At 33.2% G+C, this 57671-nt stretch carries 57 protein-coding genes and 3 pseudogenes (1 of these 60 running past the window's edge); 6 read left to right on the plus strand and 54 right to left on the minus strand.

What is annotated here, in order from left to right; translation table 11 throughout:
* The 12 genes and pseudogenes from ACFVRR_RS21305 to bioW all read right to left on the minus strand — a co-directional run.
* The coding region (locus ACFVRR_RS21305; protein ID WP_387332447.1) for an HTH domain-containing protein at window positions 1–203 on the minus strand (203 nt) is incomplete at its 3' end.
* A 421-nt stretch (window positions 204–624) separates the two neighbouring features.
* Complete coding sequence (locus ACFVRR_RS21310; RefSeq protein WP_387332449.1) at window positions 625–828, minus strand: hypothetical protein; 204 nt, start codon at window positions 826–828, stop codon at window positions 625–627.
* 1530 nt (window positions 829–2358) lie between these two features.
* Window positions 2359–2556 (minus strand): hypothetical protein, encoded by a 198-nt coding sequence (locus ACFVRR_RS21315; protein ID WP_387332451.1) that lies wholly within the window; start codon window positions 2554–2556, stop codon window positions 2359–2361.
* 149 nt (window positions 2557–2705) lie between these two features.
* Window positions 2706–2948, minus strand: coding sequence for a hypothetical protein (locus ACFVRR_RS21320; RefSeq protein WP_387332453.1), 243 nt, complete (start codon window positions 2946–2948; stop codon window positions 2706–2708).
* A 205-nt stretch (window positions 2949–3153) separates the two neighbouring features.
* Window positions 3154–3399 (minus strand): hypothetical protein, encoded by a 246-nt coding sequence (locus ACFVRR_RS21325; protein WP_387332455.1) that lies wholly within the window; start codon window positions 3397–3399, stop codon window positions 3154–3156.
* A gap of 27 nt (window positions 3400–3426) precedes the next feature.
* Window positions 3427–3717: a DUF3841 domain-containing protein gene (locus tag ACFVRR_RS21330; RefSeq protein WP_387332457.1), complete on the minus strand. Its 291-nt coding sequence runs from the start codon at window positions 3715–3717 to the stop codon at window positions 3427–3429.
* Window positions 3718–4184: 467 nt separating this feature from the next.
* Complete coding sequence (locus ACFVRR_RS21335; RefSeq protein ID WP_387332459.1) at window positions 4185–4319, minus strand: hypothetical protein; 135 nt, start codon at window positions 4317–4319, stop codon at window positions 4185–4187.
* A 151-nt stretch (window positions 4320–4470) separates the two neighbouring features.
* Window positions 4471–5670, minus strand: a complete 1200-nt coding sequence (locus ACFVRR_RS21340; RefSeq protein WP_387332461.1) for a cytochrome P450 — start codon at window positions 5668–5670, stop codon at window positions 4471–4473.
* Window positions 5671–5740: 70 nt separating this feature from the next.
* Window positions 5741–5855: pseudogene (locus tag ACFVRR_RS21345) on the minus strand (biotin synthase BioB); the annotation flags it as partial.
* 144 nt (window positions 5856–5999) lie between these two features.
* Window positions 6000–6229 (minus strand): annotated as a pseudogene (locus ACFVRR_RS21350) (AAA family ATPase); the annotation flags it as partial.
* Window positions 6230–6257: 28 nt separating this feature from the next.
* Window positions 6258–7430, minus strand: a complete 1173-nt coding sequence (bioF, locus tag ACFVRR_RS21355; RefSeq protein WP_387332553.1) for an 8-amino-7-oxononanoate synthase — start codon at window positions 7428–7430, stop codon at window positions 6258–6260.
* Window positions 7431–7606: 176 nt separating this feature from the next.
* Window positions 7607–8392 (minus strand): 6-carboxyhexanoate--CoA ligase, encoded by a 786-nt coding sequence (gene bioW, locus ACFVRR_RS21360; protein WP_387332463.1) that lies wholly within the window; start codon window positions 8390–8392, stop codon window positions 7607–7609.
* A 708-nt stretch (window positions 8393–9100) separates the two neighbouring features.
* Between bioW and ACFVRR_RS21365 the strand changes: the two are divergent.
* Window positions 9101–9859: pseudogene (locus ACFVRR_RS21365) on the plus strand (IS110 family RNA-guided transposase); the annotation flags it as partial.
* An 807-nt stretch (window positions 9860–10666) separates the two neighbouring features.
* Here the strand turns inward: ACFVRR_RS21365 and ACFVRR_RS21370 are convergent.
* The 11 genes from ACFVRR_RS21370 to rsgA form a co-directional block, all read right to left on the minus strand.
* Window positions 10667–11500 (minus strand): carbonic anhydrase, encoded by an 834-nt coding sequence (locus ACFVRR_RS21370; RefSeq protein ID WP_387332465.1) that lies wholly within the window; start codon window positions 11498–11500, stop codon window positions 10667–10669.
* A 432-nt stretch (window positions 11501–11932) separates the two neighbouring features.
* Window positions 11933–12172 (minus strand): phosphatase, encoded by a 240-nt coding sequence (locus ACFVRR_RS21375; protein ID WP_387332467.1) that lies wholly within the window; start codon window positions 12170–12172, stop codon window positions 11933–11935.
* Window positions 12173–12222: 50 nt separating this feature from the next.
* The gene (locus tag ACFVRR_RS21380; protein WP_387332469.1) at window positions 12223–12453 is read right to left on the minus strand and encodes a hypothetical protein; all 231 of its coding nucleotides are present in this window, start codon (window positions 12451–12453) and stop codon (window positions 12223–12225) included.
* Between the two features lie 261 nt (window positions 12454–12714).
* A complete protein-coding gene (locus ACFVRR_RS21385; protein WP_387332471.1) occupies window positions 12715–13218 on the minus strand; it encodes a GNAT family N-acetyltransferase in 504 nt (167 codons plus the stop codon).
* A 192-nt stretch (window positions 13219–13410) separates the two neighbouring features.
* On the minus strand, window positions 13411–14844 hold the full coding sequence (locus ACFVRR_RS21390) for an aldehyde dehydrogenase family protein (protein WP_387332473.1): 1434 nt from the start codon (window positions 14842–14844) through the stop codon (window positions 13411–13413).
* A gap of 1 nt (window position 14845) precedes the next feature.
* On the minus strand, window positions 14846–16210 hold the full coding sequence (gabT, locus tag ACFVRR_RS21395) for a 4-aminobutyrate--2-oxoglutarate transaminase (protein ID WP_387332475.1): 1365 nt from the start codon (window positions 16208–16210) through the stop codon (window positions 14846–14848).
* 168 nt (window positions 16211–16378) lie between these two features.
* The gene (locus ACFVRR_RS21400) at window positions 16379–19567 is read right to left on the minus strand and encodes a DEAD/DEAH box helicase (RefSeq protein ID WP_387332477.1); all 3189 of its coding nucleotides are present in this window, start codon (window positions 19565–19567) and stop codon (window positions 16379–16381) included.
* A gap of 139 nt (window positions 19568–19706) precedes the next feature.
* Window positions 19707–20345 (minus strand): response regulator transcription factor, encoded by a 639-nt coding sequence (locus tag ACFVRR_RS21405; RefSeq protein WP_056476946.1) that lies wholly within the window; start codon window positions 20343–20345, stop codon window positions 19707–19709.
* An 11-nt stretch (window positions 20346–20356) separates the two neighbouring features.
* A complete protein-coding gene (locus ACFVRR_RS21410; protein ID WP_387332479.1) occupies window positions 20357–21373 on the minus strand; it encodes a sensor histidine kinase in 1017 nt (338 codons plus the stop codon).
* Window positions 21370–22107, minus strand: coding sequence for a cell wall-active antibiotics response protein LiaF (liaF, locus tag ACFVRR_RS21415; RefSeq protein ID WP_387332481.1), 738 nt, complete (start codon window positions 22105–22107; stop codon window positions 21370–21372). The genes ACFVRR_RS21410 and liaF overlap by 4 nt, the downstream gene beginning before the upstream one ends.
* Before the next feature lie 598 nt (window positions 22108–22705).
* Window positions 22706–23752 carry a ribosome small subunit-dependent GTPase A gene (gene rsgA, locus ACFVRR_RS21420; protein WP_387332483.1) on the minus strand — a complete coding sequence of 349 codons (1047 nt, stop codon included), beginning with the start codon at window positions 23750–23752 and terminating at the stop codon, window positions 22706–22708.
* Window positions 23753–24438: 686 nt separating this feature from the next.
* On the opposite strand from rsgA, the gene ACFVRR_RS21425 reads away from it, so the two are divergent.
* On the plus strand, window positions 24439–25833 hold the full coding sequence (locus ACFVRR_RS21425) for a peptide MFS transporter (protein ID WP_387332485.1): 1395 nt from the start codon (window positions 24439–24441) through the stop codon (window positions 25831–25833).
* Between the two features lie 49 nt (window positions 25834–25882).
* On the opposite strand, the gene ACFVRR_RS21430 is transcribed toward ACFVRR_RS21425, so the two are convergent.
* From ACFVRR_RS21430 to ACFVRR_RS21530, 21 genes are all read right to left on the minus strand, one after another.
* Window positions 25883–26332, minus strand: a complete 450-nt coding sequence (locus ACFVRR_RS21430) for a dCTP deaminase domain-containing protein (protein WP_387332487.1) — start codon at window positions 26330–26332, stop codon at window positions 25883–25885.
* Window positions 26333–26450: 118 nt separating this feature from the next.
* On the minus strand, window positions 26451–27275 hold the full coding sequence (locus ACFVRR_RS21435) for a GNAT family N-acetyltransferase (protein ID WP_387332489.1): 825 nt from the start codon (window positions 27273–27275) through the stop codon (window positions 26451–26453).
* 98 nt (window positions 27276–27373) lie between these two features.
* Window positions 27374–28438, minus strand: a complete 1065-nt coding sequence (locus ACFVRR_RS21440) for an undecaprenyldiphospho-muramoylpentapeptide beta-N-acetylglucosaminyltransferase (RefSeq protein ID WP_387332491.1) — start codon at window positions 28436–28438, stop codon at window positions 27374–27376.
* Window positions 28439–28816: 378 nt separating this feature from the next.
* Complete coding sequence (locus ACFVRR_RS21445) at window positions 28817–29668, minus strand: hypothetical protein (RefSeq protein ID WP_387332492.1); 852 nt, start codon at window positions 29666–29668, stop codon at window positions 28817–28819.
* Between the two features lie 142 nt (window positions 29669–29810).
* Entirely contained in the window at window positions 29811–30215 is a 405-nt protein-coding gene (locus ACFVRR_RS21450) for a MaoC/PaaZ C-terminal domain-containing protein (RefSeq protein ID WP_387332494.1), read from the minus strand.
* The gene (locus tag ACFVRR_RS21455) at window positions 30212–30661 is read right to left on the minus strand and encodes a MaoC family dehydratase N-terminal domain-containing protein (protein ID WP_387332496.1); all 450 of its coding nucleotides are present in this window, start codon (window positions 30659–30661) and stop codon (window positions 30212–30214) included. Before ACFVRR_RS21455 ends, ACFVRR_RS21450 begins: the two co-directional genes overlap by 4 nt.
* An 18-nt stretch (window positions 30662–30679) precedes the next feature.
* Complete coding sequence (gene fabG / locus ACFVRR_RS21460) at window positions 30680–31438, minus strand: 3-oxoacyl-ACP reductase FabG (RefSeq protein WP_387332498.1); 759 nt, start codon at window positions 31436–31438, stop codon at window positions 30680–30682.
* 18 nt (window positions 31439–31456) lie between these two features.
* Complete coding sequence (locus ACFVRR_RS21465; RefSeq protein WP_387332500.1) at window positions 31457–32635, minus strand: acyl-CoA dehydrogenase family protein; 1179 nt, start codon at window positions 32633–32635, stop codon at window positions 31457–31459.
* 50 nt (window positions 32636–32685) lie between these two features.
* Complete coding sequence (locus ACFVRR_RS21470; RefSeq protein WP_098565696.1) at window positions 32686–33666, minus strand: quinone oxidoreductase family protein; 981 nt, start codon at window positions 33664–33666, stop codon at window positions 32686–32688.
* Window positions 33667–33687: 21 nt separating this feature from the next.
* Window positions 33688–34467, minus strand: a complete 780-nt coding sequence (locus ACFVRR_RS21475; protein ID WP_387332502.1) for an enoyl-CoA hydratase/isomerase family protein — start codon at window positions 34465–34467, stop codon at window positions 33688–33690.
* A gap of 24 nt (window positions 34468–34491) precedes the next feature.
* Complete coding sequence (locus ACFVRR_RS21480; protein ID WP_387332504.1) at window positions 34492–35559, minus strand: phosphotransferase family protein; 1068 nt, start codon at window positions 35557–35559, stop codon at window positions 34492–34494.
* A 32-nt stretch (window positions 35560–35591) separates the two neighbouring features.
* Window positions 35592–35993, minus strand: coding sequence for an acyl-CoA thioesterase (locus ACFVRR_RS21485; RefSeq protein ID WP_387332506.1), 402 nt, complete (start codon window positions 35991–35993; stop codon window positions 35592–35594).
* Window positions 35994–36072: 79 nt separating this feature from the next.
* On the minus strand, window positions 36073–36642 hold the full coding sequence (locus tag ACFVRR_RS21490; RefSeq protein WP_098863098.1) for a TetR/AcrR family transcriptional regulator: 570 nt from the start codon (window positions 36640–36642) through the stop codon (window positions 36073–36075).
* A 178-nt stretch (window positions 36643–36820) separates the two neighbouring features.
* Window positions 36821–38443, minus strand: a complete 1623-nt coding sequence (locus ACFVRR_RS21495; RefSeq protein WP_387332509.1) for a long-chain-fatty-acid--CoA ligase — start codon at window positions 38441–38443, stop codon at window positions 36821–36823.
* A 60-nt stretch (window positions 38444–38503) separates the two neighbouring features.
* On the minus strand, window positions 38504–39256 hold the full coding sequence (locus tag ACFVRR_RS21500; protein WP_387332511.1) for an SDR family NAD(P)-dependent oxidoreductase: 753 nt from the start codon (window positions 39254–39256) through the stop codon (window positions 38504–38506).
* Between the two features lie 35 nt (window positions 39257–39291).
* On the minus strand, window positions 39292–40530 hold the full coding sequence (locus tag ACFVRR_RS21505) for an acyl-CoA dehydrogenase family protein (RefSeq protein ID WP_387332513.1): 1239 nt from the start codon (window positions 40528–40530) through the stop codon (window positions 39292–39294).
* 62 nt (window positions 40531–40592) lie between these two features.
* Window positions 40593–41342, minus strand: a complete 750-nt coding sequence (locus ACFVRR_RS21510) for a 2-phosphosulfolactate phosphatase (protein WP_387332515.1) — start codon at window positions 41340–41342, stop codon at window positions 40593–40595.
* A gap of 36 nt (window positions 41343–41378) precedes the next feature.
* Window positions 41379–42152 carry an SDR family oxidoreductase gene (locus ACFVRR_RS21515; RefSeq protein WP_387332517.1) on the minus strand — a complete coding sequence of 258 codons (774 nt, stop codon included), beginning with the start codon at window positions 42150–42152 and terminating at the stop codon, window positions 41379–41381.
* A gap of 514 nt (window positions 42153–42666) precedes the next feature.
* The gene (locus tag ACFVRR_RS21520) at window positions 42667–43968 is read right to left on the minus strand and encodes a S1C family serine protease (RefSeq protein ID WP_387332519.1); all 1302 of its coding nucleotides are present in this window, start codon (window positions 43966–43968) and stop codon (window positions 42667–42669) included.
* A gap of 473 nt (window positions 43969–44441) precedes the next feature.
* Window positions 44442–44759 (minus strand): helix-turn-helix domain-containing protein, encoded by a 318-nt coding sequence (locus ACFVRR_RS21525; protein WP_387332521.1) that lies wholly within the window; start codon window positions 44757–44759, stop codon window positions 44442–44444.
* 80 nt (window positions 44760–44839) lie between these two features.
* On the minus strand, window positions 44840–45325 hold the full coding sequence (locus ACFVRR_RS21530; RefSeq protein ID WP_097977775.1) for an Lrp/AsnC family transcriptional regulator: 486 nt from the start codon (window positions 45323–45325) through the stop codon (window positions 44840–44842).
* A 230-nt stretch (window positions 45326–45555) separates the two neighbouring features.
* Between ACFVRR_RS21530 and ACFVRR_RS21535 the strand changes: the two genes are divergently transcribed.
* The gene (locus tag ACFVRR_RS21535; RefSeq protein WP_387332523.1) at window positions 45556–46479 is read left to right on the plus strand and encodes a DMT family transporter; all 924 of its coding nucleotides are present in this window, start codon (window positions 45556–45558) and stop codon (window positions 46477–46479) included.
* A gap of 187 nt (window positions 46480–46666) precedes the next feature.
* Here ACFVRR_RS21535 and ACFVRR_RS21540 read toward each other — a convergent pair whose 3' ends face one another.
* The 4 genes from ACFVRR_RS21540 to ACFVRR_RS21555 form a co-directional block, all read right to left on the minus strand.
* Window positions 46667–47443, minus strand: coding sequence for a helix-turn-helix domain-containing protein (locus ACFVRR_RS21540; RefSeq protein ID WP_387332555.1), 777 nt, complete (start codon window positions 47441–47443; stop codon window positions 46667–46669).
* Window positions 47444–47468: 25 nt separating this feature from the next.
* On the minus strand, window positions 47469–48044 hold the full coding sequence (locus ACFVRR_RS21545; RefSeq protein WP_387332525.1) for a LysE family translocator: 576 nt from the start codon (window positions 48042–48044) through the stop codon (window positions 47469–47471).
* 352 nt (window positions 48045–48396) lie between these two features.
* Entirely contained in the window at window positions 48397–48753 is a 357-nt protein-coding gene (locus tag ACFVRR_RS21550) for a DUF2500 domain-containing protein (RefSeq protein WP_387332527.1), read from the minus strand.
* A 109-nt stretch (window positions 48754–48862) separates the two neighbouring features.
* Window positions 48863–49147 carry a hypothetical protein gene (locus tag ACFVRR_RS21555; RefSeq protein WP_387332529.1) on the minus strand — a complete coding sequence of 95 codons (285 nt, stop codon included), beginning with the start codon at window positions 49145–49147 and terminating at the stop codon, window positions 48863–48865.
* A 676-nt stretch (window positions 49148–49823) separates the two neighbouring features.
* Here ACFVRR_RS21555 and ACFVRR_RS21560 point away from each other — a divergent pair.
* A complete protein-coding gene (locus ACFVRR_RS21560) occupies window positions 49824–49991 on the plus strand; it encodes a DUF3934 domain-containing protein (RefSeq protein ID WP_387332531.1) in 168 nt (55 codons plus the stop codon).
* A gap of 167 nt (window positions 49992–50158) precedes the next feature.
* Here ACFVRR_RS21560 and ACFVRR_RS21565 read toward each other — a convergent pair whose 3' ends face one another.
* The 3 genes from ACFVRR_RS21565 to ACFVRR_RS21575 form a co-directional block, all read right to left on the minus strand.
* The gene (locus ACFVRR_RS21565) at window positions 50159–50359 is read right to left on the minus strand and encodes a cold-shock protein (RefSeq protein WP_069032402.1); all 201 of its coding nucleotides are present in this window, start codon (window positions 50357–50359) and stop codon (window positions 50159–50161) included.
* A 170-nt stretch (window positions 50360–50529) separates the two neighbouring features.
* Window positions 50530–50706 (minus strand): hypothetical protein, encoded by a 177-nt coding sequence (locus ACFVRR_RS21570; RefSeq protein WP_387332534.1) that lies wholly within the window; start codon window positions 50704–50706, stop codon window positions 50530–50532.
* 294 nt (window positions 50707–51000) lie between these two features.
* Window positions 51001–51555, minus strand: a complete 555-nt coding sequence (locus ACFVRR_RS21575; RefSeq protein WP_387332536.1) for a hypothetical protein — start codon at window positions 51553–51555, stop codon at window positions 51001–51003.
* A 423-nt stretch (window positions 51556–51978) separates the two neighbouring features.
* Between ACFVRR_RS21575 and ACFVRR_RS21580 the strand changes: the two genes are divergently transcribed.
* The gene (locus tag ACFVRR_RS21580) at window positions 51979–53493 is read left to right on the plus strand and encodes an MDR family MFS transporter (RefSeq protein WP_387332538.1); all 1515 of its coding nucleotides are present in this window, start codon (window positions 51979–51981) and stop codon (window positions 53491–53493) included.
* Between the two features lie 43 nt (window positions 53494–53536).
* Here the strand turns inward: ACFVRR_RS21580 and ACFVRR_RS21585 are convergent, their stop codons facing one another.
* Both ACFVRR_RS21585 and ACFVRR_RS21590 read right to left on the minus strand, forming a co-directional pair.
* Window positions 53537–54193 (minus strand): HAD family hydrolase, encoded by a 657-nt coding sequence (locus tag ACFVRR_RS21585; protein ID WP_387332540.1) that lies wholly within the window; start codon window positions 54191–54193, stop codon window positions 53537–53539.
* A gap of 69 nt (window positions 54194–54262) precedes the next feature.
* Window positions 54263–54805, minus strand: a complete 543-nt coding sequence (locus ACFVRR_RS21590) for a GNAT family N-acetyltransferase (RefSeq protein WP_387332542.1) — start codon at window positions 54803–54805, stop codon at window positions 54263–54265.
* Between the two features lie 260 nt (window positions 54806–55065).
* On the opposite strand from ACFVRR_RS21590, the gene ACFVRR_RS21595 reads away from it, so the two are divergent.
* Window positions 55066–56271, plus strand: a complete 1206-nt coding sequence (locus ACFVRR_RS21595) for a cytochrome P450 (protein WP_387332544.1) — start codon at window positions 55066–55068, stop codon at window positions 56269–56271.
* 158 nt (window positions 56272–56429) lie between these two features.
* Here the strand turns inward: ACFVRR_RS21595 and ACFVRR_RS21600 are convergent, their stop codons facing one another.
* Window positions 56430–57671 carry the 3' portion of an aminotransferase-like domain-containing protein gene (locus tag ACFVRR_RS21600; protein ID WP_387332546.1) on the minus strand. Its footprint extends 180 nt past the window's final position, so 1242 of the gene's 1422 nt are visible here — the last part of the coding sequence; its start codon lies beyond the right edge, outside the window — the gene reads right to left on this strand; it ends in the stop codon at window positions 56430–56432.

The following is a 57671-nucleotide window of genomic DNA, read 5'->3' on the forward strand; positions in this document are numbered from 1 at the left end:
TTAACTCGGTTCATTCCAATCACTTCAATATCAAATCCACACTCTTCAAATATTTGTCTCGGTAATTTTCCTTTCTTATTTTCCGAAATAAAAATCCGCTTGAACTCATCTGTGTAAGTGATTCCTTTCGTACTAACTGACTTTACGTATTGGTTTTTGGAAAGTAGATTAATTTCTTTATCTGTAAATATTTTATCGCTCATCTAATATTTCCCCGATCCCGTTTTTTCTAATTATAAACAAAAGTACCCTATAGAGTAGACTTTTTTTAAGTGTCTATTGTATAGGGTACATTTTACTTTGTTGTAGACCTTCTTTTTTGTTCAATGTTCTGCCATAGAATACCTACTGATCTTTCGACATTCCTGTAAATACACAGTTTCTTTTGTCACATCACCTCACTACTATTATTCCCTGATTATAAGTAAAAAAAGCCGCAATTGCGACTCGTGATCTTGTTCAACTAAAGCATGCGTTAGTTGCATAAGGTTAGTTCTGTCTTTTTAAAATAATTGTTTCTTTTTTATCTTTCCACTGTATCTGCAATGTAGCTTTTTTAGGTAACCCTTTTTCAATTAATTCTGCATTCAATCCATGTTAGGTTAATCTCATATTTCCTTCTTTTTATAAAAGCCTTCTAAATTTTAAGACCTTAATCTCATTTATTGGTTTGTTAATTTCAATTGACAACTCAGATTTAATAAGTTTATCCAATTCAGCTTCATTTTCTGTATGAGCAACTTCTATTATAGAGCTTCTATTAAAGTTTTCTGCTATGTAATTACGACCGTTCCAATTAAACAACCTATATTTGACTTCTATTTTCATTTCATCACCTCTCTAATCATTTCGACAAAGAGAAATTTTAATCCTTTTATTCAAGAACCACAACTAGTCGAGTAGAAAGGAGTCTTTTTACCTTACGGTAAATCGAACTCCACCCCCTCCCAGAACCGTGCTTGCGCTATTAACGCACACTGCTCCTCCAACTTATCATTCACAGAACCCAGCTAATTTTTATCAGACTTTATTCTGCTATCCTTAGTAGTTTTGTTTCCATTTATTCTACCTATGTGTGTAGTAAATGTGTCCCTATTAAGAGTGATACTTTGGTAACAGCCTTTCCTCCATCGGCATTACCCAACTTCATAGGTACTACGCTGCTATCCGACTCCCTACATCGGCATTTGGTTACCTTACTTGTTATCACTTGTACACCATACTCTTCTATTAAATGAAAAGACCGGTAGGGTCTCCCGAGTTGCTGTATCATATCAATGTGTTACGTGCCAAGGACTCTGACTCCGGAGAGGCTTTACCCTTCTTGGCTTAACGAAAGGTAAAATGTTGCTTTCTGCTATGCGTAAGGCATCAGCCCTCTCGTTTTACTAACATTTCGAAGCTCAATCCCTTCAACCATCTGGCTTTCGGCCCGCAGTCGGGTAGAAAACAAGCGCGCGCAATCAATGATTATTGATTCACGTTTCTTGTAGCCCCCCTACGATCCCGGACGGTCGGATTTCCCGAGTCCGGTTCTGACCTTGGTTATTATCCATACTCGCCTTCCCTAATAACCGCAGGATTAAATGTTGGTACACATATTCCCCCATCAATTATTGGTTTACTTGTATGCTAGTCAATGAACAAATAATAAGCTCTGTGTCTTTGTATGTTCTGACTACCCAAGTGCCCAGAGGTCCTTCGCTACTACGACCTCATGCGCCAGTCCTAAATCATCCTACCATTTTCTTTTAGCCTCTTATATGATAGGTCTCTATTGGTTAGTACCTTTCCAATTTGAAGTAGGACCTTCCCGTCGTTATCTCTGAGAATCTTTCCCTAGATGCTAGAACCCTTGCCCCGGCTGCCCTTACGGTGCTTTTGGCCGTTTCTTCCCGTAAGGCATCGGTCTTCCCCCGTTAGATAAAGGTCGACGCTAAGCAAATCATCCCTCAAAACAGTTTCATAGAGGGGCGTAGATTTCGGGACTGCAGTATTCGTTAATTCCTTCTGGCCTCTAGGTTTGCTCGCCACACAGACTGTTCCGACCTTATTCTCTCTGTGTAGAATAGGCCGCCGAGACTTTTACTTCCAAGCAGAACGTAGTTCGTTACCTCCCTACGCATTGGATATGCTAGTCATCCGAATCGGTCAATTGATGACAGGAGACTTTCACTCCATAAGATTCTCAGCCTTGACGGCTGCTCCACCTAACTGTCTACGCTTAAAGATTAAAGTTACCTTTAATCCTCCAAGACTCGCTACGAGTGAATGGCTAGTTCTTTCTCGACGGGAATCCCACCCGCTATATGATACGACCTAGGCTCGGCCGCACACGCATCAGTTAGTTGTATAAAATTATTTATCTCTGTACTTTTCTAATTCTTCTTCTATATTTTTATCATTAAAATTAGTGTCTTTTTGTTTTAATTGAATTTTAATTATGAGTCTAAGTTTGTTATTGATACTTAATATCGCCCAAGTAAAAAAAACAACAGCACATAACATAATAAACGATATTAAAACAAACCCATCTCCCAATGACCCATCTTCCATAAACTTCCCCCCTATAAATAGATGGAATGATTCACATTATCAATACTATAATCTTATTCAACTATGTTACCATTTACTTCAAAAAAATAAGTTGCCGAAGCAACTCTATCTGTCCAACTAAAGCATTAGTTGGTTAATTCAATTATATTTTAATTAGCTTTAGCAAAACGATTTTGTATAACAAATGCGATAATAACTGATAACATTGTAATAATGAATGGAGATACAGAAGAACTTTCCACAAAAACAACCTCATTTGGCAATTTTGAAATATTACTCCATTGATTAGCTATATCAGGCTGATAAAATACCGTTAAAAGCATACCTGAGAATACATTTAAAGCAACAAATAATAGGATAAAACTTACTGAAAACACAAGAATTTTTTTCATTTTTATTCTCCTTTAGTTACTCAATTTATTATATTCACTAAGAAGATTTTCCTAAGATGATACTACTAACATTAACATATTTTTCCATTTTTAACTATAAATTTGCAAATTCTTTATTGAACTAATCTGCCATTTTGTTGAATAAGAGAAAGCGATCTTCTATTGAAGAATCGCACTGCGTTAGTTGTATTGGGTTCTTAACCTGTTAAGCCCAATTAAGTTTCACGGCTTTGCCATGAAGTAGCTCCCAGGAATGTGATGTATCATTATAGCGATAAACCGCAAGAAGTTCATCTTCAGTAAAGCTGTCAATAACCCCTTGCTTCGTTGCCCCATCACTATACTCATGTTTAATTAGCCAATCAAAATCGAATACTTTTTCCCACCCATATCTTTCAGGGAGAAATTCTTCATTTGGTTCTTCTTCTTCAGTTGTTATTTTGGCATCCATCAGTGGTATATACCAAGCAAAACAACTCTACAACACGTCCTTATCGCTATGCTCGAAGACAAATAAATAATTTTCTTTATAACCTTCTTCAATGTCCCAGTCCAATGAACCATCACGACAAACTTCAGGAATTTCTTCCCAAACCCATATCAGTGCTGATGCACTCGTTTCACGGATGCGTTTCTTGTACTGTTCTAGCATCCAAATGTACGGCGTTCTCATCAACTCATCGAATATGAATGAAGAATCGGCTATATAATTGCCACGTTGACGACAGCCTTTCCACCAAGCTGGTTTTTGAAAAGTGTACAGTTTCACTTAAGCTCTCCTCGTTCTCAATCTCTTCTTTTAGTATATATGAAAAAGCTAATTAGAGATTCTAATTAGCTTTTAAATGCTATAACTTTATGTAACTATCGCATGCGTTAGTTCTACAAGAAATAGATAGTTATTTAAAGTATGTTTATCTTCAAAATTTAATAAAGATGGCTCATTTAGCTCTAAGTTCTATTTTTATTTCTTTTAAATCTCCAACTAATTTCAGTGCTATTCCATATGAAAAATCCTCTACTAAATATAAGGTAGATTCTTTGATCCCTTTAGTAATTCACTTGCTGTAATATTCAGTCCTGAAACATCTTTAATTTTAAATAAATCCTTTAATCCACCAACTGGAGTGTTAATTAATACTATTTTGCATCTATCCGCCCAACTGCGTTCTTCTTGTGTTTCATCTGTTTAAAATTATGAAACCGTTTTTAACCTCAGAGTTAAATTTGAAGTTACTAAAGTAGAATTGCAGGAGTCATATCTTCAGCATATACTACTAAAAACTCTTTTTCATTGTCTCCTTGATGCATAAGAAAAACTTGTCCGTCACCATTATCACCAATAGCTATATTCCTTCCTTTGTTTCCCATCTTTCATTTCTCTCGATAATATCTTTGGTTCCATAAATTAGTACCCCTTCTTCAGAAGACAGACTATATTTTACAATTTATTAATATAGATCATTGCTTGTTTGTTTAAAATACCTTTTGAGGTCACTAAACCAATTATATAAGTTTTTGCTCAGTCAAATATTATTCGGAGTTCTTTTAAGGACCTAAACCCAATAAGTCTTCGCCACGTCAACTCAGTAGAAGCTAACAGATGAACTTCTTTCCAATTAAGGAGTGTTTTAATCGCAATTTGTGCTTCTAAACGTGCCAGGGAGGAACCTAAACAAAAATGAATACCATATCCAAATGCTAGATGTTGATTAGAACTCCTGGCAATGTCGAATAGATAAGGATCATGAAATTTATGCGGATCTCGATTGGCCGCTCCTATTAGGACATAAATCTGATCACCTTTTTTTATAGATGCATTATTAATTTCAATATCTTCAGTAGCTACCCGAGCGATCATCTGTGTTGGACTCTCATAACGCAAACACTCTTCAACAGCTTGCTCAATTAAAAATGGGTTTTCCTTGAGCTCTATCATTTGATTCGGATGTTTTAATAAAGTTAAAACCGAATTACTTATAAGATTAACTGTTGTCTCGTGGCCGGCAATAACAAGTAAAATGCAGGTTGCTAATAATTCCTCTTCTGATAAACTGTCCCCTTGCTGCTCTTCCATTATTAACCTGCTGATAAGATCATCTTCAGGGCTATGTTTTCGTTTTTTAATCAATTCCTTAAAATAATCTCTTAAGTCTATTGTAATAGCATTCCCGCTTTCTAGAGTCTTTCCTGAACGGGTAAAATCAATACTTTGAATTAAGCCTGCCGCCCACTTTTTAAATTGATATATATCCTGTTGAGGTATCCCTATTATTCTCGCAATAATGAGACTTGCTAAAGGAAATGCTAAATCGGAAACTATATCCAATGTTTTCTGATTTTGAAACTGTTGCAATAAATCGTATACCGTATCTTCAATATAAGGACGAAGATGTTCCACCATCCTAGGTGTAAATACGTTACTAACTAGGAAACGCAGCCGCTTATGGTCTGATTGATTCTTAAAAAGCATCATGTCATTTTGAATGTTTTTTAACAGCTCATATTTTTTTGAGGTCTCTGGCAACGGGATGCGATTTTTAAATCGAGAATCTTTGAGAATGGTTATTGCTTCTTCATATCCAGTCACATACCAGCCAGGATACTTTAAAAGATTTCCCTGATAGATGGAATTCATGGATCGAAGATTCTCATAAAATGGATAAGGGTTTTGAAAAAACTCATTAGTAATAAAAGAAAATGCCTGATATTCCGTTTTCATTGTTAGCCTCCCTAAAAAGAATTATTATCAATTTTGAATGCTGCATATTTGGGTAATCTATGAAACTTTTTTAATTTTCTAAGGCTAAAATGGCTTTCATTTCTTCTACTTTATTCCACTATAAATCCTAAGTCATGTAACATTTTGTTATCCTCATTTTCTTCTTGCCCAGCAGTTGTTAAATAACTAAAAAGTAATGTTAGGTCTATATGTTCTTTTACTACTTTATTATGTGTTTCTTTTTGATTTCTTTTAGTTTTGGGGATATACCTAATCGGTACACAACATAACTCTTCATTTATTCTGGGTTTGTTTTTTCAGCAAGATCATATGAAACCTTCAACAAGAGTGACTGAAATTCCGCCAGCCCCTTCAATGATGAAAAAATCGTGTTTTTTTCTAATCTTTTCCCAGTTGCCTAGTACACCTTATTCATCCTTATGATTCTTCCTTCCAGCTTCCCTGCTTCATACGGAGCATGAGGCTCTTTATATTCGAAGGGAGTAATCTCTTCATAAGATAAGGAAGTTTGTGATAATTGTTTTAGAAAGCTTGTATCACATCAGTTCCTGTTACAAATAAACCGTTCATTTTATCATCTTTACCTCTTTTCCTATTCTGTAGAAACAATCCAACAGATAATTTATTTCTTCCGTGGAATGTTCGGAGGTGACAGTTAGCCTGATACGGCTTTCCCCAATTGGTACAGTTGGCGGACGAATCGCAGGAGCGAAAATTCCATTTTCCAGTAGCTTTTCCGCAAAAAATAGCGCCTCTTTGGCATCACCTATAATTACTGGAATAATCGGAGTCAAATCTCCCTTCACGATATATCCCATTTCTATTAATCTAGCTTTTATTTTTTTCACATTGGAAAATAACTTCTGGCGTCTTGAGTAACTTTCCTCAATTATTTCCAATGCGGCATAAGAAGCTGCACAGACTGCCGGCGGTAAAGCGGTTTGAAAAATAAAGGTTCTTGCATGGTTTATGAGAAAATCAATTAAAACGGGTGAACCAGCTACGAATCCGCCTTCGGTCCCAATAGCTTTACTTAAAGTTCCGATGACCACATCTGGGTGGATTCCGAAATATTCACTCGTTCCTCTACCATTCTCCCCTAAAACACCAGTTGCGTGCGCATCATCAACAATGACGTAGGCATGATATTTTTTTGCAAGTGGAATGATCTGATCAAGAGGGGCAATTGTTCCATCCATACTAAAAACACCATCTGTTATGATAAAACGTCGCTGACAGGAAGAAATTCCTTTCAATTTTTCCTCAAGATCACTCATATCGATATGGTTATAAACAATAGTAGTTGCATTTGAAAGACGGCATCCATCAATAATACTTGCATGGTTTAATTGATCACTTAAAATAATATCCCCTTTTACTGGTATAGATGATAACACACCAACGTTCGCCAAATACCCACTTGAAAAAAGGAGAGCCTTTTCCGTTTGCTTAAAAGAGGCAAGTTTTTCCTCAAGCCTTTGATGCCAATCAGTATTGCCTGTCGTTAATCTTGATCCACTACTCCCTACTCCAAAATCATGAAGGGTCGTTTCTAGGGCATTAACTAAGCGGGGATTATTCGACAGGCCTAAATAGTTATTAGATGAAAATACAATTTGCCTTTGACCATCAATCAACATATTAGAAAGTGGAGCCGAATTCATAGTTCGTAATTTCCGATATAAACCAGACTCTTTTGTCTTACGTATTCGTTGGTTTAGCCATTCATCAAGCTCCAACATTTGTCACCTCATTTGTGACCTCAATAATTGCTTTTTTCATAATTGTAACCATTTCTTTTAATTTTTCCTTTCTACAATGTGTGGAGGCATAAAGACAATGACATCAATCTGAAAGGATTTTCGTCATAATCTTTCATTTGTGTGAACGGTAACCAAGTATGCTTTTTATTTTTTTAATAAACTCGTGTTGCATTTTCTCCTTCCCATTGAACGATGATTGGCTTTTTTTCTAAGTAGTCTATGTAAGATTGTAGTTGGCTTGAACCATCCACAAAGAAGATTCGGCATCCGCGTTCATCACCATATTTTTTTAACTTCGTAATTCTCTGATAGCCCAGCTTTTTACTTGCAACATAACCTGTTATGTATTCAGGATCATCTGACCAGCATAATTCTGCGATAGTTGAGTGATGCCTATTCACCTTTGTTGCAAGAACTAGCGCCTCTTTCACTCTTTGACTTCGAGGTATTGTGTAGAAGTCAGCCCACTTTTCAAAATCCATGGTTACCCAGTCCATTCTTGAAACCCGAACACCTTTTTCGTTCAAATCATCAATTCGTTTTCCAGTTCGGATATCAAACAAGATTGCCCCTCTAAGATTCATATATTCAGATATTTGTTGGTATGCTTTTTTAATGATCTCTTTTGGAACCCCTGCTTGTTCTAAAAGACTCTGAGCGATTATTTGACCTTCTTCTACGGAGCCCACTTCATTTGTCTTAACATGTAATGGTCTCAACTTTGTGATAGGTTCATCAATTAATTCAAACTGAATCTGAAAAAAGTCCGGGTTGCCTCTTGAATGTGTTAAAGCTTTCTCTAATAGGACAGTTACTGCATTTTTTAAATTGTCGTAAGTTGAAATTAGTTCGCCGCCAGATATATGTTTGCCACCATTTTCATGTGCCCCATTCTTGGAAGCTCTCATTCTAACACTAAATAAGTTTTCATCAATCATACACGTTACTCTCCAAACCTTGGTATTCGTTTAATAATCTTATAAAATTTAATGCGGGGTTCTTTTTTATAAATTTTTTTTTGTTATTTGCATCATGAGCAAACTTTAGAACAATTTCTAAAAGAGCTTTCGTAAAGCATAAAGAATCAATTTTTGATTTTTATTTTTATTGTTAACCAATTATCTAAAAATGGTTAACAATAAAAATGATAAAATTACACACATAGTTTGTCAATAATATTATTTCAATCCGTTTTGAAAAATCATATTTCCTTTGATTACTTAAACAGCTATACGATTTCAAAGCCGCCGTAAAGTTGATGGATTAACAATGCATTCCTAGAGTTTATGAAAAAGGAACGTATTTCTTAATTCGAAATACGTTCCTTTTTTTATATTTCCATATTTATAAGGTTTTTCATATTTTACTTGATCAAGTATCTAGCACAGGTCAATATGCTGTATCCCCGGATCAATAGAATCAAGTTGATTTGCCCATTTAACGATATTTGCTGCAGGATTGTTTCCGTCGATTTGAATGGATTAGATGTAACTTTAACTGAGTTAGTAATTCGTGGTAGTTTAATAAAATTGATGGATTGGATAAAATCACATGGGTGTACCCATGTCGCAATGGAAAGTACAGGTGTGTATTGGAAACCCATTGTTAATTTAATTGAAGCTGAAGATTTATAGGTTTTTGTCGTCAACGCACAACATATGAAAGCAGTTCCTGGACGAAAAACTGACGTAAAAGATGCAGAATGGATCGCCCAACTTCTCCGTCATGGGTTACTAACCGCCAGCTTCATTCCCAATCGACAACAACGCGAATTAAGAGAACTAGTTCGATATCGTAGAAGTATAATTGAAGAACAATCTCGACATCTTAATAGAATTCAAAAAGTACTGGAAGGTGCGAATATTAAACTGGGCTCTGTTGTTTCAGATATTATGGGTGTTTCATCTAAAGAAATGCTTTACGCTATTGCAGATGGAGAAGAAGATCCTACGAAACTAGCAAGTATGGCTCGTCGCTCATTAAAACGCAAAAAGGATGAACTTGAGCTCGCTCTACGAGGTTATGTTAATCCTCATCAACGTATGATGCTGAAAACAATATTAACTCACATTGATTTTCTAACTGAACAAATTGAAAAACTCGATTTAGAAGTAACCCAAAGAGTAAGCTCTTATCAAGAAGACATAGAACGACTGGACTCAATTCCAGGTATCGCTACACGTATGGCTGAACAGATACTAGCCGAAATTGGAACAGATATAGAGAACCAATTTGGGAGTGCACCCCGATTATGTTCCTGGGCAGCATTAGTTCCTGGACATAATGAAAGCGCTGGTAAAAGGAAATCAACTAAATCAAAAAAAGGCAACAAGTATTTAAAAGCAGCCTTAACTGAAGCCGCACATTCTGTGGGTGCATCCAAAAACTACCTTGGAGCAATGTAACGAAGCACAGCAGCACGAAAAGGTAGGAAAAGAGCAGGAATAGTAGTTGCACATGCCATGTTAAGAATCGCCTATTATCTTCTGACTAGGAAAGAAATGTACAGAGACTTAGGAGAAGATTATTATGACAAACAAAAAGAAGTATCAATGGTGCGTTATTCAGTTCGAAGACTTGAAAAATTAGGGTATTCTGTATCGATCGAAGAAGTCTCTTAATCCATCAATCACTAATATATTTTTTTACTGTTGGACGCTTTTTAAAAATAAAATAAAGACGTCTTCTTTAGTTATGCACTTTTTTACCTGTTACCGTAAGGTTTTTTCATGGTAGTTGAAGAAGAAAAAGCTAAATAAGTGAGTATTCGAGAGATAATCGTATCTAACTGAGGGAGCTTAATTAGAAAAAGCTGCCAAAGGGTGGCAGCCAGATTTAAATATCAAGATCAGTTTAGTGTAATAAATTTAAAATTATCATTAACAAGATGGATATTGATAAGAAGCTAGCCATAAAATACCCAAACTATTTTAATGATTTAGGCAACTTTTTTACAACATCCTTGCTAACAACATTTGAAGCATTTCCTTCTATCTTGTTAAAGTGGTCTATTACATTATTAAATGGTTTGTTTTCTTCCTTCATAAAACAACCCCCTTTACCACATTTTAACATATGTACTATTGTATAAATGCAATTATTTCTTGAACTAAACTGCACGTTTGTTCAATAAGTAAGTTCAACAAATAGAGTGTTAATCTCTCTTTGATCAACGCTCCCGTTGGATATAACAATCTATTAACGTGGATATTTTAGCTTTTTATGACTTTACGATTATTTAGAGATTGAACTGGACGATGATCATCGGGGAAAATCTTTCGAAATGCTTCAATTTGTTCTTTTGACATTTCAATCGGCATTTCAAAAATGGTCCATTTTACCTCTTCTGTACAAGGAGGGGTCGTTAATGAACCCTCATAATGAAATGCAGTTTGATCTTCAGGAAGCAAAGCCTTTAAATCAACTGACTCATTCAAGGGAATATCTTTATCTGTTTCTTCTTTCGGTAGAATATCCCAGACCGCTGCCAGATTTTTATTTTCTTCACCTTCCTGAATCATCACTCCAAGGACAGCAATCTTTCCATTTGAATCTTTATGTACAAGGTGAAGCTCCATTACATAGTTTTTGCCGTTGAATTGATGCTCACTTGGGGTATGGAAATGAAATTGTGCAAGCTTGTACTCCTTCCCCTCAATGAGTATGCTGTTACTACCTCCCGCAGCATTTGCCTGTACAGTATGACCATTGTTCATGAGTGAATATAACGTCGGTTCATAATTAATTTGAAGGTCTTCTGCAGCTTGTTCATTCTCAACTTGCGAAAATTCAATGTTAATTGGCGATTGTTCACTACCATTTACACAGGCTGAGTTAGCAGGATCTAATTCCCCCCAGTGCTCGGGGCTTGTTTCTCCTTCATAGGACCAATGGGAAGTATTTATTTTAGTTACTTCTGTTCCTGCATTCTTTTCAGTTGCCTGTTCTTCTTTTAGTTTGGGAGTTTGTGCATTTTGTGATGTACAAGCTCCTAATACAGAACTTAACATCACAGCTAAAATTGGATAAACGAGTATCTTCTTCATGTCAGTGTCTTTCCCCATTTCCTGTTTTTATAAAACCTATATTAATTAAGATACTAAATATCCAATAAAATACATATACCTAACCTTTAAGTATAACGCTTACATTTGAATTTTGGGTGTATTTTACTATCTCAAATTTTTTGTGTTGATTTTTGAATTTCTTTTCATATCTCCTTATTAAGCTAACCTGCCAATTAGTTGCATAAAGATTAACCCGTCATTCTTTCACACAAAAAAAGACCACATTAATTGTGATCTGTATAAGAAGTCCTCCATCTTTTTTGTGATCTTTACTCCCTAATTATCTTTTTTTCTTAATATTTTTTTTGCAAAAATGATAATTCCAAAGGCTATAGCAGCAAAGATTAGAAGCCATACAATAATTGGGGTAAATAACATTAAGTTTTCCAAATGAGTCCTCCCTTTAATAGGTTACTCCTTGATTCCCTTATATACATAACGAGCACCAATGATAAAGAATACTAAACTTAATAACAATGGAATTGTTCCAATATTAAACAACGCTGTTCCGAAAACTCCTAAATTTGAGTCCCATCCACCTCCAGCTGGTTGAGATAGGTACAAAGAATAGATTGATGCCGAAATAAGTGTTACTCCAAATAATAAAATACTTGCTAAAACTCCAATTCCTCCAACGATTAGATTCTTCATATTTTTTCTCCCTGGTTTGTTTTATCGTTCTTTCCAAATTAAATATTCTATTAGTCTAAGAAGCTTGCAACTAATCCAAATAACATGGTTAAAACGATAAATGTAATAAAGAAATATCCTAAATATCTTATTAGCTTTGGCTTTTTCCCTAATTCGAAGCTTTTTCTTTTTAAAGGAATAACACCTTCCATTTTTTGTAGATCCTCTATTGGTGAAAATATTTTCTGATCATCCACGTAAACTTTGCTTTCAGTCGTTTCTGATTGGTGCGTTCTTTCCATAGATTCCACCTACCTTTTTAGTTAGTATGTAATTTAAATGCCTTTTGCTATTTACTATATTTTACCATTTTTTATTAAAATTTGATTAGATATTTTTCGCCTTTTAATGCATTTCTTCATTAAACACAACCGAAATTGTAAAATTATTCCTTCTTTATCTAACTAGCATTCAGTTAAAATAAGAAATCAACAATCTACTATAAAAAAGCTTTAAAAATAAAAAAAGACGATCAAAGCATTCATTTGATCATCTCTTTCTTCTTATTTAATAATCTTAACCATATGCTCTTCATCGTAAAATTCACCGTTAACAAATAATGCTCTTTTTTCTGTTCCAAAGCTTTCAAAGCCTACAGATTCATAAAGTCTTTTTGCAGATTGATTTGATGAAATGACTGCCAATTCAATTTGTAAAATTTCTTCAATTTCTATAGCATCTTGGATTGCTTGACTTAAAACTTTTTTCCCGACACCTTTACCACGGTAATCTGGTGTAACATACATTCCCCAAATCGTTCCTTTATGTTTCATTTTTTCAGATCTTTTTTGGTAGAAGCCAGCAACACCAACAAGTACGCCTTTGTCGAAAGCACCAATAATAAAATTATCGAAAGTCTTAGGGAAATTATTTGTGTGCTGTTCGATTGATTTTCTCTCATACTCAGTTAAACTTTCCCCGAATGCTTCTGGTGATAATGTTAATCCTTCACTTCTTAATCCAATAAACTCAGGTAAATCTTCAATTGTTAATTTTCGAATTTCCATACTTAATCCCCCTTCGAAGCTTTTACAATTCACTTAAATCATTATCAATTCACTTCGTATCATTCCAAATATAACATATAATTCTGAAGTTTTAGAATAAAAAAAGGACTGATCAAATTAATACATGATCAGTCCTTGCATTGTAAGGCAAATTTCAATACCAATGATTATCAGACTGATTGCAAGTGCTTGTCAACAGTCTGAAAGTTTAATAGAGACTAGTTTCAATTCAGTCATCTCTTGTATTGCATATTTTATGCCTTCTCTTCCATAACCACTTTCTTTTACGCCACCATAAGGCATTAAATCAACTCTAAATGTAGGAACATCGTTTACTAGCACGCCACCTACATGTAATTTTTTAGTAGCATATAATGCTCTTTGTAAGTTGTTTGTATAAACACCAGCTTGTAATCCAAATCGACTATTGTTTACTTCATTTATTGCTTCATCAAACTGTTCATATGAATTGATCACTACTACTGGACCAAAAATTTCCTTACAGGATACATCACTACTGTTCTTTACATTTGTTAAAATAGTTGGTTTATAAAGTCGTTCATCTATTATGTCCCCACCAGTTACTAGATCAGCTCCATCTTTAATAGATTGTTTTACCCATTCATCTATTCTAGCAACATCTTTTTTAGAAATTAATGCACTAATATCTGTTTGAAGGTCTAATGGCGAACCTATATTTAACATTTTAGTAGCATTTTTCATCTTCAATAGGAATTCATTATAAAGTGTATGATGTACAAAAATTCTTTGTAAAGAAATACAAACTTGGCCGTTATAAATAAAGGCTCCCCATACACAGCGATTGATTAATTCATCAGTTAACTGGACATCTTCATCGATGATCAATGCTGAGTTTGCCCCTAGTTCTAACGTTACTTTTTTTAATCCTGCTTTGTTTTTTAATGAGATGCCGACTTCAGGACTGCCGGTAAATGTAATTGCGTTCACGTCAGGATGTTTTACTAAAGCATCACCGATTTCCGAGCCCTTTCCGGTAATCAGGTTAAACGCACCCTTAGGTAAATCCGTTTTATCAATCATTTCAGCTAATGCAATGGCAGAAAGTGGAGTCTGACTAGCTGGTTTTAAAACAATTGTATTTCCTGCAGCAATTGCTGGACCAACTTTATGTGCGACTAAATTAAACGGGAAATTAAACGGTGTAATCGCACCAATTACACCAACTGGCTCTCTGACTGTATAAGTGACTCGACCTTCACCACCTGCTACTGCATCAAGAGGGATTGTTTCTCCATATATTCTTTTTGCTTCTTCAGCGGCTATTTTATAAGTTGCAATCGTTCGATCAATTTCACCTAAAGCAGCCTTTAGAGGTTTGGATGCCTCTAATGCTAAAATTTCAGCAAGTTTTGAACGATTTTCTTTAAATTGTTCAACTAATTGCTCTAAAATGACACTTCTTTCATACGAGCTGAGTTTTTCTATTTGAGTTTTCGCGTTATTAGCCGCTCTGATCGCTTCTTCTAAATTCTCGATCGTTGCGATTGGAATTTCGGCTAACACCTCACCAGAATGAGGGGCAACAAGATTTTCATGTTTAACCCCTTCAACCCAACTTCCATCTATATAAAATTGCTTTTTCATTCTATTTCACCTCAGTTACAAGCTGACTAGCAACTTGATATATTGATTGTTTGATAATATCCAGTCCTTCATCTAATTCCTCGTCAGAAATAATTAAAGGCGTTAAGAAACGTAGTATATTACTATGAACACCTGCGCTAAGAATAATGACTCCATTTTCACAACATTTTTTTGTTAACGCTGCTACAAACTCTTTTGCTGGTTGACCAGAAGTAGGATCTATAAATTCGATACCTACCATTGCTCCTAGTCCCCTAATATCATAAATTATTGGAAAATCATTTTTCAATTGCCCAAAAAATGATTTGATTTTTTCCCCAATCGATCTAGCTCGAATCCATAATTTTTCACTTTCAATTTTTTCAATCACTTCGAGCGCTGCTACACAACCTAATGGACTTCCGCCATAAGTTCCACCTAATTCACCGGGTGATGCCGCATCCATTATTTCAGTACGCCCTGTCACCGCACTAATTGGTACACCAGCTGCGATTGATTTTGACATTGTGATTAAATCAGGTTCAATTTCAAAAATGGTTGATGCAAATAATTCACCTGTTCGCCCAAATCCTGTTTGAATTTCATCCGCTATGAACAAAATTCCATGTGACTTACAAATAGAATATACTTCCTTTACAAATTTCTTTGGAGGAACAATAAATCCTCCTTCACCTTGGACGGGCTCCATAATAACCGCAGCCACTTCTTCCGGTGATACATCTGTTAAAAGAAAATCCTTAAATTGAGAGATACAAAAATTAATATATTCTTCTTCAGATAACTCTTTTGGTCTATTTGATAAATAAGGGAATTTAGCTTTATATGTAGCTGGAGCAAATGGTCCCATTTTATATTTATATGGTTTTACTTTACTTGTTAAAGACATTCCTAATAAAGTCCGCCCATGAAATCCTCGTGTAAACGAAATAATGCCTGAACGACCAGTGTACTTCCTTGCAATTTTAACAGCATTTTCAACTGCTTCAGCACCGCTATTTAATAGAATTGTTTTTTTAGAAAAATCCCCAGGCGTTATTTCAGTTAATTTTTTAGCTAAATCAATATAAGACTTATACATTCCTACATGAAAGCAAGAGTGAATTAATCGCTCTGATTGATTTTTAATCGCTTGTACAACATTCTTTGGAGTATGTCCTACATTTAACGTACCAATCGCTCCAGCAAAATCTAAAAATTTATTTCCATCAACATCCTCAACGAGTGTACCGTTTGCTTTTTCTACAAAAACAGGTGTATTATTTCCAACTCCATTTGGAACAAACTCATTACGTATTTCAATGAACTCTTTTCCCTTGGGCCCTGGAACTCCTGCTGAGACATTAACAAATTTTCGATTATTGCTCATGCTAACTCTCCCTCTCATAAAATTAATTTCATTTCAATCTATAAAATTATTAAATTATTAGCTTCATTATTAATATACTCGCTTACAAACATTTAAGAATGAAATAAAACTAAGCCAAGGGCTTTTTTGAGGGAAAGGGAAAAGCCACTCAGGTGAGCGGCAAATATTTTAGAACATTAATAATTCGCGAATGTCTTCTTCTGTTAAATTAAATGAAGGTTTTCCATTCGTTTCAATAATTTCTCCTATTAATTGTTTTTTCTTCTCTTGTAGTTCATTCATTTTATCTTCAATCGTACCTTTAGCGACTAGCTTGATCACTTGAACATCATTTATTTGACCAAAACGATACGCTCGATCTGTTGCCTGGTTTTCAACCGCAGGATTCCACCAATTATCATAAAGAATAACTGTATCAGCTCCAGTTAAATTGAGCCCCACTCCTCCTGCCTTTAATGAAATTAGAAAGAAGTTATGTTCACCAGCGTTAAATCGATTGCATATCGATAGACGTTCTTCTGAAGGAGTTTGTCCATCTAGATAAAAAAATTGTTCTCCCATGACTGATAGTTCTCTACCGATTAAATCTAACATTTTCGTAAATTGAGAGAATATCAAAACTCTTCTACCGGCAATTTTTGATGCCTCAATTAGTTGAAATAGCTGTTCAAACTTAGCTGAACTACCTTCATAACCATCTATAAACAAAGCTGGATGGCAACAAATTTGTCTTAAACGGGTTAAACCAGCTAAAATTTTGAGATGATTTTTGCCTAATGTAAATTTATCCACTGCTAAGTGCTTTAGTGTGTCGTGTCGTAATTTTGCTAAATATGCTGCATATAATTTTTTTTGCTCTGGTAACAATTCGACGGATTCCTTCGATTCGATTTTCTCTGGAAGCTCCTTAAGTACATCCTCTTTTAATCTTCTTAATAAGAAAGGACGAACTCTTTTAGAGATTGTTTTTTTAGTCAAATTGCTAAATTCCTTTAACCCTCCAAATAATTCAGGAAAAACTACATGATAAATTGCCCAAAGTTCTTCAAGTGAATTTTCAATTGGCGTACCTGTTAAGGCAATCCGTTGATCAGCATTTAGCTTTTTTACGACTTTAGCTGTTTGAGTAAAAGGATTCTTAAAATTTTGTGCCTCATCAAAAAATACTGTATGAAACTTTTGCTTTTCGTACCACTTTATATCGTTTCTTAACATCGAATAAGAGGTAATTAATACGTCGATATTGACTAGTTCCTTTTGTATTTTCAATCTCTCATTTTTATTTCCATCAATGACAAGCGCTTGAATTTCAGGTGTAAATTTGAATACTTCGCTTAACCAGTTATACGTTAATGCAGTAGGACAAACAATTAGAATTGGTGCATTAAATGAACGGATTTCGTTTAAAACGGATTGTATATAAGCAAGGCTTTGAATTGTTTTACCTAATCCCATATCATCCGCTAAAATTCCTCCAAATCCGAACTTTGCTAAGTTCTTCATCCACTTGTATCCAAAAATTTGATAATCTCTTAACAGATTTTTCATTGTTATAGGTACTTCTTCTACTATTTCATTTGGATTTATTAAACTCTCATAAAACTGATTCAATCGATCTTCAATTTTAAACAAACTAGTTTCTTCTGCAGAATCTAATAAATATAGACCATTTTTTATCGGTATGTTTAAAACACTTTCATAATCAAACTCTTGCTCAGGTACTGCATTTAAAAATCGCCTTATCTCTTGTAATTCTCTCGTTTCAAGCGAATACAAAGTTCCATCATGTAACCGATAATATTTCCGTTTCTCTTTTAGTGCTAATAAAACTTCTTTGATTTGTTTCTCAGGAATGTCTAATTCAAATTTAAATTCCAACCAATTCGTTCGTTCTCTTTTTAAATTGACTCGTATTTGAGGTTTCTTATTTTCTTTAAAAATTCGATTCCGAACAGCGGTCGTTGCATAAATTTCAGTTAGTTTTTCTAGTTTAGGTACTATATTTCTTAAAAAATCGTATTCAAGTTCTTCATTTTGTAAGAAATAGCCACCTTCAGTTTTTGAAAATGAACTATCTTCCATTAATTGTAATATTTCTAATTCTTTTTCTTCATCTCTAATTAACGTTTTACTCAGTTGAATTTCTCTTTTATCTAGAGGATTTATCACGATGCGATCATAATGAAATTCAAGCCCTGCAAGTAATTTATTTTTAATACGATCTAAATATAGCTTTGCTCTTAACGGGGTTTCTGAATATTGGTTTAATGCAACAGGAATTTGTACTTTACCAAGCTTTATAAGACCTGGAATGACTTTCTCAACATAAAGATGGATTTGGTCTGTTGGAATATTTATTTTTTCATGTGCTGTATTTTTAAATATTTGTTTTAACTCAACAAGTCGATTAAATTCCTCAACTTTAAGATTATATATTCTTCCACGATATAAGACTGTTGAATAAGCTTCCATTATTGTTAATTGCTCAATTCCATTTGCAGTTAAAAAGTATTGATTACTTAAATACTCAATTTCAAATTCCAAAGGTAATTTATCTTCGGTAAATGAAATTCCATAAAATGGTATTCCATTTTCAATTATTTTTACGTTTTCTGTAACAGTTAATAAATTAATGAATTGGCTCCAAATTGTCGGAGAAATGAACATGTATTCATTTTTCTTAGTCAAATGATCATTAAACATTTTTTCATCATCTAACAGCTTTATTAAAAGTTCCCAAATTCGATTAACTTCATTTTGTACACAATGTAAATTAGGGTCAAAAATAATATCATCCGAAATTTTACTTGGTTTCCCTTCTTTAATATCCTTTAAAAAATTTCGTAGGTTTTCTACTTTCTTTTTTCTAAATGTCATAGCAATTCCAAGGATTTTATAGCCTTCACTCATTTCAACGACTTCGCAAATAAACTCAAAATCAATTATTTGCCGATCGTCAAAATGATTTAATTGTCCGCTTTTACGAAACGTTTTATCATGAAAAAGTTCTAAAATACCATTCGATCTATCGGAGTTTTCCATAAAAACATCAATTTCTAAAGGATTTCCCTCATTTTTCTGACGTTCAAAAATCGAAATTAAAACTGCAGCTATATGTTGACATTCTGTTTTAATTGAAGCTAGTTTAGGACATGTGCACTTACTATAAAAATCACCATTTTCTTCTTTTATAACATGAACGGTAAAATCTTCATTTCCTATAACTGTTGCTGTACAAGTATCTTCATTAACTTTTTCGATTTGTACTTTATTTGCGCGATAAAAAGAGTCTCCCCTTTTGAAGGAGACTGTACCGCAGCGTTCTTTTATGATTTTATGATTCAATTTTATTTTCAATTAACTGCTCCTTCCAAAATAAATAAAACGAATATTACTATCTTACCATTAATTATTTATTTATCTAAAATATTGCATCAAATCTTCTTTTAAAAATAGAAAAAAAAGAAGCCATTTTTGACTTCTTATTTAAAAAAATCTATTTTTGTTCAACAATTCCATGTCTAAAAGCATAAATTACGGCCTGAGTTCGATCGACCACTTCTAATTTCGTTAAAATATTACTTACATGCGTTTTTACCGTTTTTAATGAAACAAACAAAGTATCGGCGATTTCTTGATTTGACTTACCTTCAGTCATTAAATGAAGTACTTCTTGTTCTCTAGCCGTTAAATCATCATGTAATTCCCGTTGGGTAGATTTTCTCATTCTATTCATCATTTTCCCAGTAACAACTGGTTCTAAAACTGAGCCACCTTTATGTGTCGTTCGTATTGCATTTGCGATATCACTAGCTCTAGATGTTTTTAACATATAACTAATTGCACCAGCATCAATGGCAGGATAAACATTTTCATCATCAATAAAACTTGTAACAATGATGATTTTTGCTTCTGGCCATTTTGAAATTATTTGTTTCGTCGCTTCAATTCCATCCATAACTTCCATAATTAAGTCCATTAATACAATATCAGGACGTTTTTCTAATACAAGTTCTACGCCTTCTTTTCCATTACTTGCTTGACCAACCACTTCAATATCAGATTGAGTACTTAAATATGTAGAAACACCCATTCTTACCATCTCATGATCATCAACTAACACGACTTTGATCAAATTTCCCACCTCTATTCAATTACTGGAACTTTTACTTCAATCTGGGTCCCTCTTTTTGGTATACTTACTATTTTTGCCGTTCCACCAATTTCAGAAGAACGTTCACTAATTGATTGCAATCCATACGAACCAGTTTTTCGGTTCTCGGTATCAAACCCAATTCCATCATCAATCATTCGAACTAATACAAAATCTTCAATTTTTCTAATTCGTATTTCAAAAGTTTTTGCATTTGCATGCCTTAAAGTATTCGATAATGCTTCTTGAATAATCCTAAATAAATGATCCTCTACACCTTTTGAGAGTGAAATATCATCGATTTTCCATTTTAATTGAATAGCTTGACGATTTGTTAATTCAGTTAGAAGCTTTTCTACGCCTTCTTTTAAGCTTTTACCTTCTAACTGAACTGGTCTTAAATGTAATAAAAGTGCACGCATTTCTGATTGAGCATTAATGGCCATTTTTTCAATATATTGTAATTGTTCTTTAAATGTAGTTTCACCCAGTTCATTGATCGCAGAAATCATCATCGAAATCGCAAATAATTGTTGGCTAACTGAGTCATGTAATTCCCTCGCTAGTCTATGTCGCTCTTTTGTTACGACATCTTCAATTGTCTGAGATTCAATTAATTTCTTTTCATCTACTAATTTTTGAACAGTCTTCCTTGAATCTTCAATTTGTTTAGATATTTTTTGAAGTTTTAATTCGATTTCGTTATCAATTGACCGAATTGAATGCTCCGATTCTTTATGATAAATTCCATTTTCTGCCTTTTCTATACCTTCTAATAATGCTTTTTCATTATGACGAATCGTGCTCAAAACAGCTGTACTATAAACAATTGATATGATTATGATTGCTACAAATAATATTAATAATAAAGAAAAATTTCCAATTTTATACAAAAGCAATTTATCAAGAAAAGTATGATCAATGAAATAATAAACAACGCCACAGATTAAAATACTTGATGTAAATGCAGCAAGACAGATTGATAAAAAGATACCTTTGTCAATTTTCATTTATTTGTCACCTCAATATTTCCGATCGCTAAAGAAGTGACAATTTTCAACTTTCTTGAAGCTTCTTTATAATCATTAGAAGTGAACTTACAATTCTTGTTAAATCCGTTCAATTTATTTTTAAGGATATTAATTTTCCCAAATAAAGTAGAATGCTGGATCGAGACTTCTAAATCATACGGCACATACAATGTAATATTACCGATGATTCCATTTAATACCAGCACTGTCTCTCCTTCAGGAATAAATGACTCTGAAAGATCGATTATGACATCACCAATTCCAAAATAATAATCAACATCATCTAATTCAAATGAATCATTTTTTAGATGGATATTTGTGAAAAAACGATTTGAAATGAGAGAGTTTGTTTCAAAGACTCCTGTATTCGTTGTTTCAACTATGTTTGGAACAATGACCTTTGCGTTAAATTTAGAATTAACGAATATTAAATATCCAACATAAATCACAATAAAGGATAATACCCCTAAGATTGATTTCAATTGAAATACATTACTGATAAATAAAATGATTCCTCCGAAAAACGCGATATTCGCAGATGTAGAAGGGTAAACTTTACGTTTTTTTGCCCCATACTGTAATAAATAAATACCTACCCCAGCTGCGATTATTGCAAAAGGATTTAAAAATAGATCAAATAATAATCCTATGCCTGCAATTATGAATAATAATCCAGTTAATTCATTGCTAGACAATCGTCTAAATCGCTTCATATAGCTCTCCTCTATTCACTAAACTAGCTTGTTAATAGCAATCGAAAGCTTTTGTTATTAACTATTCTACTATGTAGTTTATCTATTTTTTGCTCGTTTTGATACAAACTTAAGTATTGTCTTATCTCGGTCTTAAGACTGAGATTTTTTTGAGGAATTATGTAAGTACCCTTGGACTCATTATGAGTAAGGTAAACACGGATTTTTGCCTTTGTACTTCCTCATGAACCTTTTATGAGGCACTAAATCGTGGATTTTTGCCTTTGTACTTCCTCATGAACATTTTATGAGGCACTAAATCCCGGTTTTTTGCCTTTGTACTTCCTCATGAACACCTTATGAGGCACTAAATCCCGGTTTCTTGCCTTTGTACATCCTCATGAACCCCTTATGAGGCACTAAATCCCGGTTTCTTGCCTTTGTACTTCCTCATGAACCCCTTATGAGGCACTAAATCCCGGTTTCTTGCCTTTGTACTTCCTCATGAAACTCTTATGAGGCACTAAATCCCGGTTTCTTGCCTTTGTACTTCCTCATGAACCCCTTATGAGGCACTAAAATCTCAAAAGAAAAAGAAGAGTATAAATACTCTTCTCCCTTACTTATAAGACTTAGTATTCATCATTTTACTAATTTTTTTCCACTTATCTCTTTCTTGTCTAGCTAGTGATGCGTCTTGTTTACGTTCTGCATACGCTAGTTCTCTCATTAATTTACGATAGCTTGTGAGTCTTTGTTGATCTAGTTCGCCGTTTTCGATTGCCCGATTGACTGCACATCCTGGTTCGTTTGCATGTGTACAGTCAGAGAATTTACATGATTTAGCTATTTCTTCGACATCTGAAAATGTCGAGCTTATATGTTCTTCTCCACCCCAAAGCTGTAATTCTCTCATACCTGGTGTATCGATGACCATTCCACCAGATGGTAGGAAAAATAATTCGCGGTGTGTAGTTGTATGTTTTCCGCGATCGTCACCTTCACGTACGTCCTGTGTTATTTGAATTACTTCACCGATTAACGCGTTTAATAATGTAGATTTACCGACACCTGAAGAACCTAGTAAGGAAACAGTCTTCCCGGATGAAATGAGCTGTTTCAGTTCTTCAATACCTTCTCCATTTGTACTATTTACAGAATAAATCGGTACACCAAATGCAATCTCTTCAACTGCTGCAATTTTGGTTGGTAGGTCAGTGCATAAATCCTTTTTTGTTAAAACAATAATTGGATTTGCTCCACTATCATAGGCAACAAGTAAATAACGTTCTAATCGTCTTATATTAAAATCATTATTTAATGCCATTACTAAAAATACGTAATCTATATTAGCAGCTACTATTTGTTCTTCAGTTTTTTCTCCTGCAGATTGTCTTGAGAATTGACTTATTCTCGGCAATACCTTTTGAATAATTGCTTTGTTTTCACCCTTTAACGGTTCAATTACAACCCAATCTCCAACGGATGGATAATCACTTTTTACTTTTGCTTGGAATTGAAATTTCCCAGAAACTTCACCAGTTAGTTCATTTTCTCCATCATGCAATTTATAAATTTGTCTTTGTTCAGATATAACTCTTGCAACTACAGTATTTTGATCCTTTTCTCCGAACGCTTCGTTCCAACCTAATTGTTTTAAATTCATTTTGTCCTCCAATTATATAAGGACAAGAATGAAGATTTACTCCATTTTTTGTCCTCTACTATTTACCTTCTTCTGAACTAATTTAATTAACTTTCCCATATTCATCACTCCGTTTCATATATAGTACTTTTAGTATATCCAAATTTTAGAAAATCGTCCATATGAATTAATTGAATATTAAAAAAGGACAAAACTTTCTTTTTCTTTTCGACATATTTTGACAATTCTCATTCTTTTGTTTAATTAAACTTTTATAATATTAAAGTAAAAAATAATAAAAACCCTTGAAATATTTCAAAAACTTATTATTATTTAGATATAGGTCTTTTTGATTAGACTGTACTAATACAGGTCAATCGACAAAGTCTAAAAATACTAGTTTAGTGGGAAAAATCAGTATTGCTAGATTTGTCTGACAATATAAAAAACTTTACAGAAATAAGCTATTGTGTGTTATACTAAAATAGCAAATTGGTCCCAAGTTATTTTTTGCGGATCTAGATAAAAATTTAGTAGCATTGTTCTGATGAAAATAGTTAGAAATTTTTTTTAACTTAAATTGTCGAAATTTGTTGAATTCGGAAATTATTTTTTACAATAAATTGACAGAATAGTACATGAATTGACGACAATAAATATTCATACAGAAAAATACACAGAATAGCACTTATGAGGGAGGAATTTGAATGAGCGTAGCAGCAAAACAAAACGTTTCATCAAACGAGCAAAATCAAAAAACGAAACACCCACCTGGCCTTTACTTACTTTTTGCAACTGAGGCTTGGGAGCGCTTTAGTTATTATGGAATGCGTGCACTTTTAGTTCTTTATTTAACAACTTCAGTAGTTCAAGGTGGACTTGGATTTAAAGATGCTTGGGCACTACAACTTTATGGATTATTTACTGGACTTGTATATTTCACTCCAATCATTGGTGGTTGGATTACAGATAATTTCCTTGCAAAACGTTCTGCTATAACAATTGGTGGTATTATTATGGCGGCTGGTAATATCGCATTATTCGGTATTCATTCTTCAACTGGTTTATATCTTGGTTTAATTTTAATGATTATCGGTAATGGTTTCTTCAAGCCAAACATTTCAACTATTGTTGGTGAACTTTATGAAGGAGATGACCCACGTCGTGATGGTGCATTCACAATCTTCTACATGGGTATCAACTTAGGTGCATTCTTTGCTCCACTTGTTACTGGTTATTTAGCACAAACTTTATTTATGTCTAAAAATGCTGCTGGCGATGATTTATTTGGTTACCGTTATGGTTTCTTAGCATCTGCAATCGGTATGATTATTGGTCAAATTATTTTCAACGTATTAGCTCAAAAATATTTAGGTGATTTAGGTACTAAACCTAATGCAAAAGTTGTCAAAGAGGGTAACAGTGCTTCAGTAAAGGATATTCCTCTTACTAAAAAAGAAAAACAACGTACTACAGTTATCTTTATCTTAGCTGCATTCGTAGTATTTTTCTGGGCTGGATTTGAACAAGCTGGTTCATCATTAACACTTTATACTGAGCGTTTCTTAGATCTTAAAGTTGGAAGCTTCAATGTACCATCTGCATGGTTCCAATCTGTTAACCCATTATTCATTATGCTTTTCGCTCCAGTTCTTTCTATGATCTGGATTAAAATGGCGAAAAATGGTAAAAACATTAGCGTTCCTGCGAAAATGGCAATGGGTCTTATCCTATTAGGTGTTGGTTTCGCATTCACAATTATGGCAGTTATGAAAACAGGTTCTGATCCAAATCATATTACTGTAAAAGCAAACATGATATTCATGGTTATGACATATTTCTTCCATACAATTGCTGAATTAGTCCTTTCACCAGTTGGATTATCAGCAGTATCTCGTTATGCACCTGCTAAACTTGCTTCATTATTAATGGGTGTATGGTTATCATCAAGTTTCATTGCAAACTTAGTTGGTGGTCAATTAGCTGCATTTACAACAACTCTTGGTATGTTACAGGTATTCTTAGTAGTAGGTGGAGCAGCAATCGTTGCTGGTTTAATCTTACTTGCTTTATCACCAAAACTTGCAAAAATGTTAGACTAATTACAAAAAAAAGAACTCGATCTGCTCGAGTTCTTTTTTTTCTGCATTTTTATTTGCCAGTACTTCCAAAGCCACTTACTCGTTCTTCCCCTGCGAAATCATCATCAGCTAATAAGAACTTTTGGAAAACAGCTTGTCCTATTCTCTCACCTTTTTGAATGATAACAGGCTCCTTTGATACATTTATTAATTGCATCATGATATGGCCATCGTTTGAAGGATTGCTGTAGTAGTCTGAGTCAATAACCCCTACCCCATTTCCTTTCATTAAACCTTTCTTTAACGGTGTAGACGAGCGTACAAATAATGCTAAAAATTCGTCTTTTTGCATATACGCTTTTAATCCTGTACCAACAAGTTTGATCTCGTTTGGATTTATAATTGTTTCTTCAATACATTCGATATCATACCCAGCTGCATGAGTTGTTGCTCTTTTTGGTAGATTCACTCCCCAATTTTCGAATCCTTTTGCTACTTCAAATCCTCTTATTTTTTCCAAAACTTTCACCCTTTACCATTTAATCCATTTCTAGTGTAACATAGATATTTTCATAATGATAAAATTATTAAGTCCATAAAAAAAGAGACTATCTTAAAAAAAGACAGACTCTTACTAATTATTGACTAATTCTATAATAATCTTGAGTGTTATATTGTCTAAATCCACAATCGATATATAATTTCTTCGCGTTACTATTTTCTAGAGCAACTTCTAAATGAATTTCGTTTCCAATTTCGCTTTCTATTTGAATGGTTTGGAGTAATGCATTTTTTCCATATCCCCTACCTTGGTAGTCTGGAAGTATTGCAAAACCATAAATCCAACTCTCATTTTTTTCTCGAAGCAAGCTCATTTTACCAATTTTTTCATCATTTACTTCTATTATAAATAAATCACGATCTGGTTCATTTAAAATGCGTTGGTTGTACTTCTCTGCATCACTATTTTCAAATCCAAAACATACAACATCTAAATTTGAAATAAATGCGAAATCTACTTGCTCTGCTTTCGTGAATTTAACGATTGGTGTAAATTCTTTTACCTCTTGGTTTTTCCAAGCCATTTGATATTCAGAAAAAGAATAGGTACAATTTTTTTGATTTCGAATAAATTCTTTCGCTGGTGCTGAAGCTTCAGGAGCATTTAATAAAATGGTAGTGGCTGGAGCAATTGAATTCAGTGCTTCATTTAACAAACTAGAAAAAATTCCTTTTCGACGAAATTCAGGATGAACCATACCGCAGATTTCAACTTTTTCTCCAAAATAATAAGTCGCTAAAAATCCAACTAATTGATTTTCTTCATAGTGAAAGAAATCTTCTTTTACATCTTTTCTTCGATTTCTTAACATTTCCCAGTTTAACTTTAACGTTATTTCATCAAATTTTTCGCATGTATCTTGTAAAATGCTAATTTCGTTTAATTGTTTTTCTGTAATCAAATTTTCCACCTTCTTCTTACAATAATTCTCTTAGTCCCATTAGAGTTATTCAACAAAAAAGCATTTCTTCCTTTATGTAGAAGAATGCTTTAATCGAATTAATTACTATTTATTTCCTCAAGTAGTAGATCAAGTGCTTCACTTTGATTCGATGAATTCATATTGGTAATGAAAAAGTCCTTTTTAGTTTGAAGTTCTTCAATCGATTCTTGGAGTGATTTAGTCGTTAAATCCTCTTCTTCCATCATTAATGCAAAGCCTTTATCTTTAAAAGAATTTGCATTTAAGATTTGGTCTCCCCTACTTTGATTTTTCGTAAGTGGGATGATTAACATCGGTTTATGTAATGCTAAAAATTCAAATATTGCATTTGAGCCACCTCTAGTGATAATCATTTGAGATGCGGCCAGTACATCTGCTAGTTCGTCATGAATATATTCAAATTGCTTATATCCTTGAATATTTTTTAAATTTTCATCAACATTTCCTTTACCACATAGATGGACAATCTGATACTTTTTCGTTAGATCCTGTAATGATTCTCTAACAGTTTCATTGATTTTCTTTGCACCTAAACTTCCACCCATAATTGTTAATATTGGTATATAACTTTTAAAATTAAGGAATTCTATGCCCTTTTGTCTTGAGCCATTTAATAATTCTTTTCTTATAGGTGAACCAATTACCGTTGTTTTATTTTTTGGAAAATAATTTTTTGCTTCTTCAAAAGAAGTGAAAATTTTTGTAGCAAATCGCTGGGAAATTTTATTTGCAAGTCCTGGTGTCATATCACTTTCATGTATAAAAATTGGAATTTTCAATGTGCTAGCGGCAATGATTACTGGTACAGAAACAAAGCCACCCTTTGAAAAAACTAAACTCGGCTTAATTTTTTTTAATGCTCTTCTTGCGTCAAGACAGCCTTTTATTACTCGAAACATATCAATAATATTTTCAAAATCTATATATCGTCTTAATTTTCCGCTTGAAATCCCGTAATAAGGTAATTCAATTTTATTTATTAGTTCCTTTTCAATTCCTTTTTTAGATCCAATATAATGGATATCCCAATCATTTTTATTTAACTCATTAATAATGGCGATATTTGGTGTTACATGCCCCGCAGAGCCACCACCTGTAAATACTATTGTTTTCTTAGACATATTAACTCCTATCTATTTTCTTATTCAAATCACAAATTTTCACAAAGCCTATACTGGGACCAAAATAGCCTACTAGAATAACTTTATCGCCCCCACTATATTAACTCTCTATATATTCTCAATTTTATATCTTTATGTACCATCATAGCGCAAAAATACATAATTAGTTGCATTTTCTTGATAAATTCACCAAATCAGAGTGTATTTCCTCTAAAAAGCAAAAATGCATTACTTCACTTTTTAGAAGTAATGCATTTGCCCAGTTGCAAATAAATTTTTCAAATAACGCCATTTTGTTGAATATCACTACTGATTTTGCTAAATGTATCGAATGGATAGCGACTTGGCTCCACAATCAATTAAATTGATCAAATGATCCTATCTTTTATCATTAGGATCAACTTCAAACCATTCTGACATCGATAAGTTGGTAGTAGAGTCCTCCCAATCATCAATTGATAAATCAGAAAAATCCGTTTCTAATAATTGTTCAGATGTCTTCTTTTCATTAGAGACGTTACCATGGTTGTTATGTTGGTGTTGTTCTTCATTATGATTTGTGAAATCAGATGATAATTCCGAATAATTTTTTTGATTAATACTCGTTATTCCAGTTATACCGCTCGTTTGACTTTCGTCCATTGTACTTACAGAATACTGGTTTATATCTTCTATATTTTGATTATTATACTTTTTCCTATTAGCTACTCTTGAGTTATGTTGCTTTTCCTCAAACTGTTCATATCCTGAATGCTCTTGTTGCTGTTGTTGAGGATGTTCATGATGATTTTGATGATCTTGATGTCCCTGATGCTCTTTATGACCTTCATGCTTTGGTTCAAATATACTTGCTGAAAATTCCTCCACATTATGTATTAAATTTTCAGCCCAATTAGGATGATCAGGATGGAGTTCATGACCTTTGTGATGCTTTTGATGTCTGTTTTGCTCATGATGTTCATGATGCTCGTTTTGCTCGTCATGTCCTTTATTATGATCTATATTGTGATGTGTGCTTGATTCAGTTTCACTGCTAATCATTGATAGTGTAGTTTTTAAATCTTTTTCTATATTAACAATTTGATGGTCAAAATTATGTAATTGCTTTTTAATTTCTTCCATATGAGATTCTATTTCATCTATTCTTTTGTTAACCTTATGCAAATTTTTTTGGTGTTCATTTTTTTTCAAATCAAATTGCTCTAATAATTTATCAAATGAAAGATCCATTTTTCTCACCTATTTCGTTTTTTAATATTATGTGTAAATCTACTGTATCCAAATCCTATTTAATGTAAAATTAACATTTATACAAGTTGAAATTGTAAAATACAAAAGGGACTCCTTTTAGAAGTCCCAATTAGAATCAGTATCATTCATATAATTTAAATAAAATTTTACCAGTAATAACTGTTACATCGTTCTGGTTCTTTGCGTTTACTTTAAAATGTAGGTTGTTTTCATCAACTTTATCAAGTATAGAATTTAATGTGATGACATCATTTAGAAATACCATATTTTTAAATCTTATTGAGTAATTCTCAATAAATCCTACTTCTAAATAATCTGAAAAAAGCTTCGCTAAATTCCCCATTGTCCACATGCCATGTGCAATAATCCCAGGTAAACCAGCTTTCTTTGCTTCTTCATCAATTGTATGAATAGGATTGTAATCACCTGATGCTCCCGCATATTTTATTAAATCGATTCGAGATACTGGTTCAAGTATGACTGGTTTTAACGTGTCGCCAATATGTAAATCTAATAAAACCGTCATACCGTTAACACCTTCCTAACCTCTTCAGTTATAATAACAACTGATTTAGTCGTAAAAATAATATTGCCTGCTTGATCCTCTCCGTTATCTGACAGGACTAGAAAGCCCATAAATCCATGCCCACCACGTTTTTCATAATAGTCCTTTATCTCTGTATAACAATTAATGGTTTCGCCAACTAAAAGTGGCCTTTTATATTCAAATGTTTGCTCACCATGAATTAGTCCAACATTAGGTAAGTTAAAATTCTCTATTTTTCCATACTCAAATACTCTAGGAAATGTTGTCGGAGCAATATTTTGTCCATATCTAGTTTGTTTTCCGAATTCTTCATCAACATAAATTGGATGTAAATCCCCAATTGCTTCAGCAAATTTTTTCACAGCACCACGTTCTACCGTATTTTTGACTGATTTAGAGCGTTTACCAATAAACGATTTAAACATTAAATTCACCTCATTTTTTTAAGCTTTCGGTCCGCCTGCAACATATAAAACTTGCCCATTTACATAGGAAGACTTTTCATCGGCAAAGAATGCAACTGCATTTGCAATATCCTCTGGTTTACCTGTTCTTCCCGCTGGTATTTGGCTTAAGCTTGCTTCAACAAGCTGTTCAAACGTAATACCGATTCGATTTGCTGTTTCTTTCGTCATTTCAGTTTCAATAAACCCTGGCGCTACAGCATTAGAAGTGATTCCATATTTACCAAGTTCAATTGCAAGGGTTTTCGTTAGACCTTGTAGACCAGCCTTTGCAGTTGCATAGTTAGATTGGCCACGGTTTCCAAGTGCAGATGTTGAAGAAATATTAATGATTCTTCCATATTTTTGTTTAACCATATAGGCTTGTGCAGCACGTACAACATTAAAAGAACCTTTCAAGTGAACATCCATAACAGTATCCCAATCAGAGTCTGTCATTTTAAATAATAAATTATCGCGAATAACACCTGCGTTATTGACTATAATATCTATTGAACCAAATGTATCATGTACCTCTTTCATAGCAGTTTCAACTTCATTGGCGTTAGTAACGTTTGCAACTTTAGTGTATATTTCATACTGTTTAAATTCTGAAGCAGTTTGTGAAAGTGCTTCTTCATTCACATCAATAATGGCTACTTTTGCTCCTTCATTTGCAAATAATCCGACAATTCCCTTTCCGATTCCTCGACTACCACCTGTTACAAAGGCTACTCTACCTTCAAATCTTCCGGCCATATTCCTCTCTCCCATCTTTTAAACGTATTGTCCTAATTTAACATGTCCTTTTAGTAAATTACGTGAAATGATTAAGCGTTGAATTTCATCAGTACCGTCGTATATTCTCCATAATCTTGCTTCACGGTACCATCGTTCAATCGGAAGTTCTTTCGTATATCCAATTCCACCATGAATTTGAAGTACGCGGTCAACAACTCGATTTCCCATATTCGAACCATATAGTTTCGCCATTGATGCTAAATGTCTATTGTCTTCTCCTTGATCGAGTGTATATGCTGCATTTAATACAAGCCATTTGGCTGCTTCTATTTCAACAGCAGAATCCGCTATTTGCCACTGTATAGCTTGTCGTTCGGCAATTGGTTTTCCGAATGTTTCCCTTTCTTTTGAATAATCTATGGCCATTTGTAATAAACGTTCAGCTGCTCCAACTGCAGTGGCACCTACAATCCATCTTGCAAATCCGATCCATTCAAGTCCTAAATTATAGCCACCATTTAATTCACCAAGAATATTTTCTACAGGCACACGGACATTATCAAATACTAAACCAGCTGGTCCCCATTCGCCCATTGTATGGATAAATTCAGATTTCCAACCCATTTCTCGGTCGACTATAAAACAAGTTACACCATCTCTTCCACCAGTTTTTTGATGTCTTTCTTTATCCGTAATTGCAATGACCATTACAAAATCTGCTTCATTTCCGCCTGTAATAAATGTTTTCTCACCGTTTAATACCCAATCATTCCCATCCTTTACAGCGGTCATTTTAATGTTTTGAGTATCAGAGCCCGCATTAGGCTCCGTCATTGCAAAGCATGATTTTTTGTCACCATTTATTGTCGGAATAAGGTATTTCTTTTTCTGTTCTTCGTTACAATAAAATAAAATATTATCAGCATAACCACCAAATTTAAAAGGAACGAAAGTTTTTGAAATTTCCATATATATAATTGCTAACATCATTTGGCCTAAATCAGCACCGCCATATTCAGTAGGTGTATTAATTCCCCAGAAACCAGCTTTTTTGGCTTTTAATTGAAGTTCCTTTTCAATTTCGGGATCTAAGCTTGGTCTTCCTTCACGCTCATTTCTAAGTACTTCATTTTCTAAAGGAATTAATTCTTTTTCAACAAATTTTCGAATTGTTTTTTGAATCATTTTTTGTTCGTCAGTCAGGCGTAAATGCATTTAAATTTCCCCCGTTTCATCTGATCAAAGTTTTTCATATCAAAAATTCATTATTTTCTCGGCTCTAAAATCACTTTTCCTACAGTTTTTCTTGATTGCAATATTGTATGGACATTTGATGCTTCACTTAATGGAAATACTTCTCCAATCGTGATCTTTAATTTTCCTTCAGCTAAATAAGTAAATAACTCTTCTAGGCTTTGTTTAATTAATGCCTTTTTTCTCAAAAGAGGTGGTAGGAAAAACCCAATGACTGATTGATTTTTTGCCATTAATGAAGATGGGTAAAATTTACTTTGCTGGCCACTTGCTACACCATAAATAACTAATCTTCCGAAATAAGCTAAACAATCTAACGTTTTATAAAAAACATCGCCACCTGCCATCTCTAAGGCAACATCTACACCATTTCCATTTGTAGCTTCAAGTACTTTTTGTTCCCAGCCTTCTTCTGTATAATTGATTAATACATCTGCGCCCATTTCTTTTGCAAGCTGTAATTTTTCGTCTGTACTTGCTGTTGCGATTACTTTGCCGGCTCCAAAAAGCTTCGCTAATTGTACTGCTAACGTACCTAGTCCACCAGCTGCCGCATGAACTAAAACGGTTTCTCCTGGTTCTAACATACCCATCGTTTTTAAGATATGGTAAGCACTTAATCCTTGGACAGGTAATGCAGCGGCTATTTTAAAATCCATCTCATTCGGTAAAGGAATAATCGACCGCTCATCTGTCAAAGCAAAGTCTGAATATCCACCACATTCCAACATGGAAACAACTCGATCACCAATTTTTACTGAAGTAACCTCATCTCCAATTTCCACTACGACTCCAGCAACTTCAGCACCAGGTACATATGGCAAAGTAGTTTTGACTACATATTGATTTTCTCTTCGCGCAGTATCAGCATAATTGACACCTGCTGCATGCACTTCAATTAATACTTCTTTCCCCTTTGGTACTGGTCTTTCAAGTTCTACCTTTTCTAATACCTCAGGACCACCAAATTGTTTAAATTGAATTGATTGCATTGTAAACTTCCTTTCAGTTTTTTATTTACTAGTAAAAATCGCTTTTCTTTTTTCTTTAAATGCAGCAACACCTTCTTGATGATCTTCAGTTGCGACCATTAATGGCTGAGTAATTCTTTCAAGTTCTAGCATTTCATCTAAAGTTGATGTAAAGGATTGATTAATTAATTTTTTCATCATCCCATTTGCTTTTCCTGGACCTGCGGCTATAATATTTGCAAATTTTACTGTTTCTTCAACTAAGTTTTCAGGTGGTAAGAGTTTGTTAATCATACCTAGTTGATACATTCTTTCAGCAGGAACTGGCTCTGCAGTAAAGAAAAACTGTTTTGCTAAATATGGACCGATTAACCTTGGTAGGAAATAAGAACCGCCTCCATCTGAGATTAATCCCACTTGAGAGAAGCTTAATGCAAATTTACTATCGTCTGTTGCGATGATTAAATCACAAGCTAAAGCCAAGTTAAAACCAGCACCAGCTGCAAAACCATGTACTGAAGCAATTACAGGCTTTTCGATTTCACGAATCGTTTTAATAACAGTATTTAGGATTCCTATATGCTCATATACTGCATTTGGCGTGACGTTTCCCATCGTTTTAACATCTCCACCTGCTGAAAATGAACGACCTGCACCCTTTAGTACAATTGCTTTTATTTCTGGATTCAGTTTTGCTTCATTAAGCGCTTCAGTAATACCATTTAACATTTCATAACTAAAAGAATTTAGACTTTCTGGTCTATTTAGCGTTAAAGTTAAAATCCGCTCTTTAACTTCTATTAATAAATGTTGATTAATCATTTATTTCACTCCTTTTATATGAATCTATTTAACTGCTAGATCATTGGCAATCCTAATCAGATTTTCTGCGAATTGATCAAACTTTGCAAAACGTTGATCACTTGTTTGACCTGCTTTAAATCGATAGAAAATTTGTTGAACAATTACTGCTAATTTAAAATAAGCGAAAGCCATGTAGTAATGAATGTTTGATAAATCTCTTCCACTTTTTTTTGCATATGCCTCAATAAATTGATTTCTTGTAATAAATCCCTCTTGAATCGTAACAGGTGGTTTACCTAATCCAAATTTTAATAAATCTGGATCATCATTTTGAATCCAATAGCATAAAGCGACACCTAAATCAGCTAATGGATCACCAATTGTTGCCATTTCCCAATCAAACAGTCCAATCATTTCTTTTAAATCGTGACTAAACATGGAATTATTTAATTTAAAATCATAATGAATAATTGATGAATGATGATTTTTTGGTACATTATTGATTAACCAACTCATTAGTCGATCAACCTCGGCAATTTCACTAGTCTTTGCCCTGTTATAACGTCCAATCCAGCCGTTAACCTGTCTTTCCATAAAATTCTCAGGTTTCGTTATTTCTAGGAGTTTTGTTTTTGTATAATCAATGGAGTGTAACTCAACCAGCTTATTTACCATTACATTAGATAATCTTTTACGCTCTTCAATTGTTACATTTAAATGTGGATGAAATGATGAGTCAAATACTTCACCATTTTTTCTTTCCATAATGAAAAATGGACTGCCTACAATTTCTTCATTTTCAGAATATAAAATGGGCTTAGGTGCAGCCGAAAAGTGTGGATGTATTTCTGATAAAATACGAAATTCTCTTTCCATATCGTGTGCTTTTGGAGCAACTGGGCCAAGTGGCGGCCGTCTTAACACAACTTCCCAATCCCCAATTTTTAGTAAATAGGTTAAATTTGAATGCCCTGCTGAGAACTGACGAATCGCTAATTCTCCATCTGGGAGATCATCAATATTTTTTGCTAAAAATTTATGTAAAACTTGAGGATTTAACTCTTCACCTTTGCGAACTTGAATCGTTTCTAATTCTACCTTTTCAGCCATATTTATCCCTCCTTCATTTTAGAAAATTCAGTTTATTTTACAACTAAATGCCTTTCTAGCTGTTCTCTAAAAACTTCTGGAAGTACTTCACTACGCTGTTCTTTAAAATTAAAAAATACGATGATCGCATTACCTGTGGCAATCATCTTTTTTGTCTCTTCACAACAAATTTCATGTTCTAGATAAAAGCTTTTGTTTCCTATTTTTGAAATATAGGTCGATACTGATAATTTTTGATTAAAGTGACCTTGATTCACAAAATCACATTTTGTAGACGCTAGAATAAATTTCCAATCATCTAGATTCATTGAATAGCCAAGCGATTGGAAGAATTTAATTCGCGCTTCTTCTAAATAAATAAAGTAACTAGTATTGTTAATATGACCTAATGCATCGGTTTCACAAAATCTGGGTGTAACGGTGAATTTTTCCATAAAAAAACCTACCTTTATCAATTATTTCGTATTTACCAATACTAACTGGTCGGTATGTAAAGGAGAAGGAGACAGTAGATTACTCCCCTACCTTAATCCCTTTTAAGATCATTTCTTGGAATGACTTCGCTATTTCAAATGCATTTTTTTGTCCTTCTGCGTTATACCATTCATAACTCCAGTTCATAACACCCAAAATACCGAATGAAACAATTGGTACGTCTAAATCTGATCTTAAATCACCATTTTTAATTCCTTCATTAAGAAGTTTTTCAATATTAAATCTGTATAAATCTCTTTTTGCTTTAATTTCTGTTAAACTTTCAGGATTTAAATGTCTCATTTCACGATAAAATACTTTTGCACTTGGACCTTGCTTTTTAATATCCATTAGGCTTAAATAAATGACTTCAAATAGCTTATCTGAAAAGCTTTTATTTGAATCATTAATAACTTCTTCCTGCTCATTTAATACTTCATCAATAAATTGAAGGTGAATTTCCATAAGAAGCTGTTCTTTGCTTGTATAATAGTAGTAAAAAGTTCCTTTTGTCACTCCGATCGATTCGACGATATCTTGAATGGATGTACTCGTAAATCCTTTTTTATCAAATAGCTGTATAGAGTGTTCCTTTATTTTTTGTTTCATTAGATGTCCTCGCAATCTTAAAAATTCAATAGAATTATATCATAGTACAAGGAAGGTTTTATCATAATCTAATTTTTATATGTTGATAAATAAGTATGTGTGGTTGATTTCCACTATGCTCACTTTTAAGCTTAGGTAATTGTAGTATTAACGAATATTAACAATACCCTATCTTCCATTATCCTTGATAGATAGAGCTATCTTCTTCTCTAATAGCTCTTCTTAATATTTTGCCAACATTGGTTTTAGGAAGTTCGTTTCGGAATTCGATTATTCGTGGAACTTTATATGTCGCTAAATGATTTTGGCAGTATTCCTTCATTTCCTCAATGGGAAGATGTTTATCTTTTTTAAGGACAATCACTGCTTTAACTGTTTCACCTCTATAGGAGTCGGGTACACCTATTACAACAGCCTCTTTAACGTAGGGATGCTCATAAATTACTTCTTCGATTTCACGAGGATACACGTTAAAGCCACTTGCTATAATCATATCCTTTTTTCGATCTAAAATTGAGACGTATCCATCTTCATCAACGCTCGCGATATCACCTGTATATAACCAACCATCTCTAATTGTATTTGCCGTTTCTTCTGGCAAATTCCAATAGCCTTTCATCACTTGAGGTCCTTTAATAATTAATTCACCAATTTCACCGACTGGAACTTCGTCTAATCCGCTAGCTATGTCAACGATTTTTGAATCAGTAGATGGATAAGGGATGCCCACGGTGCCAGGCTTTCTTTTAGCAAATGCAGGATTACTATGAGTAGTTGGGGATGCTTCAGATAATCCATAGCCTTCTAAAATAGTTGCACCTGTCTTTTTTTCAAATTGCTTCATGAGTTCTACTGGCATCGGTGCACTGCCACTATTGCAAAGCTTAATTGCATCAATCCCATATTTTTCAGACTCAGGATGATTTATTAACGCAATATACATTGTAGGCACACCTGGAAATAGTGTAGGTTGTTCATTTTTTATCGTATTTAAAACTTCTTCAATTTCAAAACGAGGTAGGATGATCATTTCGTTTGCCATAAAAACACTTAAATTAATACAGACAGTCATTCCATAAACATGGAAAAACGGTATGATGGATAAGACCCGCTCACAACCTGGATCAAATGCGCCTTTAAAAAATTCACTTTGCTGCATTATATTTGCGTATAGATTTCGGTGGGTTAGCATTACTCCTTTAGAACGTCCAGTAGTACCACCTGTGTATTGAAGAATTGCAACATCTTCATGAGAATCAATCGAAACAGGTTTCAATTCTTGATTTCCACTTTGCAAAAAACTTCCAAATGATATTGCTTCTTCATCATTCTCTGCTGTACCAGTTAAATTTACTACTATAAGTTTCCGTAAGTTCGTTTCTTCAATTAACGGTTTGACTTTTGGGTACAAACTATTTAATACAACAATCGTTTCAGTTCCAGAGTCATTTAATACTTCCTTTAGTTCCCTTTCAACAGACATTGGATTTATTTGGGTTACAATACCACCTACAGTTAGAATTCCATAATATGAAATAACATATTGTGGACAATTTGGAAGCATGATTGCTATTCGGTCACCTTTTTGAATGCCATCTTTTTGTAAAGCAGAAGCAAATTTCTTTACTGCCAATTGTACTTCTTTATACGTATTCTTTTTACCATAAAATGATAGACAAGAATGATTAGGGTAGTTTTCGGCAACTTCGTTAAACATTTCTGGAATTGATTTTGTCGGAATTGATAGTTCTTTTGCAATATATTCAGGATAGTGAGCTAACCATACTTTATTTGTTGACATACATAACTCTCCATTTCTGATCATGAATATAGTTTTAAACAACTTTTCAAATCTAATAGATTAGAATATTAATCCTCCACCATCAACTGATAACGTTGCTCCAGTTACGAATGAGGCTTCATCAGATGCTAGAAATAGTGCAGCTGATGCGATTTCATCTGGAGTCCCTATTCTACCAAGAGCATTTGCACGGGATAAAATCGGCCACTTTCTTTCATCATTTTTCCATTCCTTTATAATATTTGTATCAATTATTCCTGGAGCAATGGCATTTACTCGGATATTATATTTTCCGTATTCTAATGCTGCATTTTGCGTTAATAAAACCACTCCTCCTTTCGAAGCATTGTAAGCACTTACATATTTCCTTCCTTTTAAACCTAGTAAACTAGCTGTATTGATAATCACACCATTGCCTGATTTTTTCAACTCTGAAATAGCATATTTTATGCCTAAAAATACACTTTTTAGATTAATATCGATTACTTGGTCCCATTCCTCTTCTGCTAAGTCTACACTTCTTACTTCGGAGTTTCCTATTCCAGCATTGTTAAACAAAATATCAATTCTACCAAAATGTTCAACGGCTCTTTTCATCAAATTTTGAATGCTTTTGCTTTCGGCTACATTCGTTTTTACGAAAATAGCTTCTTGATTTTGTTCATTTATTTCACTTAGCGTTTCTTCGCCAGTAACTTCATTTATGTCTGCTATAACAATTTTTGCTCCCTCTTTTGCGAAGCGGATAGCAGTAGCACGCCCGATCCCACTACCTCCGCCTGTAATAACTGCGACTTTATCTTTTAATCTCATATTGATCCTCTCTTAATCTTGTAATTTATTTTGAATTAACTTTTTATTGTAGATAAGTTTTTTTCAGTAGCATGTTTTTTTAATTCTAATCTTGCTAACTGCGCTCGATGTACTTCATCTGGACCATCAGCTAATCTTAACGTTCTCGCATTTGCCCATTGTGCAGCTAACGTATAATCATCAGATACACCTGCAGCTCCAAAGGATTGAATAGCGCGATCAATTACTCGTAAAGCCATTGAAGGTGCGACGACTTTTATCATTGCAATTTCTGCTTTCGCTTCTTTATTACCAACAGTGTCCATCATATATGCGGCCTTTAAGGTTAGTAATCTAGCTTGCTCAATTTCAATTCTTGAATTAGCAATCCACTCTTGAATAACGCCTTGATTTGCAATTGGCTTACCAAATGTTACTCGATTTTGAACACGCTTACACATTTCTTCGAGTGCACGTTCGGCAGCACCAATTAATCTCATACAATGGTGGATGCGACCTGGACCAAGTCTACCTTGTGCAATCGCAAATCCTTTCCCTTCTCCCCATAAAATATTGCTTTCAGGAACTTTTACATTTGTAAACGTAATTTCTGCATGTCCATGTGGTGCATGATCATAACCGAATACTGGTAATACCCTTTCGATTTTTACACCTGGTGTATTTAATGGGATTAGAATCATAGATTGCTGTTCATACTTAGGTGCATCCGGGTTCGTTTTGCCCATAAATATTGCAATTTTACATCTAGGATCCCCCGCTCCTGATGACCACCATTTTCGACCATTAATAATATAATAATCACCTTCTTTTTTGATCCTCGCTTCAATATTTGTTGCATCAGAAGAAGCGACCTCAGGCTCGGTCATTGAAAAGCAAGAGCGAATTTCACCATTTAAAAGTGGTACTAACCATTTTTCCTTTTGCTCTTTCGTACCATATCTTTCTAAAACTTCCATATTTCCTGTATCTGGTGCACTACAATTAAATACTTCCGGTCCAATCATTGATCGCCCCATAATTTCGCATAATGGAGCGTATTCTAAATTCGTTAATCCTGCTCCTAGGTCACTTTCAGGTAAAAATAAATTCCATAATCCTGCTTGTTTTGCTTTATGTTTTAATTCTTCCATAATCGGGGGTACATCACTCCACCGAGTTTCTTGAGCATTTAACTGTTGCTCATATATTCGCTCATTAGGATAAACATAGGTTTCCATAAATTTTGTTAATTTTAATTGAAGCTCTTTAATTTTTTGAGAATATAAAAAATCCATTCAATCATCCCTTTCACAACTAGTGTTTGCCTAACATATTACAGCGTTTAATAGAACAATATTTAAATAGTTTCCTTTGAAAAGTTGACATTAATAACGCTTTTACCATCTGCAAATATCGGTACAACATTAAAAATACTTTTACTAGAAACAAATTTTAATTCCTCTTCAAATCCATAGCGAAATAACATTTTACCAACATTCGATTCCGCTAAAATCTCATTAGATTTTTCTTTCAAACCTAAGTAAAAATAATGGGCAGACTTAGCTGCATCGGATAAATCAAAAGGACATGATTCATTTACTAAGCAATCAATAAAATAACCTGCTCCATAAAAGTCTTCCATATTAAATTGTCCTGACGACCCCGAACATACTAAAATAACAGACTCATCTTTGTAGGATTGTCTTAAGTGATTTGCAACTGCATTTGCATTCAAAATCGATGCCGCGTACACTCTCTTTGCATTTTGGGAATTTTTTAACGCCACAGTTCCATTCGTTGTTGATAAAACGATTGACTGATCAGCAACGATTTTCTTTAATGTTAATGGATTAGGAGATAGAAAACCTTCAATTGTATTCCCTTCATATTCCCCAATTAATAGATATTCTTTGTCCAAATTTTTATTTGTGAAAAGAACTGCCTCTTGTCCATTCATAACAGGTATGACCTCTTTAGCACCAAAGGCTAAAGCCGCTGTAATTGTTGAAGTAGCAAGCAATACATCAAAAACGACTACTATCTTTTCATCGTTAAGTTTTTGATCATCAATTTCTTCTTTTTTCATCAAAAGATGAAGTTTGCCCATTTACAAAACTCCTTTTTGATTATGATGTTTCAAACATTAAACGATCGATGTTCCACCATCAACAACTAGAACAGACCCAGTCACATAATTCGAAGCTGGCGCTGCTAAAAATAAAGCCGCGCCTTTTAACTCGTCTTCATTTCCAAATTTCTTAAGTGGTATTGATTCTAATATTTCATCTGTTCCGTGGGAAATAACATCTTTAGACATTTTTGTCGGGAAAAATCCAGGAGCTATTGCATTTACATAAATGCCACTTGGACCCCATTTCGCAGCTAAATCTTTTGTAAAACTAATCACTGCACCTTTACTTGCACTATAACCAACAGCATTCATTACGTTTGGATTCGTTCCCACTAAGCCAGCAATCGAAGCAATATTAATAATTTTTCCGGACTTTTGTGCTAACATGATTTTCCCTACTGCTTGAGACATTAAAAACGTACCGGTTACATTAACATTCATTACTTTATTCCATGCCTCTAATGGCATTTCTTCAGCTGGTGCGCCCCAAGAAGCACCACTATTGTTTACTAAAATATCAACTCGGCCAAATTTCCCCTTCGTTTCGTCAACTACTCTTTGCACATCCTCTTTGTTTGTTACATCACACTTCAATGCAAAAGATTCTACACCTAAACTTTTCAATTCTTCACTAATTTCCTGGCATGCTTCTACATTTCGAGAGCAAAGTACTACATTCGCACCTGCTTCAGCAAATCCTTTCGCGATTTGTTCACCTAGACCTCGTCCACCACCAGTTATAATTGCTACTTTACCAGTTAAATCAAATAACTCTTTTACGTGCATTTCAAATCCTCCTAAAATTAGTATTTATTTTATAAAGCCCCTATTTTTGCTCAAAACTTTCGCTTCATTTTAAACAAATGTTAGATACTAACCAGTCGGTATGTTGGTTAATTAAATAATACAAGAAAAATTCTGAATATTCAATATTAAATGTTGTTTAAATTTTTTATGTTACTTTTTATCCATATTCAAATTTACTAGAATTTATATTTAAGATACATATTTTGAAATGACATTTTTTAAAACTACTATTTCTAGGTATATCTAACAACAAAAAAACTTTTGAAATGTTTAAACTAATAAATTATTGACCATCCTTCATTTATACGGCTCCTTTTGTTTGTAGCTCTACAATTGGCTTGGGTAGGATTTTTCATCCCACTTATTAGTTCCAATTGCAACCTACGATCAGCAAAATGGAGCCGTTTTGTTCATTATGAAGCACTATTTCTAATAAATTTTTCATTATTTATGATGTTTACTTTGCAGGTTTTGGGCAGGATCATACTAAAGTTTAACCGGATTCATTATCGGTTGATGGTGGATTGGCTGTGGTATTTGATTTTGGATTGCTGTTATACGTGAACGTGTAAAGAAGAAGAATGAGGATTAGTATACATGCGACAATATCTTGAATGAAAAAACTCGTTTTATGATTTGCCCAAAGTGTTTTGCTTGAACTCATTTTTTGTTTCGATTCATGAATATATCGTTTTACTTCTGGATGGTTTGGATAGATTTGTTGGACAGCTTCGAATTTTGACAGTGCATCTTTGTAATAGCCGGCCCAGTAGAAAGTTAACCCTTCTTTGAACAATTTATCAGTTTGGCTTTTTGTGTCATGTACTTCCGATTTATAGACAACTTTTTTCAATGTGTTCACAGGTACAGCAAAATGAAATCCTTGTACTTCTTGATCATTCACCGTATCTCCTCGGAAGGTGAGTAAGCCAATCAATTGTCCCTTGTTGTTGATGATCGGTCCTCCACTATTCCCATGAGTAGATGCTGCGTTGATTTGAAGGACCGGGCTACCTGCTAATGTAGTTTTTGAGATCGCTGAGATTTGCCCTTTATTCATCGTGGGGATAACATAACTATGCATGGATAGCAATTCTGAATCTGCCGCAGCTGGGTAGCCAATTACCCAAATATTGTCTTGATCTTGAATGGAATCACTGTTTCCAAGAGGGATCGTTGGATAGTTGGAGCCATCGATTTTTAAAAGGGCCACATCTTTTCCATGATCGGTAGGTTGTTGATACTTTTTGACGACTGCGCTAATAGGTTCATCTACAGTCGGTAAGTACACGTCGACGCCTTTTTGGAAGATTTCGTAACTAGTATACTGTTTCAAGTAAGCATCTGTGTATTTGTGCGTCCAATTGTTTTCCGTTGCAACATCATCCACAAGAATTGAAAATGCCTCAGAAACTATATCATGATCGGACAATTGATGAGAATAAACGAGAACATGAGCGTTTGTCACAATATAGCCGTCCGAATTAATGATAGCGCCTGATCCAAAACCGTCCAGTTCAGTTTTATAATCCCATTTCTTCAACACACTCATTACTCGTTTATCATCTAATGTAATCGTCCATTTCACAATCGCATAATCAACAATTCGAACAACCGCTGGCTTTGTCGTTTCAGCTAATTGTTGAGGTTTGAGTATGTAAGGGGCCGATGGTTTCGTTGAAGTGAGCACAAACGATGTAGCGATTAAGATCGCCAATACAATACAAAATGGAATGGTCACGAATGCCTTTTTTTTCATTCCAAACACCCTTTCATTTGTTTTGCTTACGATCATCTCCCATTAGGAGTACATACACTAAAGCAAAAAAATGACAAAACACCCTTACTCATATTTGTAGTATAAAATAAATTATTTTTTTCCATTGGATTCATGCTAAAAATCAACTAAATTAATATCTTTACTTTAATGCAATAGAAAAAGCCGCATTTATGCAACTTAGAGTATGTAGACAAAGTAAAAATAACCTGATTTTCAGACTGATTGCAAGCGTTTGTCTTTCGAGGCGCGAAGCCTGGTGAGGAGTGGAGTTACCCTAGACGGTAATGAGCACCGCAGACAGGCGAAGCAACGAAGAAAGCGAGCGTTTGTCAACAGTCTGAAAGCCGCATTTATGCAGCTTATTCTATTTTACTATTGTATGGTCATTAAATATAAAAAAGATTTAATTATTGAAAATTTCTTCGCTAATCACTCATAACTTCTTCTTTTGTAAAAATACGTTTATTCAAATGTTATTGTTAAAAAAATTAAGGAATCGTTATTAAATCCACATTTATTAAGCATTTATCGATTGCTGATTTAGGATAGTAAAACTGAGAGCCGATTTTTATATGAGGAAGTTCACTTGAATAACTACCTTCTTCATCATCTAACTCTGTTAGTTTTTGAATTTCTTCTTTACTTAAACCTAAATAATTAACTAATTCCGTCTCTGTTAATAGTTGATGCTGTACAGGACGACTCGTTGTAGTTTTTTTTCCCATTCCATTTGAAATCATCCAACTTCCAATTACGATACATACTCCTAAAAGAAAGATTGATTTAGCTATAATATCATTTTTCATTTATTCAACTTAGGCACACATTACCCTTTTTTATTAAATGATTCCGTATTGTAAACCAAAGGTCTAAGGTTTATAAAATATTATTCTTCTTTTTCACATAAAGGCAAAACAGTAGAATTCTTGATTTCTCTTAAAGCTAAACTTGTTTGAATTCTTGTAATTCCGAGTTGATTTAACTTCCGAATAAAGCTCTCTAATTCTTTTCGTTCTCTATTCGCAACTTTTAATAGATAGTCATACTCACCTGTTAATAAGTGACACTCTAAAACTTGAGGCATGGATTTTAATTGTTTCTCTAATACTTCTAATTTATCGGCTTGATGGATATTTGTATTGATAAAAATAAAACAAAGTAAGTCAAATCCTAGCTTTTCTTGATTTAAAATTGCAACTTGCCGATCGATGTATCCTTCATTTTCCAATCGTTTGACTCTCGCATGTGTAGCAGGTGGTGACAAATTTACATGTCGCGCTAGTTCTGTATTGCTTATTTGGCTTTCCTTTTGTAGCTTATCTAAAATTTTAACATCTACTTCATCTAACACTTTATTTCCTTGATATTCCACTAATATCTACTCCCTTTCAATTATTCGGAAAACAGTCTGAATCCAACAAATAAAACGAATTTTATTCTTTAAAACGATATATTTAATTAAAATTATTTCGCATTTATACCATTATACAAAATATTCTACGGTAAAACACACAATTATGTTAAACTATTTAAAAAATAGTAAGAAATCACTGTGTAAAGTCTTTTTTAAAACATAAGAACAGTGAACTAGGGGGGTTACATATGCCAATCTTATATATACTGTTGTTATTATTAACAAGTTTTTTATGGGGAGGAAATTTTGTCGTTGGAAAATCCCTTGTTGGTCATGCTTCTCCAATGACCTTGACGACTCTAAGATGGGGAATAGCAATTATCGTATTATTACCAATAGTATGGTGGAAAGAAAAAAAGATTTTACCACCACGTAAAGCTATTCTTCCATTAATCATGATGGGAGTAACAGGTGTTGTTCTTTTTAATCTTTTTCAATTTATGGCATTAGAAAAGACATCTGCAACGAATGTTGGGTTAATTTCGACCTTAAATACAATTTCCATTGCTTTATTTTCATCTTTATTTTTAAAAGAAAGACTGAACTTTTTACAAATATTTTCGATGATTATATCGTTCTTTGGCGTTATTCTTGTGCTTTCAAAAGGAGATATGAATCTACTATTCTCAATGAAATTAAATTTAGGAGATTTATGGATGGTCATTGCCGTATGCATATGGGGGATCTATTCGGTTTGTAGTAGATGGGCGACAACGCATATATCACCTATGATGTCTACACTATACTCAGGGATATTTGGACTCGTTGTAATCTTCCCTTTTAATCTGACAGATTTTACGCTTGTAAAAATGAATGGCTCATTTATTTTTACAATATTATATACTGGGATTATTTCAACAGTTTTATGTATGCTCTTTTGGAATATTGGTGTCCAAAAAATTGGCGCAACTTCAGCAGGTATTTTCCTAAACTTCAATCCAATTTTCACAGCCATTTTAGCGTTTTTCTTATTAAATGAAAAAATGACATGGATTCAAGGCCTTGGGAGCATAATCGTTATACTAGGTAGTTTCTTGTTTACTTACTTTAAAACAAATAGAATGTCTAAAAGCAAACGGATTGTAAAGAAAGCAATGAAATCTCCAGCATAAAGTGTTATTAGCTGTAGGTTAGTTGATTTAACAACTTTTAAAAAATCCTGCATCTAAGCTAAGATACAGGATTTTTCTTGTTTTCTTATAGCTCGTTAATTAATAATTCTTTTTCTGAATCCATCAATATTAATAGAACAACTACTCCTACTTAAAATAACTCCCCAAGGACAATCATAAATTCTCCTTAATCTAAATATGACATATACTCATAAGCTGTTGTTCCATATACGCTCTTGAAATGTTTATTTAAATGAGTTAAATCTACAAAGCCACATTCCGATACCGCTGAATAAATATCTCTATTTTTTTCGATCAATTGCTTTGCCCGTTCGATCTTACAGTTAAGAAAGTATTGATACGGTGATATTCCGGTATGAGACTTAAAGAATCTAATAAACTTGAATTTAGATAAATTAAGTTTGTTACATATTTCATCAAGCTTAAGAACATTTTCCAAATTGGTATGAATCAAATTCTTCGCTTTTTGCATTAGTGCGTTATCTTTCTTATACGCTGATGAAAGATTAGTTCCTATAAGAAGATCTGTGAGAGATACTAATAATTCACTACAAAATGCCTCATCCTTACCACTTAAAATAGCATTAGAAAGATTTAATATTTTTTGTTCAAGAATTCGATCATACACTATGGGGTTTGAAAAACGAACTAAGTCCTTGTTCTCATTCACTTCCAATAGCAATTGTGGATCAATATATAGCATGACATAATCAAGGCCAGACTCATCATGTGCCATTCCGTCATGTGCTTGTTCTGGATTAAAAAGCATGACACCATTTTGATGTGATAACTGTAAAATTCCATCCAGATTATACTGTTGAATACCACGTAATGTAACACCTATTGCATACTCCTTGTGAGAGTGTTTTTTATACTTAAAATCAGTAATACTTGCTGATAGTGCCGTAATACCTGATGATTTTTTATAGATAAATTTCTCCAGTGAACTCACCTCTTTAACAGCTTACTTACATCCATATCATGACTGCAGCATAAACTAAGGATAATGCCAGCACGATATTAACAGTCTTTTTGTGTTTCTGTAAAAACACCTTGAAGATTGAACCGAAAAGAACCCATGTAATAAATGCTAAGAATCCGATGATTGTGATCACCATAACACTAATTGTAACTGCAGGCATTGCGACATAATAGGGTAATATATAGCTAGGAATAACTGTCATTGTAAACAGTACTACCTTTGGATTTAAAAACTGCATAAGAAAGCCTGACTTAAAGGTACCTGTTTGCTTTTTGGATGAATTGGATGAATCCATTTTATAAATCTGAACAGCAAGATAGATCATATAAACACTTCCTATAACCTGCATAAGATGTAAAATTTTGGGAATAACCCCTATCAGCAAAGTGTTTAACATTGCAGAAATTAATAGCAATATACCAAAAGCAAGCGTTGCACCATACGCATATTCCAATGCCTTCTTTGTCCCATTATTATGCACTGTCGATAATATTACGATATTAGTAGGACCTGGTGTAAAAGTAACAATAAAACAATATAATACAAAAGATGTAAAATTCATGAGGTAACTCCTTTCAAGTTATTCTCATTTCATCTTACATTTTAAATTTAAAAGCTATATAGTATATTATTGCAGGTTTATTCTATAAATTAAAACCATATATATTAGGTGCTAATCCCTTAAACCCCTGATTTACTTTATTAATTAGGGAAATTCTATGAACACCTTTAATTATGATTTAAATATCTTGATAATCAGCTAGTTAAATAATTTGTAAAAGAAGTAAATATTAATTTAATAAAATAGCAGCCTATGGCTGCTATTTTTGTTCAACTAATGTAGCGTAAGTTCAATAGGTTCTATAAAATAAGTTATTAATGAGACCAGCTTAAATTTATGAAGCACTTTGAACTTATTTACTTCTAATAAATCCTTGATATCTTGTTCCTTGAAATGAAAGCTCTCCATTATCGCCTTCAACAATCATTCCGTATTCTGTATCCTTTACCTCAAATTCTAACCGATCTCCACTTTCTACTTCGAACGTTACAAAATAATTACTATATGACGAATGTTCCCTTCCACCACTTACTTTAGTTCTTTTAGTTATTGCTTTGGCTTTTACATTTAATTTTGGTGAATTGTTATTTTTGTTCCATTGCGTAACTCCTTTTATAATTGAGAATAATAAAATGGATATAACAACTACAAAAGATATACCAATGAAAATTGGACCGAACGTAAAAATAAAATCTTCGCCTTCAAACATTTTACCCCTCCTAGGATCATTTCCATTTTCATGCTGTGAACTAACTATGGATATTTTATCGAAATTAAAATAGCTTAATTGAAATTTATTTATATTTTTAATTAATTTATTATTGATTGTAAAACCCGTCTAAATAATCATTTCGCTTGAAGTATCTATAGGCTTCTTCATGTTTATTTTTCATTTCATTAAGGCTATCATTTAGATGTTCGATTGTACTTTTAGAGAATTCTTCATTTCCCTTAGTATCACCGCTACTATAACTCATCAAATCCATTAAGTAGGCATCTTTAGATGAAGTTGCACAAATAATCCATAATAAAAGACCCTTATCAGGCGTTTTTTTAAATTTAAAATTCTCTAATACTTCATCTAATTTCCCGATATCCTCCATCGATTTTTTTTCCAATTCACTTACTTTATTTTTATCATTTTTATTTACTAAGATTTTTTCTAGCTGATTTAAATCTGATCTTACAATTATAAGAGATGAGTTTATTTTTTCTACTTTAGTTTCATTAGTTTTTGATATGGATATGATGAATTCGATTTAAAATAAATCAAAATTCCCAATCCAATAATAATAATCATTGAAGAAATGACTATTAAATTTCTGACAAATACTTTTTTCGTAGTTTTCATGTTGAAACCTTATCCTCCATTTTTTTAATGTTTTTTTAATTGTATCAACTAGATAAGTTTTTGTATTTGGGGAATTTGGTCCTTTTTTACAATAATTTTCAGATTATCCTTATACAGCTAATCTGTCATTTATCTCTAAAAAAATGACTTTATATAGCCGATCGTATTGATTCAACTAAAGCATCCTACTTAAAAACTATCAAACTAAAAAATATAAGATTTACAGACACCCTATTCTCCCTCTATCATAGATAGACTATAATCATTTTATAGGTCAAATGTATGCTTTCGTTCAATTACAATAAAGACATATAAATGTCTTCTTATTGAATATATTTATCACTCTATTCATGTTTAACTCACAAGTTAATTAGAAATTACTGAAAAACTGTAAAGTAATTAGTGTATAATAGGTATGAGGTGTTTATATGAGTAAAGCTAAAGCTAAAGGCGGTACAGGTAGAGGTACAGATAAGAAGGGTTGGAATAGGTGGCAAGCTAGTGCAAAAAAAGCAAAGAACGCGAAGCCCTATGTTAGCAAAGGAACTAAAAATAAGGCCAATTCCAAAACAACTAATAATAATTCAAATGACTAATTATATTCGATAATTATTAGTAACTTCATTTTATATGGTCTATAATACTTTAAACCATTTTCTTTACTAAGATATTCCCCTTATTCTTTATGGAATAAGGCTTTTTAAATTTAAAAGACATAAAAAGAGTCGGATTCTACTTTATAGATTCCGACTCTTTTTTTCAATTAAGCCTTTTTAACATTAGTTGCTTGTGGTCCGCGTTGACCTTGTTCTACTTCGAACGTAACGGCTTGACCTTCATCTAATGATTTAAATCCATCAGTTTGAATTGCTGAGAAATGTACGAATACATCATCACCATTTTCACGCTCAATAAATCCAAATCCTTTTTCTGCATTAAACCATTTTACTTTACCATGTTCCATTTTTGTAACCTCCCAGTGTGGCTTGCACACAATGTAATATCCTAATTTTAACAATTTAGTTATGAATTATCAAATTTCCATGAAAAAAAATAAAATAGCTGAGTAATATGGCTGATTTAAAGTTGATTATTGTATAACTAACTCTTGCTATATTGATTAAGAGAGTATCCTTATTTCTTCTCTAAATTACTTATTCTTTGCTCTAATTCTTCTATTTTTTTATTTGAAATATACAAATTATTTGCTGCAAATAATCTTACTTTTTTAATAATAATAATCACGATATATACTACTACAATTAGAATGATCAATTGTAGTAACGTATTGAGTAAACTAAAATTATCCATTTTGCATACTCCTTTTCAACATAATACATTAAAATTGCTTGTTCAAAAGCGACATCCTTAAACACTTTTTCAAGTGGTGAAATCAGTCTTGTGCATCCAAACAACTTGCCCACTACTGTAACAAAAGTGTGTTAGAGATATTTCAATTTTTTTCCAGCAAGACGTAATTAATTTTAATAATTCCATTTAAGATTATAAAATCCTTTATTTATTAAACGATCCTTACATTTACTGAAAATAAAAAAACTGCAATTAAGCAGTATATGATTTTCACCTAAGCATGCGTTAAATGAACTAGTTTAATTTATTGATATAATCTATTTCAAATTTCAAATCACTATTTTTTCCTTGTTTATTTCCTACTTTATTTGTCGCTAATGGAAAGCGTTGCTTATTTTCCAAGTAAAATTTTAACTCTAAAAATGTACTTAATGGAAATTCGTGTGCATGCCACATTTCTTTATATCCAACAATTCCGTACTCCATGAGAATCATTTCAACTTCTTTTAAAACTTCTTTTAAGAAAACATCATAAGGACATTCTTCATTTAATACTACTGTTTCATCTTCATCATCGTCACAGTAAATAAGATTAATAAGTATATTTTCGTTATCTAAATATTTTAAGTTCCATTCTAAAATATCAGGCTCGGCATCCCACATATAATATGAACCATTTTCTTTAAAATCGCCAACTGGATCAAATAAAGGATGTATTTCTTTTATTGCATTTAAAATACCACCTAACGCATCTGTCAAATACCCTGGACCGAAACTGAAACTTTTATTATTAATCTCTATCTTAAAATTTGCCCAACCTGAACCCCTTAATTTATATTCAAACTTCATTTTTCTAGCATCCTTTATGGTTATTTTGAAAATAATTATATCATTCCTTATTCAATTTAACTGCCATTATGTTGAATAATAAAACTCAGCCTTCACTATTATTTATATATTTCAAACAACCACAAAGATAAGAGTTACTACCTAAAGGATTTTTAAACGAAGTAAAGAATAAATAAATGTAGAAGAAAATGATAGAATTGACATTTTTACTTGAAATTTGAATTTCCTCTTTAAATTTAGGTATAAAGAATCAAAAAGATTTAAAACGATGACACGTAAATGTAAATCAAAGATAAAATCACTATGCTTGGATTTTTCTAAAAAAGCTTCATTCCCATAAGTTTTAAACTATTACAAGTTCTTCTTTTTTAAGTATTCAATGAATCAATTGAATAATATTGAAAGGTCATAAGGAGGAAAAGGATGAAAGAAAATAACAAGACTCTTATTTTAATAGGACTAATGATTGGAGTCATCTTCTCAGAGCTTGATGAGACAGTCGTTTCAACAGCTATGCCAACAATTATTAGGGATTTAGGAGGGTTAGCGCTTTACGGTTGGGTTGGTGGAGTTTACATGCTTTCAATGACCTCCTTTATGGCAATACTCGGCAAACTTGCGGATTTATATGGTCGAAAAAAAATATATTTATTTAGTATGGGTTTATTTATGGCTGGCTCAATTATTAGTGGTACGGCTCATTCTATGGAAGTCCTTTTAATTGGTCGTGGAATTCAAGGGATTGGTGCCGGTGGGTTAATGCCACTTGCGATGGTCATTTTCGGAGACAGTTTCCCAGTTGAACAACGTGCAAAGCTACAAGGTATTTTCGGAGCTGTCATGTTTATACCTCAACTACTTGGACCGCTCATTGGAGGATATTTTGTACAGCATATATCATGGCACTGGATCTTCTTAGTAAATATTCCAGTAGGAGTTTTAGCTGCAATTTTATTAGCTTTAGGATTAAACGAATCGAAAGTAGACAAAAAAATCAATATCGACTGGTTTGGTGGGATTTTACTAGTTACCACGTTAATCAGTTATCTACTTACTCCTGTACTTCATCAAACAGAAGGATATGCATGGAGTGATCCTAAAATGATCGGTTTACTTATTTTAGGAACTATTTTACTTGGATTATTTATATTTGTAGAGTCAAAAGCAAAAGAACCAATTATCCCATTGCACTTATTTAAAAATAGAAACTTTGTTGTCATTTCAGCTCTTGTATTTGTATTTGTTCTTGCGATCATGGGGTCACTTTCATCCTTCCCATTCTTCTCGCAAAATGTACTCGGTTTAACACCTACTGAATCTGGCTATTTAAATTTACCAATTATGGTTGGTGCGATGGGTGCAAGTGTAGTTGCTGGTCGAGTAATGAATAAATTCTCGTATCGAAATATTTACGGTGTTTCATTTATTATACCAATGATCGGTTTCTATTTACTTACAGGTATTACAGCTCACACTTCAATTATTACTTTCGTTATTTATTTCATTATTCTTGGACTTGGATTCGGTGCATTATTTAACAATGCATTAATTGTTCAAGAATCAGTTGAAAAGGAAAATGTAGGGATTGCACAATCTGCCGTTATGTTATTTCAATCCATTGGTATGACGATTGGCTTTAGTTTATTTGGTTCTCTATTAGCCTCTAAAATTACATCAGGGATGAAATCACTAGCTGGTAGTCTTACTGTGGATCAATTGCTACAATTAAAAAATGTACAAAATGGTATGATTCCCTCTAATCTTGATCAAAACCTACTTGAAAAAGTAAAAACAGTCTTTAGTCATGCATTCCAGGATTTATATTGGGTATCTTTCGTGCTTGCCATTTTAACATTTCTAATTTGTTGGGGTCTGAAAAAGGAAATTTTAATAAAGAAAGATGAAGCAAGTGAAGTAAAAGAAGTGAATTCTATTTAACAAAAGAACCATTCCAATTTTTTGGGAATGGTTTTTTATCTATTTATTTGTTTGTTATATGCTTAATAACCTCTTCTAAAGATTTTTCTGCCATCGATGATATTCTTAAACTGTGGTTCTCAAACTTTAAATGTGATGTAACTTGATTCGGAACAATTACACAGTGTAACCCTGCTTTCGTTGCTGCAATTAGTCCATTCAACGAATCTTCAAATGCGACAGCCTCTGATGCTTGAACTCCAATCTCCTCAATTGCTTTTAAATATAGCTCCGGATCTGGTTTAACTTTCTTTACATCATCTTTCGTCTTTATTACTGAAAAGTATTCATAAATATTTAATTTTTTTAAGAAGCTTTCTACCCACTCTCTTGAGGAGCTAGAAGCCAAAGCTATTTGTAATCCAGCATTTTTTGCTGAGATTAAATAGTCCTCTACGTTTTCTCTTAGTGCCGGCTCGAGTAGCTTCTCATCAACTAACCCTTTAGCCATTTGTTCGATCAGCTCTTTTTCTATTGGCTCTTTTAAATTTGAATTAATAAAATCGAATAAAATTTCATCACTTGTTCCGACAACTTCTGAAAACTTTTGAAGAGTTAATTCCACTTCATACCGTTGTAGTACTTCCTTATATGCTTCGAACCATACAGACTCAGTATCGACAATTAGACCATCAAAATCAAATATTACAGCTTTAATCATTCCATTTCTCCTTTTCCTTAATTAGACAATTTTACTATTTTATTGGTATTTCAGTTTAATATTGTTTTTTTATTTTTGCCAATCAGGTTTAATGAGAGAAAATACGTTTAAATCATGAGACTGATTCCCTTGAACTAAATAACCTCTCAGTAATCCTTCTTTTTGAAACCCTAACTTCTCAACTAAAGTAGATGAGGCTGTATTATCTGGAAAAATATTAGCTCCAATTCGATAGATTCCTAGTTTATTAAAGCAATAAGATGAGATTTCCTTAATCGCTTCTGACATAAATCCTTTTCTCCAATATTCAGGTAATAAATCATATCCAATTTCAGTTTTTCTAGCGTGTAAGACTAAATTATTTAAACCAATTGTCCCGATTAATTTTTTTGATTCTTTTTCAACTATTCCCCACCGCATTCCTAGTTGATTTTCAAATCTAGTTTGAAAGGAATCGATCATTTTAACCGCTTGATCTTTTTCAGTAAAGGGGTCTATACCATAGTATTTAATTACCTCTTCATTTGAAAAGATGGAAAAAATCTCATCAACATTTTTTTGTGTAATTTGTACTAAAGATAATCTTTCTGTTTCTAAAACTGGAAAATCCATCATGTTACCCCCTTCTAATACGTTGAATAATCTCATAAACTCAGTTTGTTTACTTGAAGTACCTTATTTTACCATATATAATGATTTAATTTTCTTAATTTTTATTTGATTTATTTCTTTTTCATTTATAACTATTTCCTCATGAAAATCATTCTGTACAAAAGTATTCTTTTTTTGAGTTATCCAAAATTTGGGAATAATCCATTTTCACAGAAATAGAAATAAATAGACTCATTTCATTCATAAGGGAGAACAGTTGTATGAACAATCAATTAAAAGTGAATCCACAGCAATTTTACAAAGACCCATATTCGTATTTTAGTAACGCTCGACAAATAAGTCCTATGCTTTATACCGAGCTATTTCAGAGAACTGGATGGCTAGTAACAGGCTATAGAGAAGCCGAATTCATACTAAAAGACCCCCGTTTTATAAAAGAAGCAACCAAAGTCACTCCACCTGAGCAAATACCTGAAAGTGTTATGCCTGCAATTGCAATAAATCGAAAAATGATGTTATTTCGAGATGCTCCTGATCATACAAGATTGAGGAATCTCGTGAACAAAGCCTTTTCTCCAAGAATGGTTGAAAATTTACGAACTTCGGTAAATGAAATTGCTGATTATTTAATAGCAAATATGAAGGGAAAATTTACCCACGAACTAATCCGTGATTTTTCATATTTACTACCTGTATTTGTCATAACTGATCTATTAGGTGTTCCGAAAGAAGATCGAAATTTATTTCGCAATTGGTCTGATGCATTTATTAAATTTATTGATTTTAATACGACTATGGAGGATTTAGAGTTAGTATCAAAGGATATTCTTGATGCTTCTAATTATTTCAGAAATCTTATATCTAAAAGAAGAATTGAACCTAAAGAGGATTTAATTAGTAATTTAATCGTAGCGGAGGAATCTGGTGATAAATTAAGTGAAGATGAAATGATCGCAAGTTGTCTTCTTTTATTAATAGCGGGTCATGAAACTACTGTTAATTTAATCACGAATGGATATTATTTATTATTAAAACATCCTGAGCAATTTGAGCTATTAAAAAATGATTTAACGTTAATTCCTTCAGCTATTGAAGAAATATTAAGATACGAATCACCCGTTATTTTTACTTCTAGGTGGGCTAGAGAAGACTTTGAGTTCGCTGGAAATTCGATTAAAAAAGGCGATTACTTTATGGTTTCATTAGGTGGAGCCAATTACGATCCAACAGTCACAACTAATCCTGAAACATTTGATATCACTCGAAAAAATATAAAACATTTATCCTTTTCATCCGGCCCGCATTTCTGCTTAGGTGCCCCACTTGCTAGATTAGAAGGACAAATTGCAATCGAAAAACTGATTAGACATTTAGTGAATCCAGTTCTAATAGAGGAGCCAACTCGCCGTAAAAATGTTGCATTTCGAGGGTTTGAAAGCTTAAAGATTCAGGCAAGTATCCAGTGAGGTTTCTAGCAAACTGTGTACTTTTGCAGACAGAAATTAAATTTTAATTTACTATGATGTAGAACAATATATAACCTAAAAAAGAGCATCGAAATCTCGGTGCTCTTTTTTACTTGCAAAATCTTCATTAAAAGGGACAAATAAGGTTCTAAGTGAAATCAATGTTGGCTTATTTTTAGTAAAATATTTAATCCCTGTTTTAATTCTTCAAATGACGCGTAGGCATAAGAAAGACGAATATGATGTAAATCTCTTGGTTCGTATATATAACCTGGATTAATCAATATATTTTCTTTAAGTAATTTTAAAAATAAAGTTTTATTTACAATTGGATTATGAAACCTGAGCCATATGTAGAAACCACCTTCAGACTTTTTCCATGAAGCTATTTTTTTAAAGTCCTTTTCTAAAATTTCTTCTACGTATTTAGCTCTTCTTTGCAATTGTTCACGAAGGTTAACTAGATGCTTTTCGTATAGACCTTTTTCGATCCAGTATGATACGATTTCTTGTGAAAAGGCACTTGAACCATAATCTGTTTGCATTTTAATATCAGCTAATCGTTCAATTACGGGTGAAGGTGCAACAACCCAACCAATTCTTAATCCTGGACTTAGTGTTTTGGATACACTCCCTATATAAAGAACTTGTCCTGAATTATCAAACGATTTTATAGCAGGAGAAGATGATTCAAAAAGCAATTCGTGATACACATCATCTTCAATAATCGGAATTTGTAGCTCTTTGCATGTATCAAATAGATTTTGCTTTTCTTCCAACGACCAATTATAGCCTGTTGGATTGTTTAAAGTTGGAACACAGTAAAATAAAGATTGCCTCTTCCCTTTATGTGCCCGTAAATTATCTTTTAATTGATGTTCTCTTGAGACTGAAATCATTCGCATACCATTCGATTGAAAGGGATGAACTGAATTTAAATACGAACATTGTTCTTGAAATAAAATGGACCCCTCTTCCAATAATCCAACTGCAATTAATTGAAGTGCTTGAAGTGCACCCGAAACAATTAAAATGTTCTCTGGTGCTGATTCAATACCGCGTTTTTTTAAATAATTACTTAAAATTCCTCGGAGCTTTTCACTTCCTTGTGGAGATGAATAGCCAATTGATTTGGAATCAAGTGAAATCTTTCTTAACGAATCTTCTATTTGTTTAGTTGGTAATAATTCAGGTGATAATTCACCTGTTCCAAGACGTATGATATGATCCATTTGCTCAAATTCATTTATGAGCTGAATCGTATGGTAATTTGGTTTATGAATACTTGATTCAATATGTCTCTGCCAATTTGGTTGATATTTGCTCAAAAGTACATTCCAAGAATTGTTAGCCACATATACCCCTGAACCCATTTTTGTTTCGATTAAACCATCTGCCCT

This window comes from Gottfriedia sp. NPDC057948, assembly GCF_042887255.1.
Lineage (GTDB): Bacteria > Bacillota > Bacilli > Bacillales > Bacillaceae_G > Gottfriedia.

Excerpts from the sequence above, each read along its gene's own strand:
- ACFVRR_RS21590 (WP_387332542.1), bottom strand. The coding sequence starts at position 54,805 with ATGGATTTTCCAGTTTTAGAAACAGAAAGATTATCTTTAGTACAAATT.
- ACFVRR_RS21310 (WP_387332449.1), bottom strand. The coding sequence starts at position 828 with ATGAAAATAGAAGTCAAATATAGGTTGTTTAATTGGAACGGTCGTAAT.
- ACFVRR_RS21320 (WP_387332453.1), bottom strand. The coding sequence starts at position 2,948 with ATGAAAAAAATTCTTGTGTTTTCAGTAAGTTTTATCCTATTATTTGTT.
- ACFVRR_RS21315 (WP_387332451.1), bottom strand. The coding sequence starts at position 2,556 with ATGGAAGATGGGTCATTGGGAGATGGGTTTGTTTTAATATCGTTTATT.
- ACFVRR_RS21380 (WP_387332469.1), bottom strand. The coding sequence starts at position 12,453 with ATGGAAAGAACGCACCAATCAGAAACGACTGAAAGCAAAGTTTACGTG.
- ACFVRR_RS21555 (WP_387332529.1), bottom strand. The coding sequence starts at position 49,147 with ATGGAGGATATCGGGAAATTAGATGAAGTATTAGAGAATTTTAAATTT.
- ACFVRR_RS21515 (WP_387332517.1), bottom strand. The coding sequence starts at position 42,152 with ATGCACGTAAAAGAGTTATTTGATTTAACTGGTAAAGTAGCAATTATA.
- ACFVRR_RS21570 (WP_387332534.1), bottom strand. The coding sequence starts at position 50,706 with ATGGATAATTTTAGTTTACTCAATACGTTACTACAATTGATCATTCTA.
- ACFVRR_RS21340 (WP_387332461.1), bottom strand. The coding sequence starts at position 5,670 with ATGAAAACGGAATATCAGGCATTTTCTTTTATTACTAATGAGTTTTTT.
- ACFVRR_RS21550 (WP_387332527.1), bottom strand. The coding sequence starts at position 48,753 with ATGTTTGAAGGCGAAGATTTTATTTTTACGTTCGGTCCAATTTTCATT.
- ACFVRR_RS21505 (WP_387332513.1), bottom strand. The coding sequence starts at position 40,530 with ATGGATTTTTTATATTCTCAAAAAATTAAAGAGCTTCAATTAAAATTA.
- gabT (WP_387332475.1), bottom strand. The coding sequence starts at position 16,210 with ATGAGCAATAATCGAAAATTTGTTAATGTCTCAGCAGGAGTTCCAGGG.
- ACFVRR_RS21560 (WP_387332531.1), top strand. The coding sequence starts at position 49,824 with ATGAGTAAAGCTAAAGCTAAAGGCGGTACAGGTAGAGGTACAGATAAG.
- ACFVRR_RS21585 (WP_387332540.1), bottom strand. The coding sequence starts at position 54,193 with ATGATTAAAGCTGTAATATTTGATTTTGATGGTCTAATTGTCGATACT.
- ACFVRR_RS21325 (WP_387332455.1), bottom strand. The coding sequence starts at position 3,399 with ATGGATGCCAAAATAACAACTGAAGAAGAAGAACCAAATGAAGAATTT.
- ACFVRR_RS21410 (WP_387332479.1), bottom strand. The coding sequence starts at position 21,373 with ATGAAAATTGACAAAGGTATCTTTTTATCAATCTGTCTTGCTGCATTT.
- rsgA (WP_387332483.1), bottom strand. The coding sequence starts at position 23,752 with ATGAATTTAAAACAATTAGGTTGGAACGAAGCGTTCGGAGAAAAGGAT.
- ACFVRR_RS21575 (WP_387332536.1), bottom strand. The coding sequence starts at position 51,555 with ATGAAGTTTGAATATAAATTAAGGGGTTCAGGTTGGGCAAATTTTAAG.
- ACFVRR_RS21475 (WP_387332502.1), bottom strand. The coding sequence starts at position 34,467 with ATGATTAATCAACATTTATTAATAGAAGTTAAAGAGCGGATTTTAACT.
- ACFVRR_RS21595 (WP_387332544.1), top strand. The coding sequence starts at position 55,066 with ATGAACAATCAATTAAAAGTGAATCCACAGCAATTTTACAAAGACCCA.
- ACFVRR_RS21495 (WP_387332509.1), bottom strand. The coding sequence starts at position 38,443 with ATGTCAACAAATAAAGTATGGTTAGCTCACTATCCTGAATATATTGCA.
- ACFVRR_RS21450 (WP_387332494.1), bottom strand. The coding sequence starts at position 30,215 with ATGACGGTTTTATTAGATTTACATATTGGCGACACGTTAAAACCAGTC.
- ACFVRR_RS21455 (WP_387332496.1), bottom strand. The coding sequence starts at position 30,661 with ATGTTTAAATCGTTTATTGGTAAACGCTCTAAATCAGTCAAAAATACG.
- ACFVRR_RS21375 (WP_387332467.1), bottom strand. The coding sequence starts at position 12,172 with ATGAAGAATCTAATCGTTGGAGGAATTGGAGTTTTAGCAAGTATTTTA.
- ACFVRR_RS21520 (WP_387332519.1), bottom strand. The coding sequence starts at position 43,968 with ATGATCGTAAGCAAAACAAATGAAAGGGTGTTTGGAATGAAAAAAAAG.
- ACFVRR_RS21535 (WP_387332523.1), top strand. The coding sequence starts at position 45,556 with ATGCCAATCTTATATATACTGTTGTTATTATTAACAAGTTTTTTATGG.
- ACFVRR_RS21465 (WP_387332500.1), bottom strand. The coding sequence starts at position 32,635 with ATGCATTTACGCCTGACTGACGAACAAAAAATGATTCAAAAAACAATT.
- ACFVRR_RS21510 (WP_387332515.1), bottom strand. The coding sequence starts at position 41,342 with ATGGGCAAACTTCATCTTTTGATGAAAAAAGAAGAAATTGATGATCAA.
- ACFVRR_RS21490 (WP_098863098.1), bottom strand. The coding sequence starts at position 36,642 with ATGAAACAAAAAATAAAGGAACACTCTATACAGCTATTTGATAAAAAA.
- ACFVRR_RS21440 (WP_387332491.1), bottom strand. The coding sequence starts at position 28,438 with ATGTCTAAGAAAACAATAGTATTTACAGGTGGTGGCTCTGCGGGGCAT.
- ACFVRR_RS21335 (WP_387332459.1), bottom strand. The coding sequence starts at position 4,319 with ATGGGAAACAAAGGAAGGAATATAGCTATTGGTGATAATGGTGACGGA.
- ACFVRR_RS21565 (WP_069032402.1), bottom strand. The coding sequence starts at position 50,359 with ATGGAACATGGTAAAGTAAAATGGTTTAATGCAGAAAAAGGATTTGGA.
- ACFVRR_RS21480 (WP_387332504.1), bottom strand. The coding sequence starts at position 35,559 with ATGGCTGAAAAGGTAGAATTAGAAACGATTCAAGTTCGCAAAGGTGAA.
- fabG (WP_387332498.1), bottom strand. The coding sequence starts at position 31,438 with ATGGCCGGAAGATTTGAAGGTAGAGTAGCCTTTGTAACAGGTGGTAGT.
- ACFVRR_RS21425 (WP_387332485.1), top strand. The coding sequence starts at position 24,439 with ATGAGCGTAGCAGCAAAACAAAACGTTTCATCAAACGAGCAAAATCAA.
- liaF (WP_387332481.1), bottom strand. The coding sequence starts at position 22,107 with ATGAAGCGATTTAGACGATTGTCTAGCAATGAATTAACTGGATTATTA.
- ACFVRR_RS21470 (WP_098565696.1), bottom strand. The coding sequence starts at position 33,666 with ATGCAATCAATTCAATTTAAACAATTTGGTGGTCCTGAGGTATTAGAA.
- ACFVRR_RS21525 (WP_387332521.1), bottom strand. The coding sequence starts at position 44,759 with ATGAAAAATGATATTATAGCTAAATCAATCTTTCTTTTAGGAGTATGT.
- ACFVRR_RS21385 (WP_387332471.1), bottom strand. The coding sequence starts at position 13,218 with ATGGAAATTCGAAAATTAACAATTGAAGATTTACCTGAGTTTATTGGA.
- ACFVRR_RS21390 (WP_387332473.1), bottom strand. The coding sequence starts at position 14,844 with ATGAAAAAGCAATTTTATATAGATGGAAGTTGGGTTGAAGGGGTTAAA.
- ACFVRR_RS21500 (WP_387332511.1), bottom strand. The coding sequence starts at position 39,256 with ATGAGATTAAAAGATAAAGTCGCAGTTATTACAGGCGGAGGTAGTGGG.
- ACFVRR_RS21485 (WP_387332506.1), bottom strand. The coding sequence starts at position 35,993 with ATGGAAAAATTCACCGTTACACCCAGATTTTGTGAAACCGATGCATTA.
- ACFVRR_RS21445 (WP_387332492.1), bottom strand. The coding sequence starts at position 29,668 with ATGGATCTTTCATTTGATAAATTATTAGAGCAATTTGATTTGAAAAAA.
- bioW (WP_387332463.1), bottom strand. The coding sequence starts at position 8,392 with ATGATTGATGAAAACTTATTTAGTGTTAGAATGAGAGCTTCCAAGAAT.
- ACFVRR_RS21545 (WP_387332525.1), bottom strand. The coding sequence starts at position 48,044 with ATGAATTTTACATCTTTTGTATTATATTGTTTTATTGTTACTTTTACA.
- ACFVRR_RS21580 (WP_387332538.1), top strand. The coding sequence starts at position 51,979 with ATGAAAGAAAATAACAAGACTCTTATTTTAATAGGACTAATGATTGGA.
- ACFVRR_RS21370 (WP_387332465.1), bottom strand. The coding sequence starts at position 11,500 with ATGAAGAAGATACTCGTTTATCCAATTTTAGCTGTGATGTTAAGTTCT.